The following is a 57671-nucleotide window of genomic DNA, read 5'->3' on the forward strand; positions in this document are numbered from 1 at the left end:
GAATTAACTCACCAGTTAATCCTCGTCGTGGTGGATCAACAAACACAACGTTTGGTTGTAAACCTTCTGATTGCCATTTTGCAAATTGTTTTGGTGCATCGGCAAGGATATAAGCAGCATTGTTAATGTTATTGGCACGCATATTACTTTGAGCATCCGCCACTGCACCAGGAATGACTTCAACGCCAATTACCTGCCGAACGCGATTAGCAATTGTTATGCCAATCGTACCAATACCGGAATAGGCATCAATAACAACATCTGTTGGTTTAAGTTCAGCCTTTTTGGCAGCTAAATCATACAACACTTCCGTTGTTTGTGGGTTAACTTGATAAAACGAGTTTGGTCCAATAATAAAATTGTACCCTAGTAACGTATCGTGAATAGCATCTGCTCCCCAAAGCGTTCTATTATTTGGACTCAATAGAACAAAATCTTTCTTTGGACTAAAATTAAATATTAAACTTTTAATTTCAGGTAACTGCGCCACAATATCCTGAACAATTTCTTTTTCAAAATTAATAACGCTATCATTTGATACGAGCACAACCATTAATTCATGCGAATAATAGCCACGTCGAATCATAATGTACCTGATCGTTCCTTTTTCCAAATCAGGATCAAATGCACTGATTTTATAATTTTCTAGCACCTGCCGTACTTTAATAATGGCTTGATCAATAGCTTGATCGTTAACAAAATAATCTGTCATAGGCACTAGTTCATGGCTACCACGTCGGTAGAACCCACTTGTCAAATGACCTTCCTGCCACTTAACTGGCACAATCGTCTTATTACGATAATAGGTTGGATTTTCCATCCCAATCGTATTTTCAACTGTCACTGCCATGTTTTTTTCTTGGAATAGTCTCTGAATTTGATTTTGTTTTAACTCAAGCTGTGCGTCATATTTAAAATTCACAAGTGGTGCAGTACCAGCAGCAATCAAATATTGGCGATGACTATTTTGACGTTTACTTGATGCCTCAATGATTTCAATAACCTTAGCGTAACCAGAAAATTTGTCTACTTGAATTACTTCTAAAAGTACTTTTTCACCTGGCATCGCATCAGCAATATACAGCGGATATGTCGGTGTCAAATGAACAACTCCCATGCCATCAATCCGTATATCATCAATTGTTACTGTTATTTTTTCATGCAATTTCACAGGGAGAATTGTTCGAGCCATAATATGAATATATCGGAATTAAGCTTTTGCGATAACACGTTGTAATTTTGTCTTGTCGCTCACTTAATTATCTCCAGATATTTTCCCTTCTTAAATTATAATTTAAAAAATAAAAGCGTTCACTAAAGTGAACGCTTTTATTAAGAACAATGACTTACTTATCTTCGTTGTTCTTGAAGCCAAATCCAGCAAATTTCTTGTTGAACTTGTCGACTGCACCATCCGCTTGTGTAAACTTCTGTTTACCTGTATAAAATGGATGTGAATCTGATGTGATATCCATACGGATAACTGGGTATTCTGTACCTTCAAAATCAGTTGTATCATTTGATGTTACAGTAGAAGCTGATAAAAACTTCTTACCTGTTGTTGCATCAAGGAAAACAACTGGTTGGTAGTTGGGATGGATTTCTGCTTGCATGGTAATTTCTCCTTAGCGCCCTGATACTTCTGTACCAGAGTCAGTCTATAACTAGTATATTCTAGCATGTTAATAATTAAATTGCAACAACATACTGCATTGCCTATCATTAAGGCATAAGATTAATTAAATCAATGCCTTCAATAGACACTTCAGCACCTAACTGCGTCAGTTTGTGTTGAATACGATCATAACCACGTAAAATGTGATCTGCGTCATTAATAACCGTTTCACCTTCGGCCATAATAGCTGCAATAATCAAAGCAGCGCCTGCTCGAATCTCAGCTGCTTGAACATCTGTTCCAATAAGACGCGGTGAATAATTAATTCGAATTTTACCTGGTTTTTCAGAGTCAATGTCACCGCCCATACGTCGTAATTCAGCAATATGTTTGACTCGCTTTGGATAAATTGTATCTTGAATAGTACTTTCGCCATCCGCCATCAGTAACAATGGTGTTATTGGTTGTTGTAAGTCTGTTGCAAAACCAGGATAAGGCATCGTTTTAATGGCTACTGGTTTCAAATCATCTGATTTATAAACATGAATCATGTCTTCGCCAATATCAAGGTTAACACCCATTTCTATTAACTTTGAAGTATATGATTCCAAATGTTCTGGAATGACATTTTTAATTGTCACACCATCACCAAAAGCCGCAGCCATACTCATGTATGTCCCAGCTTCAATTCGATCTGGAATAACTGTGTGCGTATTTTTTGCCTTTAAACTAGGTACACCTGCAATACGAATTGTATCAGTTCCAGCACCACGAACATTAGCACCCATATTATTTAAAAATGTTGCAATATCAATAATTTCAGGTTCACGTGCTGCATTTTCAATCACAGTTTGACCTTTAGCACGTACTGCAGCTAAAATAATGTTAATTGTGGCCCCAACTGATACTGTATCTAAAGCAATACGAGCACCAATCAAGCCATGATCAGTCGCATCAATATGAATAATATCATTACTTTCAGTAACGGTTGCTCCGAGTGCCTCAAAGCCCTTGATGTGTTGATCTATTGGCCGTCTACCTAAATTGTCACCACCAGGAAATGTCACTGTCGCCCGATTAAAACGTCCAAGCAATGCACCCATAAAGTAATACGATGCACGAAGCGATTTAATCGCACCACTTGGTAGCTCACTTTCTCGAATTTGCGTTGGATCAATATCCAAATTACCATTCGCAAAAACTGAATGAACATTCATCGCATTCAAAATCAATTGTAAATTTTTAACATCCAAGATTTGCGGTACCGTATCAAATTTGACAGGTGTGTCAGCCAAAATAGCGGCTGGAATGAGTGCAACTGTTGAATTTTTTGCGCCACCGATTGTGACCTCACCATGGAGGCGTTTGCCACCGTGTACAATTATTTTAGCCATGAATTTTCCTTGTAAAAGTTATAGTCCAAATTTAATTATACCGTGAAATTAGACCAAACTCAAATTAAATTAGAAAACAACTCAACGCACTTCCACATTAAGTTGTTTAACTAAGGCATCTGTTACTCGCTCAAAGTCTGCATTAATCTCTGCTTCAACTAATGTCTCATCATTATCTTGATAAGTCAAACTATATGCTAATGACCGTTTACCATTTGGCAAATTTTCGCCTGTATAAACGTCAAATAACGTAACATCGACTAATTTACTGCCCGAAGTACGACGAATAACTTGCTCAATTGTAGCATGTTGAACTGATTTACCCACTAACAGAGCTGCATCACGACTCATTTGCGGAAAGCGTGAAATTTTATTGTATTGCACATCACTTTTAGCCGCAGCCATCACGGCAAACAAATCTAACTCAAAACCAAACACTGCTGCCATTTTTTGTGATTTAGTAAGTAGCGGATGAATTTGACCAACAAATCCAAGATAAACATCTGCTGTGTAAATATCTGCTGTTTGACCTGGATGCATATTGGCATGTCGATCTGTTGCAACATATCGTACATTTTCAACACCAATTTGATCCAAATAAGCTGATACAATGCCTTTAATATCATAAAAATCAACAGTACGTGCCTTTTTTAAATGTTGCCAAGAAGAGGCTTCATTATCACCAGTTAAAATCCCAGCAATATGTTCAATTTCGATTGGTAATTCATCATTATTCGCCTTGGCAATAAATACACGACCTTGTTCATAAAGTGCGATATCATGTACAAAATGATTGACATTATAAGCCACATCTTCTAACAAACCTGCTAGTAAATTTTGGCGTGCAGTCGTTCGATCGGAACTCATAGGATAATCTAAAGTCACAACTTTCGCTGTACGATCTTCAGCAAATTGTTGTGCTTTCATAGGCGTTGTCAACGCATAAGAAATGGCCTGATTTAAACCTAAACTTTCCATAATGCGTCGGCTTGCTCTTATTTTTCGTTGTTGCAGTGTTAGTTTTCCAGGCGTTGTAGGGCCATATGGTAATGTCACCGGTAAATTATCATATCCATACAATCGTGCAATTTCTTCAATTAAATCTGCTTCTATACTCATATCTGCGCGTCGTGCTGGTAGCGTTATATCAAGACTGACACCATTGTTTGTATAGTCAAACGCTAATTGTTTGAAAAATACCGTAATATTATCTAAAGTTAACTGAGTCCCTAATATTTTATTAACACGCTCAGCAGTTAGTGATAGCACAATGTTATCACGTTTAGTATCGGCAGCAGTAACCCGTCCACGAGCCACTTGACCGCCAGCGAGTTCATCCGCTAAACTGGCAGCATGATCTAATGCGGTAAAAGTTGCATCCCAGTTTACGCCACGTTCAAATCGTGCCGATGCTTCAGAGTGTAAATTGTGTCTGCGCGCTGTGGCACGTACCAAACTCGGATTAAAAATAGCACCCTCTAACACAATATTTTTCGTATTTTCGTCAACTTCTGAATCTAATCCGCCCATCACACCAGCCAACATCAAAGCCGCTTTATCAGTTGCAATGACAATGTCCTCGCCAGCACGCAAATCACGTTTTTGCCCATCTAAGGTAACTAGCTCTTCACCATTTTCGGCACGACGTACATATATTTTTTGACCGTTTAGTTTGTCCAAATCAAAAGCGTGTAACGGTTGCCCATACATCAACATCATGTAATTAGTAATATCAACTATATTATTGATTGGACGCATGCCAGCATTCCACAACCTTTTTTGCAACCAGAGTGGCGAATCACCAACCTTAACATGATTAACAACCCGCATGGCATATTTCGGTGCCAAACTATCATCGTGAATGATAACAGATATTTGATCACTTGCGGGCGTTTCATATTCTATCAAATCAAAATCTGGTATTGTCACTGACTGTTTGAGCATAGCTCCAAATTCATAAGCTGTTCCAATCATTGACAACATATCCGCACGGTTTGGTGTTAAATCAGTATCCAAAACAGGTTCTGTCATGCCTAAAATGCTCAGTGCATCATCACCAGGCTTAACCTGATCACGGTCATTAAATACATATATACCCGTGTCAAAATCTTTTGGTGCAATTTTATTGTCAAATCCAATTTCCTGCAACGCCACCAACATACCATTAGAATCTTCACCACGTAATTTAACAGGTTTTAACTCGATTAATGCACCTGTTTCATGATTAATAATGTGCGCGCCAACTTTTGCTAGCACAACTAGTTGTCCTTCAGCCACGTTGGGCGCGCCAGTGACCACTTTAGTTAAGGTCGGTTCGCCAATATCTACTTGAGTTATTACCATATGATCTGAATCTGGATGCGGTATCACAGACATAACTTTTGCAACAACCAGTCCGTCTTGTTGTCTAGCTAACGTCGTTGAGTCAGAAATTTCAACGCTTGTTCGTTCCACGTGTTCTGCTAACTCTGCAACAGCATCTGGATTCAAATCAATGCTGTTATTTAAATATTCATTTAACCATTTCAAACTCGTTTTCATACTTAATTACCCTTTCGATTGAATTGTGACAAAAACCGGACATCATTTAAGTAGAACTGACGAATATCATCAACGCCATATTTTAACATGGCAAAGCGATCTGGTCCTAAACCAAACGCAAACGCTGAGTACTTTTCTGGATCAATGCCGTCCATTCTCAACACGTTTGGATGGGTCATGCCCGCTCCCAATACTTCAATCCACTCAATATCTTCTGGCTTCATATCTGGTGTGACATCATTCCATGACACATCGACTTCAACAGAAGGCTCTGTAAACGGAAAATAAGAAGGTCGCATACGAATTTGATGTTTTTCGCCAAACAATTCCTGCATGATTGACAATAGTGTGCCTTTTAAATCAGCCATCGTAATATTTTCGCCAACAACCATCCCCTCCACCTGGTGAAACTGATGTGAATGTGTTGCATCATCTGTATCTCGACGATAAACTTTTCCTGGTGCAATCATTTTTAAGGGACCTTTTGAAAAGTCATGTTTTTCTAAAGAACGTGACTGTACAGGCGACGTTTGCGTTCGAAGTAATATTTCAGGTGTTACATAAAACGTATCTTGCATATCACGCGCTGGATGATCTTTTGGCAAGTTTTCTCGTTCAAAATTATACTCATCTGTTTCCACTTCAGGTGAATCAACCGTATCGTCAATAATTTCAAAGCCCAGGCCTAAAAAATGTTGCTCAATTTCATCAATAATTTGTTGTAACACATGAGGTTGCCCAACTTTATGGGCACTACCAGGCAAGGTGACATCTATCGTCTCTGAAATTAATTGTGCATTTAATTTAGCAGTGTCTTCGCTGGCTTTTTTTTGAGCCAACATATCCGTAATTGTTTGACGGACATCATTACCAATTTCACCAACTTTTTTACGATCTGCTGGCAAGACATCTTTCATGCCCTTCAATAAAGCAGTTAGTTGACCCTTTTTACCTAACAAGCTCACTCGCAGTGATTCAATGTCTGCCCCTGTGGCATTAATACGTTTCACCGCGTCAGCTTTTAGTGTTGTTAGATCTTCAATTAAACTCATAAACATGTCCTTTCAATTCTGAATATAAATTTAGTGGCTTAAAAATCACTAAATTTATATCCAAATAACAAAAAAATCCCACGCTGTCTAAAAAGACAACATGGGACGTTAACTACCGTGGTACCACCCAAATTTCTGGTTGACACCAGCTTTAATGACTGTAACATGGCCAAACGTTGACGATTAAGTCAAACACTCCTGACTGAAATTCATTATAGTCCCCAACATGATACTTTCACCAAAAATATACCATTCGCTTTTGTTAAAAACATAATTACTAGGTCATTCACCGTGCATTTTAATTTAATAATTAATTATTTTTGCATCATGTTAAGTAACCACACAACACATCTATACAACTAGTATATCACGCAACAGCATCAGTGTCGTTATTTTTTTGTTTGTGCCACATTATTGTATTTATCAGACCATTCGTGGACAGCCGCCATCATTGGTCTCATCGCTTCACCAGCTGGGGTTAACTTGTACTCAATTAAACTAGAATTTTCATAAGTCACCCGATTAATTAAATGTTCCGACTCTAATTCTTTTAACCGCTCCACTAATACACGATCAGAACAAACTGGAATAGCGCGCGAAATCTCTAAAAATCGTTTAGGACCGCTAATCAATAATGTCTCAATAATTAAACCATTCCACTTGCGTCCAAGAATCTGAAAAGTACTAGTAAAATTCTGACAGAGTAAGTCTTCTGTATGTTCTGCTAATTTTGTCATTTTTTATCCTCGAAATTATTATGTGTTAATAATAACATAGAATAGCGCCATTAACAAAAAGTAAGCAAATTAAAGTAATGTTTTAGCCAAATAGAAGCAACCCAAAATACCAGCGTTATCACCATTTGCTACAGGAACAATATAATCCTCTAAATCAGGCACTTCAAGATAATCACTCATCTGCTCGGAAAAGCTTTCACGAATTAACGGGAACAAAATATCTCGATGTGGCACACCGCCACCCAAAATAATTTTCTCAGGACGTAAAATCATTGTATAGTCCAGCGCTGCTTGTGCGATATAATAAGCTTCAATTTTCCAAGCAATGTCATCGTCTGGAATCTCTTTAGCACTCACGCCCCAACGCTCTTCAATTGCTGGTCCAGCAGCCAATCCTTCTAAACAGTTATCACCGTGAAATGGGCAATGTCCTGCATAATTATCTTCTGGATGTTTTTGTAAGAAAATATGCCCAGCTTCTGGATGACCATAACCACTAAGTAGGTGTCCATTTGAAACAATACCAGCACCAATACCTGTTCCAACAGTCAAATAAACCATATTTTGAACATCTTTTGCTGCACCTGTTTCAAATTCAGCCCAACCTGCACCGTTGACATCAGTCGTCCAAAAGAAGGGAATATCACGCCATGCTTTCATACGACCAAGAAAATCATAACCTGACCAGCCACGTTTTGGCGTGTCTAACACGTAACCATATGTCTGCGATCCTTTAACAATGTCAATTGGTCCAAATGCGGCAATTCCAATTGCATCGATATTTTCAAACTTATCAAAAAACGCAATAACTTGATCTAATGTTTTCTCACCATCTAGCGTTGGAAACGCAGCACGTTCAACAACGTTATAGTTCTCATCAGCAACAGCAACAACAAACTTTGTGCCACCTGCTTCAATTGCTCCTAATAATCCCATGATTTTTCCCTTTTCCTGTGCATTTTACCAAATTCACCTATCATTTAACTATCGTCGTTACTTATTCGACTAACGTTAAAACACCGCTAACTAAATGACAACGTGAATTTGTATCACTTTATTTTGAATGAACACATCATATTGACTGTTTAAACAACATATAAAGCGCTTACATATATAGTTTAATCGATTTGATCACTGTATGTCAAGCGCTCAACAGCATTTTTTATAAACTTTATGCAATCATTCAATTGGCAGTTGTTTATTCTTGCTATAAACTGCTAAAACAATCTCACAAAGAAAAAAACCTCTTAAGCTCACACATCATAAAGCAATGCGTGGTCTAAAAGAGGTTCATTTGATAATCTATTACTTAACAATCTCACAAAATTCAACAATAACAGCATCTGGGCCTTCTATATTAAAGAATTTAATACCTTTTTCCCAAAAAGCCAAATGTTGGACTTCACTGTCAATCAACTTAAAGCCTTCGGCTTTTGCTGCAACAAATGCTTTATCAGCATTTGTTGTGTCCATTGAAATATGGTTAATAGCACCCGGCTTGCCAGCAACTTCATCTTGTTGCCATGTTTCAATCACTAGATTGTCACGTTGCATAAAGATGACATTACCAACTGGAAAATCACCAGCCTTTTTAAAGCCTAACTTTGTCCAAAAACTCTCAGCAACTGCCAAGTCTTTGGTTGGGATACCAATATGTTGGACTCCTGAATAATAATCTGAAAATGACATGTGACATTCCTCCTATACTTTACGTTTTTGGCGGTTGACTACTTTGAGCCGCCACTTTCGAATCAAATACCTTGATGCTTTAGACCAGGAAATACAAACTTGTCTCCCCAACCTGTTATACCACCTTGAAATAGAAAGGCAAATACTGTTCCTAACCCATAATTTGAAAAGTCAGGTAGCATAAAGATAGCGATAATACCAATAATTGTGGGTGGAATATAAGACGCCCACATGGCCTTTGCTGCAGAACCCTTAAAGTATTTAAATCGTAGAATCTGCATCAAATCGTCTGCTGGATGCAATATCAAATTAACACGTTGGTAAATTGATATGGCCAGTGCAATCATAATCACACCGATAAAATTCAAAACAGTATAACCTATTGTCATAGCAATACCATGTGCATCTGGTAGTATTTTTGAAAACATATCCGCAAAAAAACTAATTAATAGCGAGAAAGGTACCATGAAAGCAACATTCCCGACAAATTTACGCCAATTAAAGTGGCCTTGCAAAAAAACATTTAAAATAGCTGTCAAAACACCTACAACAAAGAATATCCAACCTAAACTGGCACTATTCCCACCAAAAGCCGCTTTATTGAAGCCTGCTTGTGCAGCAGTCCAATAAGCTGATCCTAAGAAAGTTGGGTGAATCTTTTGACTGGTAACGACTGTCAAGACATTACCAGCTGCGTTGATTATCAAAGAGAAGACAAAATATGATAAGGAAGCGCCAATCGTAAGCGTACGACCTCGACTACTGGTCGCTTTAGTTGTTACGTTTTTAGCGGTCATATCTTTATGCCTCTTCTCCACCAACCTTCACAACGGCCTTTGAGACAACCCCAAGCTTACCGTTTACGAAGTCATCAACAGTTTTGTAATCCAATTCATGAGACATAAGAGATTCGACATCCAATTTTCCAGATGAGAGCAAAGCTAATGAATCTTCAAATGCATTTGGATTGATAAATGAACCTTGAATTGTCAATTGCTTTTGGAAAATTTCATAAGTATTCATTTCAAACTTAGCATCAGGTCCACCAACACCAAACATCAAAACTTGTCCACCACGAGCTGCTGCTTCAATAGCTGCTTCTTGTGTTTGTGGCATACCAACAGCTTCAATGACAACGTCATATTCTGCGTCAGGGATCTTGTCACCCTTCATTGTGTTGTATATGTTTTTAGCACCGAACTTTTCTTTGTTCATTGCAAGCTTTTCATCGACAATACCAGCCAAATCAACTTGGTGGATACCATATGCTTGCAAAAGTTGAACAAACAATTCGCCCATGAAGCCATCACCAATAACTAAAGCCTTTTGGTAAGGTGTCACCTTAAGCAATTGGATACCATGAACAGCACATGAAATAGGTTCAACCACAGCAGCTGACTTCAATGATACGTTGTCAGGAATTGGATAAACAACTGAGGCTGGTGCTGTAAAGTATTCTTCAAAACCACCATCACGTGTGACACCAACAGCTGATAAGTTTTCGCATAGTTCTGGACGTCCTGTACGGCAGAACTTGCATTGTCCACAATAGATGTTAGGATCTACTGTGACACGGTCACCAACTTTAACATTTGTCACTGCCGAACCGATTTCAGCAACAACACCTGAATTTTCGTGTCCCAAAACAATAGGAGGTACAGCAGGTGCTGAACCAGGTAAACCAGCATACAAAGCATGATCTGTTCCACAGATACCTGCAAATGCTGTATGGATTTTAACCTCGTTTGGTTTAACTTCTGGCTGCTTAAGATCTTGCAGCTCTAATGATTTGATGCCTGTTAATACTAATGCTTCCATGATAAATTCTCCTTTTTCTGATTGTGATTACTGTAACTTACATGGACAATATTATACCTTACATTTTTATTTGTCAAGCGTTAACTGCTATAAAAAAATACTAAAAAATGCGTTGGAAAACAGTGTATAATGGATTATATAAACTCAAAAATATAAAGAGTACGTTCTCTTTGCCCTTGGAGGCCTATAATTATGGTTGCAAAATTAAATGACGTCGCTGAACTAGCCGGCGTTTCTGTTACAACAGTATCGCGTGTTATTAACAATTATGGTTCACTTAGTAAAAAAACAATTGATAAAGTTCATGCAGCAATGCGTGAACTGCGTTATCAACCGAATGCGATGGCACGCTCATTGCAAGGTAAATCATCACAATTTATCGGATTGATTTTTCCAAATATTCAAAACCCATTTTTTACAGCCTTAACTAATGAAATAGAGCAAATTTTGTTTGAAAAAGGTTACAAAGTAATTATTGCTACTAGTGCTAACAACGTCGAAAAAGAGCAACAATATCTCCAAATGTTGGCAGCAAACCAAGTTGAAGGCATTATCACATCTTCGCATAATCTTGACATTGAAACTTATAAAGATACTTTCTTACCAATTGTGTCATATGATCGTTATTTGTCAGACAATATTCCAATTGTATCTGAAGACAACTATCGCGGTGGCTATCTACTTGGTGAGTATCTTGTATCAAAAGGTGCTAAAAATTTATTGATGTTGTCTGATGATGATCACTCTAACTCACCAACTACGAAACGTTATCAAGGATTTTCAGATGCTGTGAGTGACCATAGTCATTTAGCAACTCAAAATCGAAGTTCTAATGTTATTTCAACAAAAGATGATATTCAAATGATTGTCAATTATGTCATTTCTGAAAATATTGATGGTATATTTGCCTATAATGATATTATGGCTATTCAATTGCAAAATGCGCTGAGAGATGCCAACGTTCGTGTCCCAGAAGATACGATCGTCGTTGGTTACGATGGCTCACCAATTGTTCAATTACTCCATCCCGACCTACCTACAATTATCCAACCAATCCAACAAGCAGCGCAACGTTTAATCGATACGCTATTTCACGAAATTGATAACCAAGTGTTTACAGAATCTGATATGCTACCTGTTACATTGTATATCCCAAAATAAAAAAATTCCTAATGTAAAGCGGCAGGCTGAGATTAATATGATCTCAGCCTGCCACTTTACATTTTTAATTCACTTTATAACGTGGTTCTTGACCATTTAGTACGCGCACAACTTCTTCTGCAGCGGTTAAGCCAACTGTATCAAAAGCCTCACGTGATTTTGCTGCAACATGTGGTGTAACAAAAACATTAGGCAAAGACAACAACTCATTATCTTCACTAATTGGTTCAACAGCGACGACATCTAAACCAGCACCGGCAATTTCTCCAGACTTCAAAGCATGAATTAACGCTTGTTCATCAATAACTGTTCCTCTACCAATATTAACCAATACTGCATTTGATTTCATTTTCTTGAAAACAACCCTATCAATCATATTGTTGGTTTCAGGTGTTGCGGGTAGCGCCATCACCACAAAATCAGACTGTGTGTAAATCTCTTCAAGTGACGCCATACGACCATTTTCAACTACCTTGTTATGTCTAGCATACGCCAATACCTTAACGTTAAAGCCAGTCAATAATTGATCAATTTTTTGACCTATTGCACCAAAGCCGATTATGCCAACAGTTTTATTTGTAACCTCTTGACCTATCTTTATGTTATTCACATCTTCAGTAATACTTAGACGTTGTTGATAAAATAAACGTCCAGCCATCAGCATGTGCATAACAGCAGTTTCAGCTACTGCCGTTGCATTTGCTCCTGGCGTATTAGTCACAATAATACCATGTGCATCAGCATCATCTAAGTTTACGTTATCGTAGCCAACACCATAGCGCGCAATCACCTTCAGCTTTGGCATTTGAGACAGTACTTGTTCTGACACCGGATGCATCATTAAAATCATGCCATCCACATCTGGGTGTGCAGTGAAGTCGTTATCATCATGTTGTTTATTTGAAATAACGTCAATATCATTTGCTTTCAAATAAGTAATTGCCGTTTCCGCAATTTCATCAAATACTAATACTTTTTTCATGTTGACTCCCTTACTATTCTAAATAAGTTCTCATATGTTTTCTAACTATTTTAAAGCATTAAAAGAACCTGGCATTAACCTTGCAATAGTGGTTTTGATTTCTTTGCCGCTATCATTAATTAACCAAATCGGCATTTCAGGTTCAAAAAATTCTACCATGACTTGTCGACAAGCACCGCAAGGAGCAATCGGTTCATCAGTATGTCCAGCAATAACCAATCCTTTAAATTGCCTATATCCAGAAGCAACGGCACTAAAAATAGCTGTTCTTTCTGCACAGTTTGTTAAGCCAAATGATACATTTTCGATATTCACACCTTTAAATATGGTATCATCGTCCGTTAATAACGCTGCTCCCACCGGAAAATGTGAATAAGGCGTATACGTGTGATTGAGCGCTTCAAGTGCCACATCAACTAATTGTTGTGGCGCCATTGTCATTTTTACTGTCTCCTGCTCATTATTCATGATTATACCATCCTATTCATCGCACTTTTTGAATCAGTAACATATCCTATTTACTAGTTACTTGACTAATAATGATTCCAATTGATTTAATCGTGTTTCAAACACATTAAACGCCTGCTTTAAATAATCTGCTTGACTCATGTCCACGCCAGCTTTTGAAATCACATTCAGAGGATAGTCCGATGAACCGGCCTTTAAATAGGCTTTATAATCTTCTGCACCACCATGTTTAACAATGCGCTCTGCTAATGTCGTCGCTGCTGCTTCACCAGTAGCATATTGATAAACATAGTAATTATAATAAAAATGTGGTATTCTTGTCCATTCATAGGCAATTTCTTCATCTGGAAACAAATCTGGCCCATAATATTTTTGGTTAAGTTCACTATAATATGTGCTCATTTTATCAGCAGTCAACGCGACACCTGCTGCGCTTTGCTCATGAATCCAATTTTCAAATTCCGCAAATTGCGTTTGACGAAAAACAGTTCCTTTAAAGCCATCGAGATATTGATTCAACACATACGCTTGAAATTTAGGATCATTATTTGTTTTTAGCAAATAATCTGTTAGTAAACTTTCATTAGTTGTTGAAGCAATTTCCGCTAAGAAAATCGGATAATCGCCATAATGATAGTCTTGGCTATGTCGTGTTAGATAGGAATGAACTGAATGTCCCATTTCATGAGCCAATGTATACACATTATTTAAATTATTTTGCCAGTTTAACAAAATAAAGGGGTTGGTATCATAAGTACCACTCGAATATGCCCCTGAGCGTTTTCCTTTATTTTCGACAACATCAATCCAACGTTCGGCAAATGCTTTTTTAACAATGTCAAGGTAATCTTGACCTAATGGTGCTAAAGCAGCTAACACGATTTCTTGCGCTTTTGCATATGTGACGTCAAAATCAACTTCATCCACCAATGGTACATACAAATCATAACTATGTACATCTGTCACATTTAAGATTTTTTTACGCAATGACACAAAACGATGCAACAACGGTAAATTAGCCGTTACCGTTTGACTTAACGTATCAAAAACAGTCGTTGGGACGTTGTGTGGTAAAATAGCCGCTTCGCGTGCTGAATTATAATGCCGCACTTTAGCTAAGAAGTTATGTCCTTTAATATGCGATGACAACGTTGAAGCGAATGTGTTTTGCAAACCGATGTAACTGTCATACAGTGTTTCAAATGCTTCACGCCGTAAATCACGTGACTTTGATTCACGTAGCAGGCTATAAAGGCCATTAGTCAATGGCACAATTTCACCATCCTCTGTATGTACATCCCCAAAAGTTATATCTGAATTATCAAGCGCACCAAACGTATTCTCTGACGCGTTAAAGATATCACCCACACCAGCTAATAATTTTTCTTGTTCGGCAGGTAAAGTATGTGGCTTTAAAGCACGTAATGTTTCAAATAAATGTGCGTACGGCTGTAAGCCATCAGTCTTTAAATAAGCTGCCAACTTATCATCAGGTATGTTTAAAACTTCTGGTTGGAAATATGCTGTTGCCTGACTTACTTCAGCCCAAAGTGCCTGTACGCGTGAGTTGAAAGCTGCATATGATTGATTTGTTGTATCTTGATCATAAATTTGATGTGCATATACATACACTTTTTCCAACGCACGTTCTATTTTCAAATCAGCCTCTAACGCTGATTGTAGTAACGCAGCTGAATCGCCAACATGTCCAACAAAACGACTCAACATGTCCGTTTCCTGTTGAACAGCAGCAAAAGCTAATTCCCAGTCATTATCAGAAGCAAAAATTGTAGACAGATCCCAAGTGAGATCTTCAGGTACTTCATTACGTAATAGTTGTGCCATAATATTAACGTACAGCAATCGTTCTTAAAGCCAAATCGACTTTAGAAGGTCAAACTGCCATTTCTCCTCTACATGATATAATATCTTATTTTATCACTATTTTCTCACCTTACCTAGTTTTTCTTGCATAGATTCATACCATAAGGGTAAACGCGCTACTAATAGGTATTGGTTTTTCTGAACAATATATTTTCTTTGTACAAGTTCAGTCAAAAGACTGATAGCTTGTTGCGTTTTAAATTCTTGATTACCTAAAACATAATTTTTTAATTTAGTTAAAAAAATATCTTGATGCACAACGTTTCCCATGCCTATATACTCAATAAGTAGTAACGATATAATGCGCCAATGCCAATTGGGAATAGATAGTCCAAAATGATAACCTTGATGAATCCAAAGTGGTGCATTAAGTAGCAATCGTTGATGTTGATAAAGATACCGTACTATTTTTTCATCTATGCGTTTTTGAATCAATAAATTTTGTAACTTATAAATTTGTTTGTGAATATCAACTCGTGATTTACCATCAATTGTACTTGTTTCAAATAAACGATGACTCTGTTTTTCTGTATAACTGACACGTTCAAAATCGTATTTTTTAAAATTTGTACGATGACTAAATTTTTCAATATTTGGTAAATAAAATGTTAACTGTCCTTGCACTAAGAATTTTAAAATTGTTGTTTGCGTCATATTTTTAACATAGTAGTTATGACCTAAAATCCAAATAACATCAATTTTTTGACTGCTATAACCTGCATTCCGCTGATCAAGCTTTCGCTGTGAAATGGGACTGCATTGATATTCAATCGCTATTTGTCTATGCCCACTTTGCATTAAAAGATCAGGTCGTTGATTAATTTCTGGTATCACTGCTTCAATTTTGATATCCCCGAACTGCTGTAATTGTGCCGCTAGTTGTAACTTTCCAGCTAAGTGCTGTGTCGTTTCATTTTCTGAAAATGTTTCACAGGTAGATTTTGAATAATGGGCGAAATGTTTTTGTTTGATATCACCACTTTTGAGTATAACCTTTTCTTTGCAACCCGGACATATAAATTGTTGATTTTTACTCGCATCGGTTGCTCTGACATATTGTTGATTATCATTAAGTGCTATGATCATAAAAAAGCGCCTCCAATTCATCATACGAATTGGAGGCGCTTTTTTCATAATTATTTCAATTTCTTCTCTACCCAATTACTTAACCAAGTTAATAATGTAATAACGATTAAATAAATCACAGCTATAATTGCCCACACTCTGAATCCTTGGGAATTACGAGCAACAATTAGCGTGCCTGTTTGCGTCAATTCTAGTAAACCAATGGCTGACAAAATTGACGTGTCTTTTAACGTAATAATAAACTGGTTAATAAAACTTGGTATCATGATACGCAACCCTTGTGGTATGATAACACGACGCATAGCGCTACCATATGGCAGTCCCAGTGAACGCGCAGCTTCCATTTGCCCCTGGTGAACTGCTTCAAATCCACCACGCACAAACGCACCAGTATACGCACCCTCGTTTAGAATTAAGGTGATAATTCCTGCTGTAAATGCTGGAATTTTAACGCCTGTCACACCTGGCAAACCAATATAAATAAAGAATGCCAATACCATCAATGGTAGTCCGCGAAAAATATAAACAGTGGTTGTCGAAATGGCACGAATCCACCGGTATTCACTAACGCCCATAACACCCAATAATATACCCCAAACTGAAGCTAAAATGATGGCTATGACTGTGAGTTGAAGCGTTTGCCATAAACCTTTTAATAAGGCAGCTTTATTTGATGCCATAATACCCAAAATAGAGCTATTATCTTTCTTAGTACCTGAGAAAGTTGACTGACTGGCACCAAGATATTTCGCTACAATCTTATCATATGTCCCATCTTTTTTAATAGCAGCAAAGCCACGATTAAATGAAGCTAATAAAATTTTATTTTTATTTTTTTCAACGGCAAATCCATATGAACCAGCATTCCCTGGTTTATTAGCATTCATCACCTTTAAAGCCATACCGTTTTTGATAGCATATTGAATAACCGGCATATCCTCAAATGTTGCCGCTGAATTACCAACAACAACATCATTGTACATCGTATCGGTATCATTAAAGTACTTCACTTTAAAACCATACTTTTCCTGTAATGATTTACCATACTCCGAAGCGGCTGTGCCAGTTTTCAAAGCGACTGTTTGGCCCTTTAAATCATTTAATGACTTAATTTTACTGTTTTTGCCAACAATCCATGCCACACCAGTTTTGTAATAAGGTGTTGAAAAATCATAAACTTCTTTACGTTCAGGTGTGATTGACATACCCGCAATAATGCCATCAGCTTGACCATTAGAGACAAGTTGCGCCGCTGAATTATAACTCATAGGGCGCATAGTATAGGTGAATCCTTCTCGCTTTGCAATAGCTTTCATAGTATCTTGTTCTATACCAACATAGTTACTATCTTTATCTTGAAAAGTAAATGGCGCATAAGTTGCATCCGTCGTAATTGTATAATGTGGTTCAGCTGCCTGAACTGTTGATACAAATGTAAACAATGTAACAAGTGTTGCCAACCCTAGTAAACATTTTTTAAACATTTTTTGATATTCTCCCATATCTCACAAAAAAGTCGACCATGTGGTCGGCTTTTTTATCTATTTTAACACATATCATAATATACACTACTTTGTTTACGCATGCATAACTTTACTTAAAAATTCTTGTAGTCGTTCATTCTTTGGTGCATTAAAGACTTGATCAGGTGTGCCTGATTCTTGAATTTTACCTGATTCGAAGAACACAACGCGATCTGCTACTTGCTTAGCAAAACCCATTTCGTGTGTGACAATAATCATCGTCATACCAGATTCGGCTAAATTCTTCATGACTTCTAACACATCACCCACCATTTCAGGATCCAATGCTGAAGTTGGTTCATCAAAGAGCATCACATCTGGTTCCATTGCTAAAGCACGGGCAATGGCAATACGTTGCTTTTGACCACCAGATAACGAATTCACTGATACATCGGCCTTATCAACCAAATCAACTGTTTCAAGAAGTTCCCGTGCTTTTTTTTCTGCCGCAACTTTATCTAATTTTCCAAGCTCTACAGGTGCTAACATGATGTTTTCTAGTACAGTATAATTATTAAACAAATTAAAATTTTGAAATACCATACCGATATTTTCACGTACTTTATTAATATCAGTGGTTTTTTCAGAAATATCAAAACCATCAACGACAATCGTACCATTATCTGGTGTTTCTAATTGATTTAACATACGAAGAAATGTTGATTTTCCAGATCCTGAAGGACCAATCATAACCACCACTTCATTTTCAGCTATATCTAATGAAATATCACGTAAAACGTGGTTCTCACCATATGATTTATTAACTTTTTCAACATGTACTTTTACTTTATTTTTTGTCTCACTCATGCACGTGTCCTCTTTTCTACCCAGTTACTCAACCATGTCAGCAAAGTAATTACAATTAAGTATATCACAGCCACAATTGCCCATACTCTAAATCCTTGTGAGTTACGAGAAACAATCAAAGATCCCGTTTGTGTTAACTCTAAAATACCAATTGCTGATAAAATAGAAGTGTCTTTTAACGTGATAATAAATTGATTAATAAAGCTTGGTATCATAATTTTCAAACCTTGTGGCACAATCACCTTACGCATAGACTTAGCATAAGACAATCCGAGAGATCTTGATGCCTCCATTTGGCCACTATCCACAGCTGCAAACCCACCGCGAACAAAGGCCGCGGTATAGGCACCTTCATTTAAGACCAACGTTAACAATCCAGCAGTAAACGCTGGAATTTTCATACCAATAACACCAGGTAAGCCAATATAGATAAAGAATGCTAGTACCATTAGTGGTAAGCCACGGAAAATATAAATGATAGTTGTTGATATTCCTCGGAACAACGCGTTTTGGCTGACACCCATGACACCAAGTAAAATACCCCAAATAGATGCCAAGATAATTGCTAAAATAGTCAGCAGCATTGTCTGCCACAAACCCTTTAAGAAAGCGCCATTATTAGCTTTTAATATACCGAGCACTGAACTGTTATCTTGTTTGCTTCCAGTAAATTTAGTCGCGCTGGCGCCTAGATATTTAGCAACAATTTTATCATAAGTACCATCTTTTTTTATCTCTGCAAAACCACGATTAAAAGCAGTTAACAACTTCGTATTTTTACCTTTTTGAACACCAAATCCATACCAGCCTGCTTGAATTGGTGATTTTGAATTCATAACTTTTAATTGCGTGCCATTCTTTACAGCATATTGAATAACAGGTAAATCACCAAAAGTTGCTTGTGAATTACCATTGATTACATCATTGTATAACGTATCAGAATCATTAAAATAGGTCACTTTGAAACCATATTTTTTTTGAACTGACAACGCATAGTCAGCCCCTGACGTACCTGTTTTCAAAGCGACAGTCTGCCCTTTTAAATCATCTAAGGACTTAATATTTGACCCCTTTTTGACCGCCCAGCCAATGCCTGATCGATAATAAGGTGTGCCAAAATCAAATACCGCCTTACGCTCTTCTGTAATTGACATACCAGCAATAACACCATCAGCCTGTCCCGAAGATACTGACTGTGTCGCAGCATTAAAACTCATAGGTTTTAATGTGTACGTAAATCCTTGCCGTTTAGCAATAGTTTTTAAGATTTCTTGATCAATACCTGTGTATTGATTATTCTTGTCTTGAAAATCAAATGGTGGATAGGTTGCATCTGTTGTAATAATGTAATTTGGCGTTGGCGCCGCATCAACATCACTGCTCGTGATAACAAATACTAGCAACGATAGCAGTCCGACAATTAAAAGTTTTACTGTTTTTTTCATAATAACTCCATTTTACCAAAATAGATATGATTACAAGCGTTTCAATGTTAGGTTCTTTGACACACTTATTATTTTACTTATTCAATGATAATAATATTAATGTTTTTTGATGTAAAAACACCTCGCAAATTAACCGTTAGTACTGGTTAATATTCTACGAAGTGTGCCATTATCACATTATCTTTTATTAAAAACTGACTTTAATGATTATTTATGGATGTACTGGTACTTTAATGTCACCAGCAATAATTTTCTTTTGTGCCAACTGTACTGCTGACCACACGTTGTCGGAAGCCGAATCCTTAGCTAGAGCAACACCCTTCTCTTTTAAGCCATATGTAATTGTTTTTCCGCCTGGGAAATTACCCTTACGACCATCATTTGAAAGCGACTCAACTGCATGATCGACACGTTTAACTGCCGAAACAAGTGTAAAGTTTGACTTTTCATTATTTTTAGCTGTGTAAGCTCCGTCTTGTTTTTGATCCATATCAACACCAATCACCCAGACTTTATCGTTGGCATCAGCTGTCAATTTTTGATTATTAGCTTTTGCCTCAGAGAAAACACCTGACCCTGAACCACCAGCTGCTTGGAAAATAACATCCGCACCACCAGCTACCATTGATGCAGCGATAGTTTTGCCTTTGGCAGCATCAGTAAACGAATCAGCATACTGTGTTACAATTTTAATATTTGGGTCTGTTGCTGCAACGCCCGCCTTGAATCCTGCTTCAAATGTATCGATAATATCACCATGAATACCACCAATAAAGCCAACTGTTTTTGACTTTGTTTGTTTAGCTGCTGCAACACCAGCTAAATATGATGACTGTTCTGATTTGAACATCAACGATGCCACATTTTTATCAGGAATTACTGAGTCAATAATCGCAAATTGTGTCTTTGGATTAGCTTTAGCAACTGTATTCATTGCTGGCGCTGCAGCAAATCCAACACCGTAGACTAATTTATAACCACCTTTGACTGCAGTTTGCAAATTTGTTTTGATATCCGATGTATCAGCACTTTGAAAATAATTAAAACCCTGTGTGCCTTGTTTAAGTTTATTATCTTTACCATAGGCCTTTAAACCAGACCATGCCGATTGGTTAAAAGAGCGATCATCTACACCACCACCATCAGTCACTAATGCAACTGTGTAGTTGTTTTTACCCGTTGACTGCGAGCTACCACCTCGTGTAGCAGCATAGATACCACCACCAATGACTGCGACTGCAATAACACCAATACCAATTTGTGCTGAACGTTGCATAATTAAAAATGTGTGTAAGTACCCAGAAAATTGACTTACACTCTCCTCTCAAAAAGTTATATATTCATTATGCGTCATTTTCTCTTTGAAACCATGATAAAATGATTAAAATTCAGCAAAAAAAGCGAATATTATATTTTTATTTAATTTTTCGTTCGGATTTTGAAAGTTTTTATTAAATATGGTTCGGATTTTGGTAAAATATTCATATGACATACTACATCACACATACAATTGAACCTTGGATGCCCGCAGGTGCCCTAAAAGCAAAATCGGATTATGCTACTATCGCGGTTGCTTTAGGCTGGCAGGAATTACCTTTAATGCGCTACAATGATACCAGATTCTCCAATGAGACGCGCTTACAAAACATCACCAAATGGTTAACAACTGTTAGTCCTGAAGACCTTGTTCTTCATCAGTTTCCAACCTATATGAGCGCTGATTTTGAACAACAATTTGTTCAAAAGTTAAAACAGCTCAATGTTCATCGAGCTATTGTCATTCACGACATTGAACCGTTGAGATTGATTAAGCAAGATGCTTGGGAATTTCAAGTACTAAGTCAATACGATGTTATTATTGTCCATTCTAAAGCCATGCAAAACCAATTACAAGCACATGGTATAAAAGCCGCCTTTATTGTGCAACCTTTATTTGACTATCTCAGTCAACCACGTCCTGCTGCTTTATTTAGCCGCAACATTAATTTTGCTGGCACATTTCAAAAATCGCCTTGGTTACAAAATTACACTGGCCCAAATTTAACGCTTTTTGGTTCAAAACCCAAAAAATGGCAAACTATTAGTTTCTCAACACATATCAATTATCAAGGTAATTTTGATCCCGAAGAAATTGTTAATCGCCTGAATGACGGTTTTGGTCTCATTTGGGATAGCAATTTCGATGATAAAACTTATCAAACCTACACGCGTTATAATACACCACACAAAGCAAGTTTATATATACGTGCCGGCTTACCATTAATTGCATGGTCTCAAAGTGCTATTGGCCAATTTATTGTCAATCATAAACTAGGATTTGTCATTAATAATTTAACTGATCTCAATCTCAAATTACCTGATATTACTAAAGAACACTACCACTTATGGCAAATTAATAACCAAAAAATTGCTGAGCGTTTGAATCGTGGCGCATACACGACAGATACATTACATCAACTCATGTCATATCAAAAGGATCATTACTTATTCTAAGTAATGATCCTTTTATTTAAAGGTAATAACCGGAGTCGAACCGGCGATGACGGTTTTGCAGACCGTTGCCTTACCACTTGGCTATATTACCACCATTAAAAATGTTGTAACAACAATAAACACTTAATAAATCATCTGTTATTTTTTTCATTACAACAACATTTATAATTATATGTGAAAATCATTCAAATTACAAACACTTTGTTAATTTTAATCATTTTCGATTACTTCGCCATCGACAACTTCAACATGTGGCGTTGCTGTACCATCTGATAACCAAACAGGTGCATGTGTTTTTGGGTCCCACCATCCTTTAACATTCACTCTGTTATCAAGCATCAAGTCAGTACCATATGGTAAATCTAACACATAGGTTAGACTAGGTTCAATAACTAGTGCCGTTTCAATTACAAGTGGCATAAAATTTTCAGAATTTTCGTTCCACTGAGCTGTGTCATTATCAGCAAATAACAACCATCCTGAGTCTTGTGATGTTGTAGGTGCTAATTCTCGATATATCCAACGTAAATTACCAGTACCATCTGTTAAGTGCTTGGAAGCTAACACCACAGCTTCAGGTTGGTTAAATACTGAGCGCATAAGTCATTCTCCTAGTCTGTTCATAAGCAGGTTTTCTTTCAACCAAAACTACCTTAATTATACCTGATAGTCTATTGATTACAAATTGTCAGACGATTAACCTAATTTATTTTCCAATAAAATTTGTGTCATATTCGTATCCATCTCCGGCGTACGACACCATTCTTCCCAGCCATCATACTCTAATGGTAATAATTGATAATGTTCATTAATATAGTTTTCCAACTTTTCAACATAGGATGACCGTGCAATATTCATTTTTAAAATACGGACACTTTTTATGTAACCATGTTCAGCAGCATACTCTGAACGACCATTGTGTGTAATATTTCCGAGCTCAAAATAAATTGAATTATCATTACGTGTGATTTCTTCTATGAGATTAAACGTCTCTTCCATGCTTTATTCTCACTTTCTGCTGCTTAACATTAGTACGTACAATAAACCAACTGGCAAGCCAAATACTCAATAAAATTCCCAGCATACCGAGTAACATCGTCACAATTTCTGTCATAAGTAATTTCGCATTCACAAACATTGCAATTGGATAGCGTAACCGAACAAACCAAATAAGTAACGGTATATTAGCTCCCAAAACACCGAAAAACAAAGTATTAATTGCAGTTCCTAATATTTGACCACCAATAATACGTGAATGCGCATATAAACTTGTGCCGGTCATATTTGGCGATCGTTGCATCACTTCATTTAAATCTGCAGAAATTGCCATGGCGGCTTCTGCAACTGCACCTAAAACTGAAATAACCATAACAACCATGGCAATATTTCTAAATGATAGCCCGACCGTCAAAGATAATCCTTCTAATTCCTCTGAGTTTTCCGTGGTAAACCCTTGAAATTGACCAAAATATTGCAAGATAACAGCTACCAGCATTAAAACAGCCACAACAATGATACTCGTCTTAAAAGCGACATTGGTTACTTCAGTATTATCTGAACCTAAGTAGATGGCTACTGCCAAAATAATAACACTAATAATGGCTGTTACAATATAAGCATTAAATTGCCAATTAATCAAGATAATTAAAATAAAAATGGCAAAAAAATTACATACCAGTCCCAAAAAAGCCTTGACACCTTGACTTCGGCCAACAACAATCATTAATACAAATAAAATAATGACAAGAATTCCGATTGCATTCATGATTTGGTCACCTTTCTTGCCATAATCCAACCAACTAACGCACTCGTGACTGGCACGGCCAAAACAATGCCAATACCAGAAATAACTGTTTGTAATATACCTAAATTCATAGTTTGGTCCAAAATGTAAGTCCAGTTATTCCCGTTACGCAACATTAAGAATACCATCGGCATGGTTTCAGCAATAAATATCATAAATAACACATTAATCAGTGTCCCCATAATTTCACGTCCTACCGACATCCCCGCATGCCAATAGTCGCTGAAATGGCGTGTTATGCCTTCACGACGCATGCCAAATTGCATCGCGACAATATCTGCCGCTTCATCCATCACAGCTCCCAGCACACCAATAATCGTTTGTGCCATAAACAGTGTCTCTGGCACTTGGGTGACATAAGCCATTGTTTCAAAATGGACACCGCCGTTATTAGCTAAGCGTAAAACAAGCAGCAGTAACCCAATGGTTAACGTTGTTGTCACTAATGTTGTCAGCAATGTAATACCCATTTGCAAAGTTTTACCTAATACCAAAACCAAACTAGCCGTTGCAAATAGTATAGCGAGTACGCTAAATAGCAACAACACATTTGCATTTTTACTGTGCACATTAATGAAAAGTGTTAATCCAAATAGTATGATATTTATCACCAAGCTGGCCATTAACCAACTGGTTGCCCGCCATTTACTATAAATCAGCAATAAACCAACTAATAAGGTGGCTAACGCACCCATCACTGCATCACGTTTTAATGATAAAATATGTTTATTAGAACCAATATTTTCTAATAATAATTGGTCACCAACACGATACCTACTAGAAATCACCTGTGACTGTGCATAACTATTACTCACGTGAATTATTTTTTTATCATGATTTAACAGTTTAACTGTTAGTTTTTGTGTCATAATAAAGTCTGAGTTTTGATGTTCATCTGTTATTTTTTGCGTTCTTTTTTCGCTAACTCGCGTGACTTGACCGACCGGATTAGTATACAAAAACGCATCATTTCTCAGAAATAGCCACGCCATGGCAACTACCATGAGTACCAACCAATATTTTTTTGTTTGCTTAATAACCGTCAATTTTCCAACCGTCGGTTTTTACCACTAACTTCTGCTAGACGCGTCAAAAATTTAATACGCTGCATCAAACGTGCAGCCTTACCTGTATCACGATCGTCTCGTGTCTCAGATAAATAGGTTGTCATTTCATTCATATCAAAATTAGAGGTAATAAATGTCGTTAGTTCATTTTGCATACGATATTCTAAAATGACTCCTAGAATATCATCGCGAATCCACATACTTAAATTTTCAGCACCTAAGTCATCCAAAATTAGTACAGTCGTTGTTTTAGTTTGCATGATGAGTTTTTCTCTCACATCACTATTTTTGCCAATTGTATTTTTTAAATCAACCGCAAAAGAAGGAAAGTGAACAAGCATAACATCAATATTATTAGCTGCTAACGCATTAGCTAAGGCGCCCATTAAATAAGTTTTCCCTACACCGAATTCACCATATAAGTATAATCCCTGTACATAGGCATCATCCTTTTTTAATAATTGCGTCAAAATATCCACAATTGACGTGACCACATTTGCGCGGCCAGAATCAACGACAATTGTTTGCAAGTCAGCATCACGAATAGCTTTTGGCATCTTGTAAGATGTCAATTTTTCAGCCTGCATTAACTGCTTTTGTGTCCCTTCATCTGCAACGTAGCGTACATGCGGGTATCCTTTTTCAATCGCTAATTGTGGATAATACCCAGGATATAGCGACTTTTCCCCATGTGCAATACGCTCTTTTTGCTGCACAAATTCATGTAGATCCATCATTTTTAATTGAAAAGCGTCTTGGCGTAGTTTTGTTTGATTTTCTGCCCAAAAATTGCGAACATCTTCATCGTTCGCAATTTGCTTCACGATTTCAGCCAATGGTGTTTCTTCAATTTTGGGATATTTTTGTTGAAATTGTTTTAGTACATCTGATAAATTTTGCATATTAGTTTTTCGTCTTTATATTTTTCAACTTTGCCAAAGCAGCGGCAGTTTCATCATTGTTAGCACTTGTCTCTACTTTGGTTTTTGTTTGCGGTGGGTTAGCATTTGCTTTAACAAACTTTGGTGTCGTTTTTTCTGACTTTTGACTACGACTAAATCGTTTCTCTTGTCTCGCTTGATTAGCTTTTTGCCGTTGTTGAATTTGTATTAACGCTTTTTCTGGTGAGTCGACACGATTTTGTGTCCATGAGTCAGCAATCGTTGTGACTAATGCGGCTTTTAAGCTATCATTTTGTAGACCAATCAAAACGTAATGTACCAAAATATTAACAACTGGCATAGATAGAGCACTTTGTGCAATGAGATAGTCAACTAAATCACGTTCATTTTTCAAAACGAGACCATTTTTCAGCGTTACCTTGACATAACCCAAAAAATCTTGCGCATTCGTTGTGCTTGCAATTTCAATTAACGCCCGTGCTTCAGTGTTTTTTATTTCTGGTATATTGTCTTGCGGTTTGATTGGTTCAGATTGCTGTTTAGCCGTTTCCATGGCTACTGTTCGTGTTACTTGTTTCCGCAAGAGGCGTTGAATTTCTTGCTCGTTAATCTCATGTGTATCTAGTGTAACACTTTGATTCACAAAACCTGCCAATGTTACTTCATCAACACCATATGTCATGTGCATCGCTACCAAAAAATTGCGATGTTTTTTTATTTCTGTTAAATTAGCCCCACGAATCATAGCTGCAAAATCATCAAACTTAAAATCATTTTCGTCAATTTGTAACGTCGCTTCTTGATAAACTAATGGTGTAGTTGGTATGCTCAAATCGTTTTGATGTTGAAAAACTTGTAAGAATCGTGCCGAAATATCAGTCCCTATTAATTTCTCTTGCCCTTGTACATCATAACGATTTTCAAGTGTTAGATATCGTTCTTCACCAACAAATTTATATAGTAAACCAGATAACAGTTGTTCTTTAAAAAATTTATCTGCTGACAAAGGTGTTAAAATACGATATCCATACACTTCACCCCTAGCATCCTGTTCATAAACCGTTCGAATTAAGCCTGCTGCCTCTAAACGTCGACGACATTTAACAAAGTTTGGCAAACTGATATTTAAACTATCTATTATAAAATTATGGTCTTGTCGCTTGAGGCTATCTTTCGTAAAGGGTAATTCATTGACCAACAAATGATATAATGCGTAACTTGTTGCACCAATAAAAGGTAAATACAAATTAAATACCCTGTCTAAATCATCAACAGTGATTAAATGATCGCTTCTAAAAAAAGCACCGGCTGTCGCATGAAATTCAATTGTTGTATTATTTTGTACCATATTTGGGGGCAATTTCCTTGAGTTCAATCATCAAATTTTTGATTTGTATTTCTAAAAATGCACGATCACCATTATTATCTAATACGTAATCTGCACGTGCTACTTTATCTGAAAGTGGCATTTGTGAATTAATACGATTACTAGCTTTGACATCATCTAAATCATCTCTTGCCTTTAAGCGATCTATTTGAGTTTGAAGATTGGTAGTAACAACAATCACTTTGTCGATATAATCATTATTTTCATAACCACGCTCAAATAGAAGGGGAACATCAATTATTAATACAGGTACTTTTTGTGAACGCCAAAAGGCAATTTTATCTGTCATTGCTGAATTAATTACCGGCTGCATGATGGCATTCAATCGCGTTAATTCGGCTTGATTACTAAACACAATATCACCTAGTTTATGCCGGTCTAACGTACCATTTTTAATAATATCAGGTCCAAAAGTTAATTTTATATTTTCTAATGTGTGCGTTCCTGGTTCGACAACTTCTCTAGCTACCACATCAGCATCTACGACTGGAAATCCTGCATCACGCAATACTTTACTAACAGTAGATTTGCCAGTTCCAATACCACCTGTTAACCCCACTATTAACATTATGCTGCCACACTTTCAGACATAGCTAACGTGAATAAGTGACGGGAATAGGCGACACGGGTTGCATTAAGATAAGGAACAACGTATATATAAGCTATTCCGCCAGTCAAAATGCCTAGTAAATGCCAACCTATAAAACTTAATTCCAATAAAAATAACTCCCATTTTCGACCAGCCATTACTCGCCGACTAACCTTAATATAGTCCGTTAATTGCCCTTGTCGTGTCCCATTTTCAATATCAACTTTATAAGCAAAATAAGTTTGTGAATACGAAAATAATTTAACAATGCCCGGAACCACAAATAACAGGGTCCATAAAAATATCAACATACTCTGAACTATTGTTAACAATAATGTATGTAAAAAATTACCACGATTAAAAATTTGAAAAGCGTCTTTAAACGTTGGTAGTTCTTTTGGATTTTCATACCATTCAATTAGAGCCCAACTAACGGTCCAAATAAATATTAGTTGAATTGCATCGCTTAAAACACTTTCGACAATGTTAAGAATTTGTTGGAAAGCACTATCGTTATCACTGGTCACAGAGGCATTACTTGCCATTTGTGATAAATCTCTAAAGCCCATGATCATGGCATACATCATCATGAGTGTTGTAATGACATTTAAAATAGTAAAAATAATTGGCACAATATTAATCTTAATTGCAGTTTTAAAGTGACCATGATATAAACTACGTGCCTCACGTTTCACTGCACGGATACTAATTGGTTTTGTTGATTTCATCGGTTCTCCTATCATGATTCATTTGACAAACAGGGCAAAAAGTCGTCCCACGTTGGCCAACTTTTATTTTTATCATCGTCGTACCACAACGTAAACACGGCTGCCCAACACGACCATATGCTTGTAATTCATTTTGAAATTGGCCAACTTCACCAAATACATTACTAAAACTATGTACCGTTGTGCCATGATGGGCAATAGCGCGTTTCATTTCGGCAATAATATTTTTTCGCAGTAAGGACAGTTCAAGCACTGTTAACGTTTTTGTCGATTTTTCTGGATGAATTTTACTTTGCCAAAGTACTTCGTCAGCATAAATATTACCAATCCCTGCAATCTGATTTTGATCTAACAAAAAACTCTTAACCGGTTTTTTAGAACGCGAAAAGATAGCCACCATATAATCTAAATCCAAGTCTTTCTCTGTTGGTTCTGGTCCAAGTTTTCCAAGAGATGGCACATCGTTGACCTCATAATGCGTGTTTGTGAGCGTCATGCGACCAAAACGACGCGTGTCATTATAAAATACCTGACGCTGATCTAATAGCTCAAAGATAATTTCTGTATGTTTATAAGGTTTTATTTCCATTGGTTCAACAGAATATTGTCCTTCCATGCGTAAATGTGACACAATTGTATGACCATTGGACAAGCGTAACAACAAATATTTACCACGACGATCAATTGCTGTAAACGAAGCATTGGTTACACCTGTTATAAAGGCTTGTGAATCACCATTAATCAATTTTGGATATGGTAAATTAACCTGTATAATTTTGCCACCAACAATTAGTTTTTCTAAACCACGGCGAACCGTTTCAACCTCAGGTAATTCTGGCATAATACCCCCTAAATGCTCTTAAATAAGTGTTTTTACTTAGCAAGGCTAACGTTTTTTGTTTATTTTACTTCATGAAAATGTATAGTATTAATTCTACCACACTACCGCTGTACCATTTTCTATAACCGTATAAAAAAAGCATATATTGCTCACACAATAGATGCTTCTGATTGGATATAACCAAATATTATGATAGTTCAGCGATAGTGGCACCATCACCACCAGCATTAGCACTAGCAAAACGAAATGATTTCACACGACGATCTGAGCGAAGAAATTCACTGACACCTTTGCGAAGTGCACCCGTTCCTTTGCCATGAATAATCTCAACCGTACCAAGATTAGCTAAAACAGCTGTATCTAAATAACGATCAAGTTCTGCTAATGCTGCTTCATAGCGTACACCGCGCAAATCTAAACTGGCACTAGCGTTGCCACGTGAAGTACTAGCGATCGTAGTTTTTTTAACAACTTTTTTTCTCTTTTGCTTAGATTTAACTTGCTGTGCCTTAGCTGTCGCCTCAGTTTTAATAATGTCATCTTCATCGACAAGCATTTTTAAAATACCCATTTCGACTTCCCATTGCCCATTACTGTGCTGTTTGACTAATATGCCCTGTTGATTATATGATTTGACAACAATTTCATCACCGGATGTCAATGCCTTGGCGCGCTTAGCTTTTTGTAAGATTTTATTTTTTTCTAAACTATCATTTTGACGCAATTTATCAAATTGACCTTTTTTAACCTGCAAATCTTGTTCACTTAAGCCGCCAGTATGCTGGCCAGCATTCAAACGTTCCTTACGAATTTCAGATATGAGTTGTTCAGCCTGCTTTTTAGTTGATGCAACAATATGATTTGCTTCGTTTTTAGCCTCTAATACAATTTGAGCACGTTCTTTATCCAATTTACGTTGTTGTTCTATCAATGATTCTGACTGCTCCGCAGTTGATTTTAAACGTAATTCTAATGCAGTATTGTTCTTTTTAATCGCATCGCGTTGTGTCACTAAATCAACAATCATATCATTTAAATCTTGATCAGATTCATCAGTTAGTGCAGTAGCTGCACCAATAACATCTTCACCAAGGCCTAGACGCTTAGCAATGGCCAGCGCATTTGATTGGCCTGGTACCCCCATCAAAAATTGATAAGTTGGCTTTAATGTTTCGACATCAAAAACCATAGAGGCATTCAATGTTTCAGGCCTATTATAGCCGTACAATTTCAATTCAGGATAGTGCGTTGTTGCAATAACGTAACCACCCAAACTAGCCACTTTATCTAAAATAGCAATGGCTAATGCTGCCCCTTCTGCTGGATCTGTGCCGGCACCCAACTCATCAAAAATAACTAAACTATTACCATCAATATTGTCAATCATTGATATAATATTAGCCATGTGTGAGCTAAATGTGGACAAGCTTTGTTCGATGGATTGTTCATCCCCAATATCAGCAAAAATCTCATGAAAAACACCTACTGTTGAGGGTCGTTTTGTTGTGATAAACAAACCTGACTGGGCCATGAGTTGTAATAAACCAAGTGTTTTAATTGTAATTGTTTTACCACCCGTATTAGGACCGGTAATAATAATTGACTTGTACTTATCGCCTAAGGCGATATCATTAGCCACAGCTATTTTTTTATCCAGTAGCGGATGCCAAGCTTGTTGTAAATCAACATGATTCTCTGTATTAACAACCGGCTGCATCGCATCTAATCGTGCTGCCAAACGCGCCTTGGCATTGACAAAATCAAAATGGCCTAAAATATTAACATTTTGTGCGATTTCATTGGTGTATGGTTCAAGTGCTGATGACAGTGCCTGAAGGACGCGCTGCTCCTCCGCTTGTTCCTTAACACGTAGCTCACTTAACTTATTATTGAGTTCAACGACTGCTTGCGGTTCGATATATAATGTCTGACCCGTTTGACTTTGATCGTGGACCACACCACCAAATTGATTACGATATTCAGCTTTGACCGGTAACACATACCGATCTGCACGAATAGTTATAATTGGATCACTTAAATATTGAGCAGATTTTCCACGTGTATAGCTTTGCATTTTATTTTTAACGGCATGCTCGTTACCAGTAATTTTGCCACGAATTGCTTTTAAATCAAAAGACGCTTCATCATTGATGCGACCTGTCATATCAATAGCAATTTCTATTTGGCGTGTGACATCTGAAAGAACCGCCAATTTTTCCGCTTGTTCTGGCAATACTTTAAGTGATTCACCAATAATTTCATCAGCCATCTGTCCAAAAAAATTAGCAATGGCAGTCGTATTACGTAACACTGTACCAATTTCTGATAATTCTGTGGCACTCAAACTTGCACTAATATTGAGTCGCTTTAAATGCGGTGTGATATCAGCCAATTTGACCAAGGGTATACCACCTTTTAAACGATCAATTAAAACACCATCAGCAGTTTCAAGCAACCAATAGTTGATAATAGTCACATCAGTTTCTGGATGTAAATTATCGGCTTCTAATTTACCGACCGGCGTAGACAAAAAACCACTCAATTGTGACTTGATTTTGTCATATTCTAACGTTTGTAATACTTTTTTGTTCATACTATTTTATTTTATGCGCACCCGCGCTATTTCTTTCATATTTTAAAATTATCAAGACAGCAATAACATGTTACAGCCACCAATTATAAATTTGTTCCGCAAAAAACGGTACATGATCTAATAATTCATTCAACTGTGGCGTATTTAAAAATTGGTCTTGGATCCAAACATTGGGTATAACTGATAATAATTGTAACCCAAAAAATGCAACAACTATGCCAATAATACCATATAGCAATGCACCAAGGACACCATCAAGCCAGCCTAATAACGGTATGTGTCGAATAACCTTTAAAGACTTAAGTACATAGTGACTAATGGCACCACCCAGTATCAATAAAATACTGAAACTAATGCCTGAAGCTAAAAATTGTGACCCATGACTAACGAGATCTTGTGGTACACTCGTTCGAATAAATTGACCATCCACAAAATTTGATATGAGCGTGCCGAATGGTTTAGAGAACTTAATCGCAATATACCAAACGACAAGCCATAATGCTAGTCGTAATAAACCATTTACCAACCCGTGACGATAGCCAGACAACAACCATGCCGCCACAAATAGTATCGCAATTCCTAATAATATCATAAGTTTGTTGTTCCTTGTTTAAATAGCTTATCTGTTGTACGTGCTTGACTATCATGCTTGGCATCATCAATAATTGACCCAATGGCATTTTTAGGTTCACGTTTTGCAACTGCCTTTTTAGGCTTCTGCGTATTTTGTAATTCGGCCTCTAATGTTGCAATTTTTGCTTGCAATTCATCAATTTCAGCTTGTTTGTAAAGCTGATCAGAAAGTGCATTGAATGTTAATAATACTGTTTGGTCAGCTTGCGATAAATTCGGGGCAACTGTTTTTATTTGAACTAATTGTTTATTGAATAAAGTTTCAGTGGCTTTAAAATGTGGCAAACTAGCATTGCCTGAAATTGTATACTTTTTGCCAGCCAAATTAGCCTTGTAATGCTTTTTTTCGTTTTGAATAGCCATTGTTTTTTCCCTTATTGTATCTAATCAATTATACACTATATTTCCTTTAACCAAAACTGATATACTTAATAGTATGCAAAAAGTCATACAAGTTACACCTTCACAATTACAAAAAATGGTCGCATTTTACACATCAGCTAGTACACCTCACTTACCTAATGGCGCTGTTTTTGCAGCAAAAAACAGTCGTGCATCAATCATTGGCTATAAATCAGGCAAAGTATTGTTTCAAGGATTAGGTTTTGCTCAAGAAGCAGCAATTTGGCAAAATGGCACTGTTTCGACTGCAGCCAAAGTGCTTGGAAAAAAATCAACCACGCCTGGTGTTAATATACCAAACAATTTCTCAAATTGGTCTGTTCTGGGTTCCGACGAGGTTGGCGCAGGTGCCTATTTTGGGCCATTAACAACTGCTGCAGTCTTTGTTGCCAAAGAAAATATCAGTTGGGTACGTCAACTCGGAATTGCGGATTCAAAAACGCTAACTGATGCTAAAATGCGACAAATCGCACCTGACATCATTGCAAAATTACCGCACCACGTTGTTAATTTAATGCCTGAAAAATACAATATTTTGCAGCAAAAAAACAATGTGAATCAAATGAAAGCCATTTCTCATAATTTCGTTTTAGGCAAAGTATTGGACAAAATTTCCCCCACTATGCCTGATGGCATATTAATTGATCAGTTTGCACAAGAAAGCACTTATTTCAAATATTTGCACAATGCTAAACAATCAAAAATTGTACAACAAAATGTCTATTTCACAACTAAAGGTGAACAATATCATCTTAGTGTTGCTGCAGCTTCAATTTTAGCGCGCGTTGTTGAATTAGATGCAATTGACAGCTTAAGCCATGAAGCAGGCATACGTTTGCCTATCGGCGCAGGTAAAGAGGTGGACATTGTGGCTTCTAAATTACTAAAACAAGGCGCTGATTTAAATCATTTTGCTAAATTACATTTTGCTAATACATTAAAAGCAGAAAAATTAAAGCGCTAGCAACTATAATTAAAATTTTTCAACCCAGCTTAACGCAATCATAATAACGGAGGTTTATCATATGTCAATCCTATTTTTAATACCAGTACTGATTTTATTTTTGATTATTTATTTCTTTGCTTTATTATTCACGAATACATTTGGCATCATACCCAGGTTGGTTCTGGCAATTGTTTTAGTTCTTTTAGTATCTTTCATTATTAAAAATTTTTTCGCAGTTATCGGCGTGATTGTTTTAATTTCACTCGCTTTCTGGATTCGAATGAAATTTATCAAAAAACCTACCACTAAACGTCCCCAAGACAAAAATACTTTTGATGGTCAATTTGAAGAAATCAATAAAGATAAATAGTACATCATTGCGGTACACTATTAACTGAATAATCTTTCTGTTTTCATATCAGTAACACCATTTAATCAAAAAATACTAAAGGAGATTAAATTGAAAACTATTAACAAGCAAAAATTAGTTATTGTTGGCGGCACAGGGTTTGTTGGTCAGGGTTTCATCAAGAATTTTTCACCCGACTTATTTGAAATCCATAGTTTATCTCGGCATGCATTTATGCCTAGTAAAAATGACGCAACAATTTACCATGCAGTTGATCTCGAAAAATCTGAACAGTGGCAGGCGATTGTAGCTGATGCTGACTGGGTTATTGATGCCGTGGGTATCTTATTTCCAAATCCTTTAAAACACCAAACGTATCAAAAAAATAGTGTCAACCCTGCTAAATTAGTAATCGATGTCTTGAAAGAAGAAACAAAACCAAACTTTCTTTTTGTCTCAGCAAATACTGGCCCTTTTTTCATGAAACCTTATCTAAGAGCAAAATTAGAAGTCGAATCATTAGCCAAAAAACAATTAAAGAATCGTGCTTTTATGGTATATCCAGGTATTGTTTTTGATAAGGACAGACAATCATCTTATTTACCAGGTATTCTCATTAATAAATTTAAGCGTTTATCATATTTTGATCATCTACGCGCCATTAGTAGAACTGAATTTTCATCAGAGGTTGAACAAATTTTACTTGATAATTCCAGTCCCCTACTAAAGCGAACTGTTACTATTAAATAACCAACTATTATGCCATCATTAGTAACAACCGAAAAAATGACATATTCTTTGTTAAATAAAACAGCATTAACTTCATGCAGGAGTTAATGCTGTTTTAATTTTTTAATTGCTAAAGAACTAGTTCTGGTTTTCGAATTTCGATACGCATTCTTTTATTTTCTGACACTTGATTTCTTAGTAACCTATCGATTAATGATAAATGACTTGACTAGCATATTAAACAGGTATTTCAATTAATGGTATAATATACTAGCATATTACTTGCTAGTATTATGTCACACATGCAATTGGAGGTCGCACATGTTCATGCTTATTATCGATTTTTTTCAATCAATTTTAGGTGCATTTGCTAGTGGAAAAACTTTCCAAGACTACGAAGAGCATAAAAATGATAAAAAAAAGTAGACCGATTATGACACAAAAAATTAAATTATGGCTTATTTTCTCCTCTCTCATACTACTGTTTCTGCTCACAATTTTGCGTTTGATCAGTGGCATCAGTTTACTCACTCAAATTGGATTAACCATTATTTCTATAATATCCCTATTTTTTTCAGTTGATGATATTAAAAATAAAAAATGGTTTGATGCAACAAATATTGGTGGTTTGATTGCCAGTTTAATCATATTATCAACAACTTGGTTTGGAATATAACATACTCATATCATAGTATTCAAAGCATCGAGAATAACCATTAGAAATAACAATAATTAGGCCGTGAGATTATAGCGCAACAACTTTTTGAATTACTAAAGCGCAATATTGATCTTATACGAGTTACGATGTTTTTAGTATCAAAATTTCACCCTGACTAAAAAATCAATTCAGATATTGTTTTTGCAACAATCGTTTTCCTATCAACTTGATTCATATTTTTTGTTAGTTAAGCACACAATAAACGTGTATTGATCCACGTTAAAAGCATTCAGGAGAATGATTATGGACGAAAATAGCACAACTGTACCGACAGAAGTTAAAGGTTGGAACTGGGGCGCCTTTATCTTTAACATTTTTTGGGGCATCGGTAACAAAACTTATTTACCTTTATTATGCCTTATACCTGGTTTTAACTTAATTTGGATGTTTGTATGTGGCTTTAAAGGTAATGAATGGGCATGGAAAGATGGCGACCATAATGACATCGAAACTTTTAAAGCCGTTCAAGCAACATGAAACCGAGCTGGATTAGTATACTTTATCATAACTATAACTTTTATAGTTTTGTATGTCTTAGTTATTGGTGCCATTATTATGTCGATGCCTAATAGCAACAGTTACTAATCATCAAGCACTCACAGAGTGCCTAATTAATTTTTGATTAACAAAAATTACTGTGGACAATTCATGAAAAAAATCAATATGCGACATAAAGGATGGCTAACTTTCAACATTACTAGCATCGTTCTATTTTTAATTAGCAGTATTTTCCTATGGATGCGCGACACCGACGGTGCTGGTGCTGGTGCCATCATGAATAACGAACTACGTTTATTAAACTTGGGTGTTTTGTTCATATTTTTCGTTATAATTTGGCTTATTGAATTTGTTGTGTTCTTAATTGTTAAAAATTTTAAGAAACAATAATAAAATACTTACAGAGTAACGCTCAAAACCAAAAATAAAAAATCCTCCGGCAATTAGCCCGTGGCGTTAAGGTAAAATCATGAAAATAAACAAAACATTATTTAAAACAAGAACGGTAATATTATTAATTATACTCGCAGTGTGGCTTGGTAATGCCCTGCATCTCATTAATAATCAATACTTTGGTTATTTTGTAAGTGTTATGCCCTTTTTTATTTTTGGTCCTATGGTATATGATTCCTATATCAACAAACAAAAAATTTATTTCTGGATTTCTCTTACTGCAATAATTTTAATGACCTTGATTTTTATACAAAACATTTACCGCTTTTATATATTATCACACTGAAAATTTCCCGAAAATTACGTCGGAGGCTTTTATTAGTGCTTGAAATATAATACTGACAAAACGACAACAAAAAAAGTTAACCCACGTGGGTTAACCGACTTAAGTAGATATCTCCGTCGTATACCATGCCCTCATTGACTGCTGATACTTTAGATATACCATAGTGAATTTTAGACTAAAAACAGACAACAAGCTTAAAACGGCTCACAATATGTCTGACAGCGGGGATGAAAGAAAATAAACGTATGAATACCTCAACTATACCTCCCCACTAGATTATTTTGATGATATGATAGCACACTATAACGCTGATAAAGTAAACCTTGAAAAAATTATAGTTGCTGAAATGGCTGGCTCAATATATGATCCTGATGTTGCCTTACCGTCTGACAATACAATCATCAACCCTAACTGTAAAACAAAGTTCTCGCTACCATTTAGAAAGTTTCATGAGCTACAACACTGTCTTAAATGGCGAACAACACAAAACATACGCGTTTAAAATGCTAGCAGATTTTTACTTTGACTAGATCACAGACAGATACAGCAAACTCTATGACTTCATGGCGTACTTTGGTATACCTATGTCGCTTGAGAGTTCTGTTTTGAAGAATATATAACTTTTGGGGGATTTTATGGATTTATTAATAGCTTTTTCAATGGCAGTAAGTGGATTAACATTTTTAATGTCAAGTAAAGACGAAAAAAATAAAAATTACCAGTGGGCAGGAATACTGATGTTAGTGGCAAGTTTCATTAGCTTTCTTACTTACTTTGTTTATAAATAAAAAGCCACCTACTATCAGTAAGCGACTTAAAACGAAAAAATAACTGTTTATCTTAACGAGAACGCCGACTCTGTGTGTCGCTTCCCTATTCAAACAACGGGCGGGGATGTCATTGGTTAATTCATACAAAGGAGAACACATGCTACAAACTGCAGACGTTGTATTAGTTATCGACTTTCAAAATGGTGTATGCAAAGAGCCGAAAAATATTTTTAATCTTCAAGAATGCATAACTGGAATCAATAATCGTATTTCGGCATACCGTGAAACAAACAAGTTCATCATTTTCATTCAACACAATGATGAAGAGTTAATATATGGTCATTCCCTTTGGAAAATTATTCCTGAAATTAATACCCAATCCAATGATTGTTTCGTACAAAAGACACATGCTAATTCTTTTTATCATACTGAATTACGTAAAATTCTTAATGAAAATAATGTTAAAAGCCTCGAAATATGTGGCGCCCAAACAGAGTTTTGTGTCGATACAACAATTAAGATAGCACATGGTTTAGGTTATGACTTACAAATGAAAAAAGGGCTTAGTACGACATTTGACAATGCTTATATGACTGCTCAGAATACCGTAAAGTTTTATGAACATATTTGGAATAATAGGTTTTTAAAACTATTTTGAGGCTGTTGCAACACCCAAAATGTATACACAAGATACCGCTAAACAATGGAGTTTTACTGCTAATGAGAGAAGACATTGTTTCAAACTACTTTAAAATGTGGGTGGATAGAGACTTCACAAACCTAGATAATATATTTTGTGATCGTATCTACTATCGAGAATGTTATGGTGCCACTTATGTTGGTTTGGATGAAATTCATATGTGGATTAACGACATGTTACTTAAGCAAACTGTTCTGAAATGGGAAATAAAAAATTGCTACAATCTTGATAATTCAACTATTTTTGTAGAATGGATTTTTCAAGCAAAAGAAGCAAACACATATGTATTTGATGGTATATCAACAATTAAATTTCACAATAATAAAATTATATCCATTGAAGAGTATGAGACAAAGCACAACACATTTAGACCATACAAGATTCAAAACCGCTAAATCATCAATTATAAGCACTCACAGAGTGCGTACATACGTGCCAAGCGTTCACGTTAAAAAGCTCAATTCTAACGCGAAATACTACTTCACATATGTAAAACAGGTCGAAATCGACCTGTTTATAAGGTTGTTGATAAACATGTGTATAACTAACAATGAGGTTTCTATGGTTAACAAAGAAGAAATACACCCAAACGGTATGCCAATAAGCATTATAAATAATGGTCAAGATGGTACTAATGATTTTATGAGTTTGACCGACATTGCCAAGACGAAAAATCCAGACGCCCCTACCGATATAATAAAAAATTGGTTACGTGCTAAATCTACCATTGAATTTTTGGGTCTCTGGGAACAAATGAATAACAATGATTTCAATATAGAAAAATTTTCTCAATTTAAAAATGATGCAGGATCAAATGCTTTTGTCATGTCTTCCTCAAAATGGATAAAAGATACTAACGCAAGGGGTATTATTGCTCGATCAGGGATAGGAGGTGGAACATTTGCTCATACCGATATAGCATTTGAGTTTGCTTCTTGGATTTCACCAGAGTTTCGTCTATACCTAATAAAAGATTATCAACAATTAAAGCTTAGTGACGCTAACAGACTAAGTGTAGAATGGAACTTAAATCGTGAGCTAAGTAGACTTAATTATCAACTCCATACAGAGGCAATAAAAGAAAATTTATTACCCGATACAAATACACAAAAACAAAATGGGTGGCGCTTTGCCAGTGAAGCAGATCGTTTAAATGTTGCAATATTTGGATTAACAGCAAAGCAATGGAAACAAAAAAATCCTACTAAAAAAGGCAACATGCGTGATAATGCAACCAAAACACAACTATTGGTCTTGGTTAACATTGAAAGTATGAATGCTGAATTAATAAAATCAGGTGTTTCACAACAACAAAGGACTCAGCTGTTAAATACTATGGCCACACAACAGTTAGCTACATTTGCTAAAAATCAAAAAAGATTGCAAAAGTTTGAAAATGATAGCAATTTGTTAGAATAATTTATACATTTAGGTATGTTTCTAGTAGTAAGTTCCCATAAGTTAATAAAATAAAACGTTTGCTGAACTGAACCCCCCCTGAGTTTAATTTGCTCCAACTCAGGGGGTTCAGTTCAGCTATAGCATTTATTGTGACTATTTTAGTTCTCGGCACATTATCATCATTTAGTGTGGAATGGATACGTGGTGTGTCGATAGGCGACATATATGGCACGTTTAATTTACCACCACTAGTACCACCGAAATGGCTTTTTGGTCCAGCATGGGGCTTACTCTATATTTTACTTGGCATTTATTGTGCTAACCTGAGTTTTGTGAAAAATAATCGACGTGCACTCTATACCTATATGTACGTGCTAGCATTAAATATATTTTGGACCGTCGTATTCTTCTCGTTTTCAAATTTTCTGTTAGCTACACTAATGATCGTGGCAATGGATATTTTAGTTATTGCCATTATCTGGATAGATAAGCGACCCATTAAACTACTATTAGTCCCTTACTTGTTATGGTTGTTATTCGCTACATATCTATCAGTTTCTGTACTTATTTTAAACTAATTTTGCTAACTTAACTTGTAACACAATAAAACCACGATCCAGTTTAATCTAGGTCGTGGCTTTTATTGTGTCTGTTTTAAAGTCATGGAAGGCGTTTTAAGCTTTGTTAGTTATTCATGGTAAAATACACTATTTTGTATTTAACGTTCAAATTTAGCCTGTTATTTCTTTGCTGTGAGCCTATCAATTCATATGCAGGGATGAAACTACCAAAAGTAATTTTTCATATTAGTTTTACTTAAAAATGTAGCTCTTACTTTAATTAACGTTTTAAACGAACTTAAATCAATTACACTAAGATAAGCCAATTACCCTCAACTTTATACATTAACTTCTAATCCAACGCCAACTTCTTCAACAGCAATAAATTGATTTATATATGCCTTTGCTTTAAAAGAGACACAGTGGCTAGGATATAAGTGGGTAATATTGTTATTTTGGAAATATTCAACAGTTTTTTCTAATCGCTCATCTAAGTCAAATAAATGAAAGCCACCAATAATACCCAGTATTTTATTGTTCCCTGTAACTTTTTTTGCATGCTCACAAATATTGGAAATACCACTATGGGAACATCCTGTGATAATAAATAAGCCTTCTTTAGTTTCATAAGCCATTGCTGTATCATCCATTACATAGTCATCTTGCCATTGGTTATTTACAAAATTTTCTCCTATCGCTTCACGTTTTTCAAAGTCAGTATACTGGCCAATTTCTCCTAAATACCATAATTTATTTGTTAGTTTAACAGGTTCTTTTTGTAAATTTAAATCAAATTTGTTCTCTACCCAATCTATATTTTTTGGTGCGCCAATATCCAATTCTTCAAAACGTTTTGAGTTCAAAAAAAGTGGATGTGCATAAACTAGCTTACCAAAAAGTCCTGATAACTCTGGTAGAAAACTCATACCACGTGTATGGTCGTTATGACCGTGTGAAAACACAATTTTAGTGACGTCATCTAAATTAATACCTTTAGTTTGTGAATTCTTCAAAAATATGTCACTATATCCCATATCAAAAAGTATTTTTTCATCTTCATTTTCAATCATCATAGATAAAGCAGGTTCACCAAAATAATATTCATCAATGAATGTGTTATTATCTACTAAAATAGTTATCTTCATTACTTTTTTCCAATCTTTTATCTTTGATACCTTACTATACAGATTAAAAAAAGCTTTTAAAGTGTAAACCAGTAAACTTAATATATTCTAAAAATTAGCAGGTATGACTTTACCACATGTAACATCAAAATCGACAAGCCTATTTGAATGTTTGTGGTACCCCTAAACAGCTATTTTTGGTTAGCAATGCTTTTATATCAACGTTTAATGTTTAAAATAGCCCATGTAAAAAGTTTTGATTTCGACATTTGCAGAAAACGAGGACGCCACTTAGTGACGCTCTCTCCAAACAACATAGGGTGGGGGTATTTTTATAGTTGATCACTATAATTGTGACGACTAAGCATACAACCGCTCCTGTGGTCGTTCTAAACGGCTCACTAATACATTCAATTCTTTATTTAACGCCATAATTTGGCTTGTTGGCGCTACGACATTATAAAACTCTATAAATGGCTTGTTCTCTTTGTACTTGCTGACGTACATATCTTTAAGCTCTGGTGTTAACTGTTCGCAGAATTTATCTAGCACTCTCTTAATCTCTTGAATAAAATTTGCATTCTCACGTCTATATTGGTTAATGATTTCTGGTTGTTGTTCAATCAGCTCACACTCTAAGTCTACCGATCCTCTAAAATAACGTTGTAATATTGCTCGATTAGTCCATGTACTTGTCATAGTTTGCTCTCCAATTTAGTGTGATATCAATATTATACTATTTATGTACCACATTTTTATTAATGTGTTATTTTGTACCTTTTATGCAAATAAAAAACGGCTTAAACGCCGTTACACTGCTTACTTGCTTATTTAAAATGTTTCCCAAAAAGTTTCCCATTTTGTGTGAAATGCTATGAAATACAGTGCAACGTTTTTCATAAGAAAAGGCGCTACATCAAGTTTTTTGAAACCTGATGCAACGCCATGAAATGCTTAGTGGAGCCGAGGGGAGTCGAACCCCTGTCCAAACCACCCGGTACATAAACTTCTACGCTTATAGTGTTGTCATTTAAATTTCATGATATGTTACGCCACAACACAAGGCTGCTACACATCACTAACCTGATTATTTTGACAAATATGTTCCAGATGTAAGCACATTTGCGATCTGACCTTTTATGACCTAATCCCAGATGTCAGCAACCAAGATTAAGTTACGCTTCACTGGTTTTTAGGCAGCGATTGCGAAAGAGTTTTCGTTTTTTGCAGTTAAAATGTCTGCCCGTTTTAACGCCCGGATGGCGAAACGCAGTCCATGCCCTAAGCAACCTGTCGAATTCCAAAAAACGACCCCAAAATATGATACTGCCATATAACAATTTTTTTATTAACTCATAAATAAAAAAGTTATCGACAACTGTCAATAACTAATTATACCATATTAAAACGCTCTAAAACGTGCACGTCTTTTTTTGATCAAATCTTGAGGTGATAAAGTATTTAACTGCTTAAATTCATCATCCAAACGTTTACGCATTAAGTTAAACACGCGTGCATGGCTACGTGATTCTGGAATGATATATTCAATGACTTGTTTAGCTAACAAATCCTTTGGCGTTAACCCCATAACCGCTGCTGCTTCATCAGAGCGTTTACTATCTTTCCATAAAATGGAAGCAAACCCTTCTGGAGACAAAATTGAATACGTTGCATTTTGAAACATCCATACTTGGTCACTTGTTGCTAGGGCTAATGCCCCTCCTGAACCACCTTCACCATATATAATCGCAATCATTGGTACAGTGAGCTTCATAGACTCCAAAATAGATTTTGCAATGGCCTCACCTTGCCCTTGTGCCTCTGCTGTCTTTCCAGGAAAAGCACCGGGTGTGTTGATAAACGTGATAATTGGCCGATGGAATTTGTTAGCCTGTTGCATTAAACGTTGTGCTTTTCGATAACCCCATGGTTCTGGTGAACCATTACGTTTACTTAATTTATCATGAATATCAATACCCTTATCAATTGCAATTACCGTGACGGGTGTACCATTTAGTGCAGCAATTCCACCTATTACGGACATATCATCGCCACTTAAACGATCACCATGTAATTCCACAAAATCTGTAAAAATCCCGTCAATTATTTCACGTGCTAAAAAGCGATCTTCTCGAGATCTTTTAACAACTTCTGCAGGCGTTAATTCATGTTTAAAGAGATTCAATCCAATATTTACCATGTTAAACCTCCGTCACATGATGCAGTTTCACTATTTTTGCAATTGTTTGGCTCAGTTCTGGACGTGGTACAATTTGATCCACAAAACCATTTGCCATCAATGTCTCTACGCGTTGAAAATCTTTCGGTAATTTTTCATGAATAGTTGATTCAATCACACGAGCACCAGCAAACCCAACTAATGCGTGTGGCTCAGCTAAAGTAATATCGCCTTGCATAGCAAAACTGGCTGTGACACCGCCTGTTGTAGGATCAGTTAAGACAACAAGGTATAATAACCCAGCCTCTTGATGTGCTGCAACAGCTGCGGAAACTTTTGCCATTTGCATAAGCGAGTTAATACCCTCTTGCATTCGTGCACCACCAGATGCGGTAAATAACACCACAGGCAAGAAATTTTCAGTAGCATATTCAAAGAGACGTGTGATCTTTTCACCTGTCATTGAACCAAGAGATCCCATCATGAAGTATGAATCCATAACACCTAGTGCTACTTTTTCATCTTTAATTTTTGCGACCCCTGTTAAGACTGATTCCCCCAATCCTGTTTGAGATTTAGCTCGTGCAAGTTTGTCGGCATACCCAGGAAAATCCGGATTCATCATTTCAATTTCTGAATCCATTTCTTCAAATGATTCTGTCAAAAGTTCAACACGTTCTCGCGCCTGAAGACGAAATCCATAACCACAGTGGTCACACACACGAAAAGCCCCAAGTTGTTTATTATACATTTGCACACCACAATACGGGCAAGCTAGAAATAAACCATCCGGTATGCGATCATTGACTGACGCATCTCGCTTAATTTTTGAGGTTGATTTTTGATTATTATATAAATCCATATTGTAAAGTGCGCTCACTCATTGAAACACCGATTATTCATATCTCATGCCATTTATAACTTTAAAAATGACAATATACTCAATCAGTAGTAAGCACAAGCCTCCTCTTCATTTTCATAAAATATTTTCTGCGCTGAATATAACAATACCGCATATGTTTGCCATACGCGGTATTGTGCTTCACTCACTTTTGGGTAAACTTTCTATCCATCGTGGTAAAAATTCACTTTCTAGATAACGCGTATCAAATTCCCCACGTTGTACTTGGGGGTCATCTAACAATGCTTTTTGAAAATTACGACTGGTATCCACACCACGTATAACTGTTTCATCTATAATACGTTTTATTTTAGCCATAGCTTGCGAACGATCAGCAGCATGTACAATTAATTTTCCAATCATTGAATCATAAAACGGTTGAATTTTATCGCCTGTAAATAACGCTGAGTCAATTCTAATACCAGGACCACCTGTAGGAAGAAAAGCAAAGTCAACCGTTCCAGCACTAGGTGCAAAGTGTCTTTCCGGCTGTTCTGCAGTCAAACGAACTTCGATAGAATGGCCATTCACTTTTACATCGTCTTGTGAAACAGGTAGATCTTCGCCAGCAGCAACTGAAACTTGTAACTTAATCAAATCCAATCCTGTTACCATCTCGGATACTGGATGTTCCACTTGAATACGCGTATTCATTTCCATGAAGTAAAATGAACCATCACGATCCTGTAAAAATTCAATTGTCCCAGTATTAACATAACGTAATGCTTTAGCAGCGCGCGTCACAATATCACCTAAATGTGCACGCATTTCTGGCGTTACACCAGTTGCTGGTGATTCTTCCAAAACTTTTTGGTTATTTCGTTGCAAAGAACAGTTTCGTTCTGGCAAATAGATGACATGCCCATTTTCATCACGAAAGACCTGCATTTCAATATGTCGCACACGTTCCATGACTTTTTCGATATACATATGATCGTCGCCAAAAGATGACCGTGCTTCATTCTGCGCGTCGTCAAATTTGTCAGACAATTCATCTTCACCATACACAAATCGCATACCCTTACCACCACCACCAGCTGCTGCTTTAAGCAGTAATGGGTAACCAATACGGTTAGCAACTTCTTTTGCTTCAGTAAAATTACGGATAAAACCCTCTGATCCAGGAATTACTGGAACATTGGCACGACGCATCTCTTCACGAGCATTAGCTTTGTTTCCCATTAATTCGATTGTTTCTGGTCGTGGGCCAATCCATTTTATGCCAACTTCACCAACCATTTCAGCAAACAATGAGTTTTCTGCAAGGAAACCATAGCCTGGATGAATCGCTTCTGCACCTGAAAGTAATGCTGCACTTAAGATGTTTTTCATATTAAGATATGAATCTTTTGGTCTAGGGCCGCCTACCGAAATTGCCTCATCAGCAATTTGAACATGTAAACTATCTTTATCAGCTGTTGAATAAATAGCAACCGATGCGATACCCATTTCTTTTAATGTGCGGATAATGCGAACGGCTATTTCGCCACGATTCGCAACCAATACTTTTTTAAACACTACTAATCTCCAATAATAAATGTCAGTTCAGCTGTGGTAGCTTTTTTATCACCAATCCATACGATACCTTTACCGGTACCAATTGGGCCACGTAAACGTTCAATAGTTACTTCCAATCGTAATCGGTCGCCAGGGCGTACCATTTGACGATAGCGCGCTTTTTTAATACCGCCAAAATAAGCTGTCTTTCCTTTGTACTCCGGTAATGATAATAAGGCTACAGCACCTGTTTGTGCTAATGCTTCAACAGTTAATGCACCTGGAAAAGTTGGATTTCCTGGGAAATGGCCTTGAAAAATCTCTTCATTGATTGTGACATTTTTATAAGCAACTGCTCTTTGACCAGGTACTAATTCTTCAACGGTATCCAGCATTAACATTGGATAGCGGTGCGGAATAATTTCCATAATTTGTTGGGTATTTAAAATGCTCATTAGTTTTGCTAGAGCATACAATTATATAATATTGTATGCTTTTCCTCCTATTCAGGTATGTACGCGGAAAATCCGCATGTATTAATCAGGTACGATAATATATAATGGCTTATTGTAGTCTACCACTTCTTCATTTTCAACCAAAATTTCAGACACAGTACCTGCAACATCACTATGAATTTCAGTCATTAGTTTCATTGCTTCAATAACCGCAACTGTCTCACCAACAGATACTTTATCTCCAACTGCTTTAAACATCGGTGCATCTGGTTTAGGTTGTAAATATACCGTGCCAACCATTGGCGCAACAATTTCTGTGCCAACCTTAGCTGGTTTAGCTAAGGGATGTTCTGCTATTTCTGATGTAGCCGTTTGTTCTTGCACTTGTGTTTGTGCAGGGGCTGCCGGTGTATTAACAACTGTTGTATGATCATTTTTTGATAGCAGCAAACTAAAATCGCCATCATCAATTTTAAATTCACGCAATGAACTATTTTCTAAATCCGACATTAAACTACGGATTTCATCGATATTTAAACTCATGATTTAAGCCTCTTCATGCCATTTCTTGAAAATAACAGCCGCGTTATGACCACCAAAGCCATAATTTGCACTCAACACATATTCGGGTGCTTGCTTCTGTGTGGCCTTAGTTACCAAATTAATGACTTTAGTGTCTTCATCTTGCTCGTCATTACCAACGTTAACTGGTAATTCGCCACGAACAAGTGAACCAACTGATATTAAGGCTTCAATTGCGCCAGCTGCACCCAATAGATGACCGGTCATACCCTTTGTTGATGATACTGGTAGTGTATTTTCACCAAAGACAGTTGCTATGGCATGTGCTTCTCCAGAATCATTAGCGCCAGTTGCTGTACCATGTGCGTTAATATATGAAATTTTTTCTGCTGGTAAGTTTGCATCTTGTAGCGCATCAACCATTGCTCGTGCAGCACCTTCGCCATCAGGTGAAGGCGAAGTCATATGATAAGCATCAGATGATGAGCCATAACCTACTAATTCAGCTAATATGTTAGCACCGCGTGCTTGTGCATGTTCCAAACTTTCAATAACCAAAATACCAGAACCTTCACCAAGAACAAATCCATGACGATTTTTATCAAATGGCTTTGAAGCTTGTGCTGGATCTTCCTCTTTTGACAAAGCAGTTAATGCCGCAAAACCAGCAATACCAATCTCGTTAACTGTTGCCTCTGCACCACCGGTTAGCATAACGTCTGCTTTACCAGATTGAATACGCCAGAATGCCTCACCGATAGCATTAGTTGCTGAAGCACAGGCTGTAACAATGGTATAATTAACCCCTTTTGCACCAAAGCGTAATGACACATTACCAGAGACCATATTCGGAATTGATTCTGGTACAAACAATGGGCTAACACGTTGTGGTCCCTTATCATGCATCTTAATTACTTGCTCTTGAATCGTTGTTAAACCACCAATACCATTACCCAAGATAACACCAAAACGATTTGGGTCTGCAACAGTTGTTGGATTTTCTGAACCTGCTGCCGACTTTAAACCAGCATTTTCTAAAGCTTGATCAGCTGCATCAACAGCATATTGGGAAAATAAATCCATTTTACGTGCATCGCGTTTACCAACACGTTGTGCTGGATCAAATCCATCAACTTGCCCAGCTACTGTAATGCCAGTTTCTGACGCATCAAACTTAGTGATGGGTTTGATACCAATTTTTTCATTAAAAATACCATTCAAAAATGTTTCTGTATCATTACCAAGCGGTGTAACTGCACCAAGACCTGTAATTACTACTCGTGACATGTGATTCTCCTTTAATTAAATATATAGCCCGCCATCAATACTGAGGGTTTGTCCTGTGATATAGGCACTTCCAGCCAAGAATAATGCAGCTTCGGCAATTTCATTAGCTTCACCAAATCGAGATAATGGGATATTTTCTAAAATTTTAGCCTGTGTCTCTTCTGATAATACATTGGTCATGTCAGACACAATCATACCAGGAGCAATAGCATTAACACGAATACCCCGACGAGCGCCTTCTTTAGCCAAGCTCTTAGTCAAACCAATAATGCCAGCTTTTGAAGCTGCATAATTAATCTGTCCCATATTACCCATTAACCCAACAACTGAACTCAAATTAATAATTGCCCCATGTTTTTGGCGAATCATTTTTTTGAACACAGGTTGTGTCACATTAAACGTACCATTCAAATTAACATTAACAACTTCTGCAAAATCATTTGGCGCCATAGCCATGGCCAATTGATCCTTCGTAATGCCAGCATTGTTAATTAACACATCAACACCAGCAAAATTTTCTTGCTTATAAAGTGCTTTCAAACTTGCTTCTGCTGCTTCTGCATCTGCAATATCAAATTGTAGAATTTGAGGTTTTTGTTTGAAATCTGCGTAAATAGCTGGTTTTATTTCTGAACGTGCATGTAAAATGACATGCGCACCGGCTGCATCAAACGCTTTAGCAATTGCTAAGCCAATGCCACGTGAAGAACCAGTTACCAATACAGTTTGGTTTGTAAAATCCATCATCATTAAATGCTTTCTCCTTCTGCTAACAACATCTCTTTGACCATGTTAAAGCTTTCTAAATCACTAATCGCATATCGCTTCACATCTTTTGGTGCGATTTTCTTAGCGAATTTGATCAAGGTATCAGCTGGACCCACTTCTAAGAATGTATCAACACCTAGATCTAACATATTTTGCATGGCTTGCGCAAAATATGTTGGTGAAATAATTTGTTTAGTTAATGTGTCAAACAACGTTTCTTTTGTAAATTGCTTCCCTGTTGTATTTGAATACACAGGATATTGCATATCGTTAAATGTTTCGTCTGACAAGCGTTCTGTCAACTGTGTTGCGGCATCAGTCAGTAGTGGCGTATGAAATGCGCCAGATACAGGTAACTCTACCATTCGTTGTATACCTGCTTCAGATAACGCAGTCATCGCAATATCAACATCCTCTGATACGCCGCCAATAACCAGCTGAGCAAAGGTATTGTAATTAGCTGGATAGACATGCTTACCTTCTGCTTGTAATGTTGATAAAACATCTGTAACAAGCTGCTGCTTATCTCCCATTACGGCAACCATTTTACCGGGATTTGCATCGCCAACAGTTTGCATGTATTGACCACGATCTTTAATAATAGCAACCGCTTGATCAAAGTTTAATGCGCCACTAGCTGATAATGCAGAATACTCACCCAAACTTAATCCAAGTCCCGCTACTGGTGTTGGTAATGCGTCACCTAATGCCTTAATTATCGCATAACTCATTGTTAAAATAGCAGGTTGTGCATATGATGTTTGTTTAATTTTCACGTCATCATTTGCTACTTCTTGTAAATCATAACCTAAGATCTTAGACGCTTGATCAACTGTCGCTTTATATTCTGGTATGTTTTGATATAAATCAAGTCCCATACCAGCTTTTTGTGCCCCTTGGCCACTAAATAAAATTCCCAGTTTCATATTGCTAAACCCCACCTATTATCTCACTATAGTCACACCAACAACAATTGGTTGACATTACAAAGTTGTATTATCAATACCCATCACATCGGTTGCTTGTTTCCAAATATCTGACAAAATATCTGCTGCTGGCTTTTCGTCTTGAATCAATCCTGATATTTGACCAGCCATAAACGCACCACCATTTTTGTCACCCTCTTGAACTGCACGACGCAATGTGCCTGATTCAAGCTTTTCCATTGCGGCTGCATCTGGCTTTTCTTTTTGTAATTCGTCCACTTCATTTCGAACGAAACTTTTTGCCATTTTATTTTTCAAAACACGTGCACGATTACCCAATATATTACCAGTAACAATCGTATCAATATCTTTGGCCTTAATAATTTTAGCCTTGTAATTTGGATGAACTTCAGATTCAGTTGCTGTTAAGAATCGTGTTCCCATCTGCGCACCGGCCGCACCTAACATGAATGCTGCAGCAACGCCACGGCCATCACCAATACCACCAGCCGCAATCACTGGAATATTCACAGCATCGACAACTTGTGGTACAAGTGTCATTGTCGTTAGCATGCCAATGTGTCCACCAGACTCCATACCCTCAGCAATAACAGCATCAACGCCTTTTTTCTCCATCATTTGTGCTAATGAAACCGAAGGTACAACTGGCATAACAATGATTCCAGCTGCGTGTAATTCTGCCAAAAATGGTGAAGGATCTCCAGCACCAGTTGCTACAACAGCGACGCCTTCTTCAATGATAACGTCAAAAACTTCGCGAATATGGCGACTCAACAACATCACATTAACACCAAAAGGCTTGTCAGTTAATGATTTGACACGTTTGATTTCCCGACGAACATCTTCACCATGCCAGTAACCTGTACCGATGAATCCTAAGCCACCAGCTTCGGAAACTGCTGCTGCTAAAACGCCAGTTCCTGCCCATGTCATACCGCCTTCAACGATTGGATATTTCATTCCCAATTTTTTAAAAAGCGGGTTATTTACAATTACTGCCATTATATTTTCCTTTAAATTAACTATGTACGTGACCATAAACTGATCACTTGTAACATTTATGCTGCTAATTGTTCCTTAACCTTGTCAACCAAGTCTTGTGTTGTCTTGATATCTTCGGCAACAGCCAACTTAATGTCAAAATCGTCTTCAACGCGGTTCAAAACTTCAAATAAGTCCAATGAATCAGCATCAATATCGTTTGTTAAGTCTGTTGTCAAACTCACTTCATTTTCTTCTAAATCAAACTGATCTACTAATATTTCCTTAACTTTGTCAAAAATTTCTGTGTCTGTCATGATTCTATTCTCCTGATATCTGTTTTATGTATTTTCGTTAGATTTTTACGGTGCAGCCGTCTACACCGGTTTTTAAATTTTCCAAATTTGAGCGCCGACAGTTAGACCGCCGCCAAAGCCAACAAAAGCAATTGTTTGACCAGCATGAACCTTGCCAGATACAACTAATTCATCAAATAATAAGCCGATACTTGCTGCACTCGTATTACCATTTTCGACCATATTAGTCGGGAACTTATCCGCAGGTTGTCCAAAGCGTTTAGCAATTGATGTCACAATTCTAGCATTAGCTTGATGCAGTAAATAATAATCCACATCATCAGCTGCAACGTCTGCTTTTTCTAAAGCATCTTGTAACACATCGGGCACTTCACGAGTAGCAAAGTTATAAACTTCACGGCCGTTTTGATGGAAATATGGGTCAACTGGACTAATTTCTCCAGCAAAAGGATTTTTATTAGCAAATTGACCTGCTACTAAATTATCCCCCTTATTACCATACGTACGCATTTGTTCGCCAAGTAGCCCAATATTTTCTGTTGTTGTCTCAACAAGCACACCGGCTGCGCCATCGCCAAACAGTACTGCTGTTGTACGATCTTGCCAGTCTACTAATTTTGATAACACTTCTGACCCAATAACAAGCCCACGTCGATATCGTGTTGATATGAGACTGGTAGCGACACTCAAACCATAGACAAACCCTGAGCATGCAGCACTTAGGTCAAAAGCAAAAGCATTATTGGCCCCAATTGCCCCCTGAACTATTGCTGCGGTGCTTGGTGACAAACTGTCAGGCGACATCGTACTAACAATAATAAAATCTAAACTATCTGCTGCAATACCTGACTTGTCTAATAATTGTTTAGCTACTGAGGTAGCTAAATCGCTTGTATTTTCAGTTGTCACAATATGGCGTTTATGGATACCCGTTCTACTAAATATCCAATCATCATTCGTATCCATAATGTGACTTAATTCTTGATTGGTTACTTGGTGTTCTGGTAATTGCCGTGCTGAGGCTACAATCTTTAAATGTTCCATGGCTCCCCCTTAATGTTTCGTACGTTCCTAAGATAACTCACCAAATTATGAATGGCACGTCTCACCGTTTGGATTTCACTTTCTTGCATATCTTTTAACAAATTATGCGTCAAATCTCGATGAAACTCTTGATGGGCACGATAAACAACACGGCCCTTATGTGTCAAACCTAAACGCACAACACGTCGATCTTTGTCTGAGCGTCTTCGCTCAATATATCCCTTATCAACAAGCCTATCAATAGCTGTTGTCATTGCGCTAGGGGTTAAATGAATCATCTTAGCAACTTGTGATGCACTTTTTTCAGAATACATCGAGATGGCGTCAATTGTATGCATATCTTTTAATGTAATATCAGAAAAATAACTTTGCTTTAAAGCGGCTTCTTCAATCCACATCACATTATTAAACACGACAACAAGCTCATCATTTAATTCTTCGAAATACGGTGTTGATGTGTCATTCATCTGTTTTATCTGGAGAAACGACAAACATCAGTTCTGCGGATGTCGCTGTCTTCCCATCAACTTTAGCTTCAACAATCACGCTCCCCATATTCGCACGTAATTTACCAAAAGTGACATGTAACTTCAATACATCACCAGGTACAACCATTTTTTTAAATTTGGCATTATCAATGCCTGTCATATAAGCTGTTTTACCTTTAAATTGTGGTGATGATAAAATTAATATTGACGCTGCTTGTGCCAATGATTCAATAATTAATACACCAGGCATCACAGGATTTCCTGGGAAATGCCCTTGGAAAAATTGCTCGTTGATTGTCACGTTTTTAACCGCAACTATTGATTCGTCTGGTACCATTTCTTCAACATAATCCATGTAAAGAATGGGATAACGATTTGGGATAAGATCCATAATTTCTGTTGTTGTTAGAACTGGCATAATTTGTAAGCGTGATTAGTGACCTTATAAATAGGATAATTATAAATCACAACACACATTTCCTTTCGTCTAATACTTCGACTATCGAAATATATAATAACAAAATTATCTCATGATTTATTTCGATAGTCAAACTAAATTGTCGTAAAATAAAAAAATACTGTCGCCAGTATCTTAAAAGTCTAATATAATAAGATGATTTTGCCACTCTGTTATAAAATCATCACTCACCCACTCATGCACACGTGTTGTGTTGTACCCTACTGCAGCATTGTAGTATATGTTATTGCCGACTTTTAATGGCGCGGGATGTAAGTGTAAATGTCCCGTAACTGTCGCAATAGTATAAGAATTATCTAAAATTTCGCCGATTCTATGACTGCCTAAAAGTGCATTGGCCATGTCCAAGCGTGATGCGCCATTTGGAAAGCGTTTAATGTAATCACTACGTGGCACAAAGTGTGACACAACAACGGTTTGTTTATGGTCAGCTGCATCTAATTGTTTTTGTAACTGTCCCATATTACGATTAAAACGTTCTTTATCTGAAACAGGTTGCTTAATCCGTCGATCATACCAAAATGCATTTTTAAATTGCTGAATTTGTTGTTCAGTATAGTCGTCACCAACAAAATCATAGTTATACCAACCATTGTTAGCAATCAATCGCACTGTAGGTGTCAAATCAATAAACTTATTATGAAAATAAAGTGGATCAATATCACTTTCTAATTCATCATAGGTGACGCCATTTCCCATATCATGATTACCGGCAATGAATCGAATGATCATTTTATCGCCCAATGCATCTTGCATATCACGTGCAAATGATAATGATTTTTGAAAATCATTAAACAAATCGCCGGCAATAACATAAATATCAACAGATTGGTTCAATAAATAAAGTGCCTGTACATGCATAGCACGTTTGACATCAATCTTATTTAAGTCAAAATGATTGTCTGATGAAAATGCAACTTTCACTGTTGGAACCTCTTTCCACATAGATAAATAAAGTATAGCATATTTTATTAAAAAAAGATTGCCACTAAAAAAGCCTGCCGAAGCAGGTTTTTATTTTAGTATAGCTTTATATTTTTTACAATGTCGCGAAGTGCAACAATGTACGGATCATGTTTGAAGTGAAACCATATTCATTGTCATACCAAGCAGAGATTTTAACCAATTGTGAACCGTTACCAGTAGTGATTTCAGTTTGTGTTGGGTCAAATACTGTACCATGTGTGTCGCCAATGATATCTGTTGATACCAAACCATCACCATTATATCCAAATGATTCTGATTCGTACTTCTTCATTGCTGCGTTCACTTCATCAACAGTTACTTCTTTGTCCAAAGTTGCTGTCAATTCAGTTACTGAACCATCGATAACAGGTACACGGAATGCGTGTCCTTGCAAACGACCATCCAATTCAGGGATAACCAAGCCGATAGCCTTGGCAGCACCTGATGAATGTGGCAAAGTTGTGTTTGCAGCAGCGCGGTTTTGTTGGCGCTTAGCAAATCCTGACTTAGGTGCATCTTGCAAAGCTTGAGAAGCTGTGTACGCATGCACTGTTGTCATTGTTCCAGCTTTAACACCGAATTCCTTGTTCAATGCATTAGCCATTGGTGCTAATGATTGCGTTGTGCATGAACCAGCGGAAACAATTGTGTCATCTGCAGTCAAGATGTCTTGGTTAACACCATAGACAACTGTAGGAACAGCACCGGCTGGTGCTGAAACCAATACCTTCTTAGCACCAGCATCCAAATGAGCTTGTGACTTTTCGGCTGACGTATAGAAACCTGTTGCTTCTAATACATAGTCAACACCATCGTTAGCAACCCACTTCAAGTCTGCAGCATTACGTTCTGCATAAACTGAGTAGTGCTTACCATTAACGATGATACCAGTATCATCTGATGAAACTTCAGCGTTCAAAGTACCGTGAATTGAGTCATACTTCAACAGGTATGCCAACATATCAGGGCTAGTCAAATCGTTGATTGCAACAACTTCAATATCTGAAGCCTTGTCTGATAATTCAAGAATACGACGGAAGGCCAAACGGCCAATACGTCCAAATCCGTTAATACCAATCTTAACAGTCATGTGTATAGATCCTCCAAAGATTTTGTTTTTGACTTTTGTCAACAACCATATTATAGCACAAAGTTAATGCTTGAGCGAACGCACGTGATTGCTTTTTTTTAAAATCACACTTGCAAAATTACAACGGATATGCCTAATCAATCAACGTTTTTGTTACACATCAATTGTTTAAAAGCCGCTATTAAGCGACGAAATAACATTCATCTTTGTGATTGATCTAACATTATTTTATAACAACTTTATTCAATACCCGAACCAGGTTCGATTGAATCCGGCAAAATAGTCACCGTCACAATATCATTTTTTTCAGCTGATAAAATCATGCCTTCTGATAATTCACCAGCCATTTTACGTGGCTTCATATTAGCCACAATAGCAACCGTCTTACCAACTAACGTGGCAGGATCAGCGTACCATTTACGAATACCTGATAGAATTTGTCGTGGTTTACCTGAACCATCATCAAGTGTGAATTTAAGTAACTTTTCTGATTTTTCAACAATTTCACCAGCGACAATTTTAGCAGCCAAAATTTCAACTTTAGCAAAATCGTCATAGACAATGAGTTCACGCGCAGGTTCGTCTGTTACAGCAGTTTTCTTAGCCTCTTCTTTAACAGCGCGGCCCTTACCCTTTGTATCTTTTGACACCAAACTCGAAATAAAGCTCACCTCTTCTGCAACATCTTGACGTGGGAAAATAGGTTCGCCTTTTTTAGCGACTGTCCCACCAGTTGGTAACTTGCCGAACGTTAATCCAGCAATGCGCACACCATTTTCTGGATACTCAAAGCCAAGTTGTTCGTAAATTTTCTTAGGTGCTTTGGTCAAAACAGGTTGCAATAAGACAGCGACAACACGTAATGCTCCTGCTAAATGTGCCATGACATTTGATAAGACAACTTTTTGCGTGTCATCTTTGGCCAAAACCCATGGTTGGGTTTCATCGATATATTTATTAGCGCGTCGAATAATTGTCCATATATTTTCTAATGCATCGGCAGTTCGCATATCTTGGAAATTTTTATGATAATCGGTAATGGCGTCCTCTACTGTACGCACCAAATCTTCATCAAAGTCAGTCTTACCAGTTCGCAATTCTGGAATAACACCGTTTTCATACTTATTAATCATCGCCACTGTACGGTTGAGTAAGTTACCTAAATCGTTAGCTAAATCAAAGTTAACACGTGCAACAAAGTCTTCGGGTGTAAATACCCCGTCGTTACCAAACGGCATGGCACGTAGCAAGTAGTATCTCACAGCATCTAAACCATAGCGTTCCTCTAAAACCTCAGGATAAATGACATTGCCCTTAGACTTTGACATTTTACCATCTTTCATCACTAGCCAACCGTGACCAATAACTGCTTTTGGTAAGTCAATGCCCAATGCATGTAGCATGATAGGCCAATAAATTGTATGAAAACGTACAATTTCTTTACCAACTAATTGGACATTAGCTGGCCAAAACTTTTTAAACAAATCTGTATTATCTGAATCGTAACCTAATGCAGTAATATAATTAGATAACGCATCAATCCAAACATAGATAACATGTTTTTCATCGCCAGGAA

General features: G+C 36.9%; 60 protein-coding genes, 1 tRNA gene, 1 other RNA gene and 2 pseudogenes (2 of these 64 cut by a window edge). 14 read left to right on the forward strand and 50 right to left on the reverse strand.

The window, feature by feature from the left end; all coding sequences use genetic code 11:
- The 5 genes from rlmD to pheS form a co-directional block, all read right to left on the reverse strand.
- On the reverse strand, positions 1-1192 hold the 5' portion of the coding sequence (rlmD, locus tag K5Q14_RS05155; RefSeq protein WP_220734764.1) for a 23S rRNA (uracil(1939)-C(5))-methyltransferase RlmD. Its footprint begins 185 nt before the window's first position; only the first 1192 of its 1377 coding nucleotides appear in the window; it begins with the start codon at positions 1190-1192; its stop codon lies beyond the left edge, outside the window.
- A gap of 154 nt (positions 1193-1346) precedes the next feature.
- Positions 1347-1613 carry a type B 50S ribosomal protein L31 gene (locus tag K5Q14_RS05160; RefSeq protein WP_220734765.1) on the reverse strand — a complete coding sequence of 89 codons (267 nt, stop codon included), beginning with the start codon at positions 1611-1613 and terminating at the stop codon, positions 1347-1349.
- A 109-nt stretch (positions 1614-1722) separates the two neighbouring features.
- Complete coding sequence (gene murA / locus K5Q14_RS05165) at positions 1723-3009, reverse strand: UDP-N-acetylglucosamine 1-carboxyvinyltransferase (protein ID WP_220734766.1); 1287 nt, start codon at positions 3007-3009, stop codon at positions 1723-1725.
- An 81-nt stretch (positions 3010-3090) separates the two neighbouring features.
- On the reverse strand, positions 3091-5550 hold the full coding sequence (pheT, locus tag K5Q14_RS05170) for a phenylalanine--tRNA ligase subunit beta (protein WP_220734767.1): 2460 nt from the start codon (positions 5548-5550) through the stop codon (positions 3091-3093).
- 2 nt (positions 5551-5552) lie between these two features.
- Entirely contained in the window at positions 5553-6602 is a 1050-nt protein-coding gene (gene pheS / locus K5Q14_RS05175) for a phenylalanine--tRNA ligase subunit alpha (protein WP_220734768.1), read from the reverse strand.
- Positions 6603-7016: 414 nt separating this feature from the next.
- On the opposite strand from pheS, the gene K5Q14_RS09940 reads away from it, so the two are divergent.
- A complete protein-coding gene (locus tag K5Q14_RS09940) occupies positions 7017-7115 on the forward strand; it encodes a hypothetical protein (protein WP_505744178.1) in 99 nt (32 codons plus the stop codon).
- Here the strand turns inward: K5Q14_RS09940 and K5Q14_RS05180 are convergent.
- The 5 genes and pseudogenes from K5Q14_RS05180 to K5Q14_RS05200 all read right to left on the reverse strand — a co-directional run.
- Positions 7073-7339, reverse strand: a pseudogene (locus tag K5Q14_RS05180) (winged helix-turn-helix transcriptional regulator); the annotation flags it as partial. The gene K5Q14_RS09940 and the pseudogene K5Q14_RS05180 overlap by 43 nt on opposite strands.
- A gap of 69 nt (positions 7340-7408) precedes the next feature.
- The gene (locus K5Q14_RS05185) at positions 7409-8275 is read right to left on the reverse strand and encodes an ROK family protein (protein WP_220734770.1); all 867 of its coding nucleotides are present in this window, start codon (positions 8273-8275) and stop codon (positions 7409-7411) included.
- Between the two features lie 369 nt (positions 8276-8644).
- The gene (locus K5Q14_RS05190) at positions 8645-9028 is read right to left on the reverse strand and encodes a VOC family protein (protein ID WP_220734771.1); all 384 of its coding nucleotides are present in this window, start codon (positions 9026-9028) and stop codon (positions 8645-8647) included.
- Between the two features lie 62 nt (positions 9029-9090).
- Positions 9091-9825 (reverse strand): DUF6198 family protein, encoded by a 735-nt coding sequence (locus K5Q14_RS05195; protein WP_220734772.1) that lies wholly within the window; start codon positions 9823-9825, stop codon positions 9091-9093.
- Between the two features lie 4 nt (positions 9826-9829).
- Positions 9830-10846, reverse strand: a complete 1017-nt coding sequence (locus K5Q14_RS05200) for a zinc-dependent alcohol dehydrogenase family protein (RefSeq protein WP_220734773.1) — start codon at positions 10844-10846, stop codon at positions 9830-9832.
- Between the two features lie 192 nt (positions 10847-11038).
- Here K5Q14_RS05200 and K5Q14_RS05205 point away from each other — a divergent pair, with 192 nt between their 5' ends.
- Positions 11039-12007: a LacI family DNA-binding transcriptional regulator gene (locus K5Q14_RS05205; protein WP_220734774.1), complete on the forward strand. Its 969-nt coding sequence runs from the start codon at positions 11039-11041 to the stop codon at positions 12005-12007.
- 64 nt (positions 12008-12071) lie between these two features.
- Here K5Q14_RS05205 and K5Q14_RS05210 read toward each other — a convergent pair whose 3' ends face one another.
- The 8 genes from K5Q14_RS05210 to K5Q14_RS05245 all read right to left on the reverse strand — a co-directional run bounded on the left by K5Q14_RS05210 (position 12072) and on the right by K5Q14_RS05245 (position 21478).
- A complete protein-coding gene (locus K5Q14_RS05210) occupies positions 12072-12989 on the reverse strand; it encodes a phosphoglycerate dehydrogenase (RefSeq protein WP_220734775.1) in 918 nt (305 codons plus the stop codon).
- A 45-nt stretch (positions 12990-13034) separates the two neighbouring features.
- Complete coding sequence (locus K5Q14_RS05215; RefSeq protein ID WP_281419679.1) at positions 13035-13430, reverse strand: cytidine deaminase; 396 nt, start codon at positions 13428-13430, stop codon at positions 13035-13037.
- 84 nt (positions 13431-13514) lie between these two features.
- The gene (gene pepF / locus K5Q14_RS05220; protein WP_220734777.1) at positions 13515-15302 is read right to left on the reverse strand and encodes an oligoendopeptidase F; all 1788 of its coding nucleotides are present in this window, start codon (positions 15300-15302) and stop codon (positions 13515-13517) included.
- Between the two features lie 96 nt (positions 15303-15398).
- Positions 15399-16427 (reverse strand): competence protein CoiA, encoded by a 1029-nt coding sequence (locus tag K5Q14_RS05225; protein WP_220734778.1) that lies wholly within the window; start codon positions 16425-16427, stop codon positions 15399-15401.
- A gap of 50 nt (positions 16428-16477) precedes the next feature.
- Positions 16478-17911, reverse strand: coding sequence for an ABC transporter substrate-binding protein/permease (locus tag K5Q14_RS05230; protein WP_220734779.1), 1434 nt, complete (start codon positions 17909-17911; stop codon positions 16478-16480).
- A 93-nt stretch (positions 17912-18004) separates the two neighbouring features.
- On the reverse strand, positions 18005-18757 hold the full coding sequence (locus K5Q14_RS05235) for an amino acid ABC transporter ATP-binding protein (RefSeq protein ID WP_220734780.1): 753 nt from the start codon (positions 18755-18757) through the stop codon (positions 18005-18007).
- Entirely contained in the window at positions 18754-20202 is a 1449-nt protein-coding gene (locus tag K5Q14_RS05240; RefSeq protein ID WP_220734781.1) for an ABC transporter substrate-binding protein/permease, read from the reverse strand. Before K5Q14_RS05240 ends, K5Q14_RS05235 begins: the two co-directional genes overlap by 4 nt.
- Positions 20203-20413: 211 nt before the next feature.
- Positions 20414-21478, reverse strand: a complete 1065-nt coding sequence (locus K5Q14_RS05245) for a BMP family lipoprotein (protein WP_220734782.1) — start codon at positions 21476-21478, stop codon at positions 20414-20416.
- A 209-nt stretch (positions 21479-21687) separates the two neighbouring features.
- On the opposite strand from K5Q14_RS05245, the gene K5Q14_RS05250 reads away from it, so the two are divergent.
- The gene (locus K5Q14_RS05250) at positions 21688-22695 is read left to right on the forward strand and encodes a sugar transferase (protein ID WP_220734783.1); all 1008 of its coding nucleotides are present in this window, start codon (positions 21688-21690) and stop codon (positions 22693-22695) included.
- A 20-nt stretch (positions 22696-22715) separates the two neighbouring features.
- On the opposite strand, the gene K5Q14_RS05255 is transcribed toward K5Q14_RS05250, so the two are convergent.
- The 13 genes from K5Q14_RS05255 to zapA all read right to left on the reverse strand — a co-directional run bounded on the left by K5Q14_RS05255 (position 22716) and on the right by zapA (position 33602).
- Positions 22716-22786, reverse strand: a tRNA-Cys gene (locus K5Q14_RS05255).
- A 119-nt stretch (positions 22787-22905) separates the two neighbouring features.
- Positions 22906-23295, reverse strand: coding sequence for an immunity protein Imm33 domain-containing protein (locus K5Q14_RS05260; protein WP_220734784.1), 390 nt, complete (start codon positions 23293-23295; stop codon positions 22906-22908).
- Positions 23296-23391: 96 nt separating this feature from the next.
- The gene (locus tag K5Q14_RS05265) at positions 23392-23694 is read right to left on the reverse strand and encodes a hypothetical protein (protein WP_220734785.1); all 303 of its coding nucleotides are present in this window, start codon (positions 23692-23694) and stop codon (positions 23392-23394) included.
- Positions 23678-24460: a YibE/F family protein gene (locus K5Q14_RS05270; RefSeq protein ID WP_220734786.1), complete on the reverse strand. Its 783-nt coding sequence runs from the start codon at positions 24458-24460 to the stop codon at positions 23678-23680. Before K5Q14_RS05270 ends, K5Q14_RS05265 begins: the two co-directional genes overlap by 17 nt.
- A complete protein-coding gene (locus tag K5Q14_RS05275; protein WP_220734787.1) occupies positions 24457-25545 on the reverse strand; it encodes a YibE/F family protein in 1089 nt (362 codons plus the stop codon). Before K5Q14_RS05275 ends, K5Q14_RS05270 begins: the two co-directional genes overlap by 4 nt.
- Positions 25542-26468, reverse strand: coding sequence for a primosomal protein DnaI (gene dnaI, locus K5Q14_RS05280; RefSeq protein WP_220734788.1), 927 nt, complete (start codon positions 26466-26468; stop codon positions 25542-25544). The genes K5Q14_RS05275 and dnaI overlap by 4 nt, the downstream gene beginning before the upstream one ends.
- Before the next feature lies 1 nt (position 26469).
- A complete protein-coding gene (locus K5Q14_RS05285; RefSeq protein ID WP_220734789.1) occupies positions 26470-27816 on the reverse strand; it encodes a replication initiation and membrane attachment family protein in 1347 nt (448 codons plus the stop codon).
- A complete protein-coding gene (gene coaE / locus K5Q14_RS05290) occupies positions 27803-28423 on the reverse strand; it encodes a dephospho-CoA kinase (RefSeq protein ID WP_220734790.1) in 621 nt (206 codons plus the stop codon). Before coaE ends, K5Q14_RS05285 begins: the two co-directional genes overlap by 14 nt.
- Positions 28423-29172 (reverse strand): DUF975 family protein, encoded by a 750-nt coding sequence (locus K5Q14_RS05295; RefSeq protein WP_220734791.1) that lies wholly within the window; start codon positions 29170-29172, stop codon positions 28423-28425. Before K5Q14_RS05295 ends, coaE begins: the two co-directional genes overlap by 1 nt.
- A complete protein-coding gene (gene mutM, locus K5Q14_RS05300) occupies positions 29150-30013 on the reverse strand; it encodes a bifunctional DNA-formamidopyrimidine glycosylase/DNA-(apurinic or apyrimidinic site) lyase (RefSeq protein ID WP_220734792.1) in 864 nt (287 codons plus the stop codon). Before mutM ends, K5Q14_RS05295 begins: the two co-directional genes overlap by 23 nt.
- Before the next feature lie 187 nt (positions 30014-30200).
- Positions 30201-32606 carry an endonuclease MutS2 gene (locus K5Q14_RS05305; protein ID WP_220734793.1) on the reverse strand — a complete coding sequence of 802 codons (2406 nt, stop codon included), beginning with the start codon at positions 32604-32606 and terminating at the stop codon, positions 30201-30203.
- A gap of 70 nt (positions 32607-32676) precedes the next feature.
- Entirely contained in the window at positions 32677-33198 is a 522-nt protein-coding gene (locus K5Q14_RS05310; protein WP_220734794.1) for a CvpA family protein, read from the reverse strand.
- Positions 33195-33602, reverse strand: coding sequence for a cell division protein ZapA (gene zapA / locus K5Q14_RS05315; RefSeq protein ID WP_220734795.1), 408 nt, complete (start codon positions 33600-33602; stop codon positions 33195-33197). Before zapA ends, K5Q14_RS05310 begins: the two co-directional genes overlap by 4 nt.
- A 73-nt stretch (positions 33603-33675) precedes the next feature.
- Here zapA and rnhC point away from each other — a divergent pair, with 73 nt between their 5' ends.
- The 11 genes and pseudogenes from rnhC to K5Q14_RS05370 all read left to right on the forward strand — a co-directional run bounded on the left by rnhC (position 33676) and on the right by K5Q14_RS05370 (position 41069).
- The gene (gene rnhC, locus K5Q14_RS05320; protein WP_220734796.1) at positions 33676-34605 is read left to right on the forward strand and encodes a ribonuclease HIII; all 930 of its coding nucleotides are present in this window, start codon (positions 33676-33678) and stop codon (positions 34603-34605) included.
- Between the two features lie 61 nt (positions 34606-34666).
- A complete protein-coding gene (locus K5Q14_RS05325; RefSeq protein WP_220734797.1) occupies positions 34667-34957 on the forward strand; it encodes an AFWIR motif membrane protein in 291 nt (96 codons plus the stop codon).
- Between the two features lie 90 nt (positions 34958-35047).
- A complete protein-coding gene (locus tag K5Q14_RS05330) occupies positions 35048-35686 on the forward strand; it encodes an NAD-dependent epimerase/dehydratase family protein (RefSeq protein WP_220734798.1) in 639 nt (212 codons plus the stop codon).
- Between the two features lie 412 nt (positions 35687-36098).
- Positions 36099-36341 (forward strand): hypothetical protein, encoded by a 243-nt coding sequence (locus K5Q14_RS05335; RefSeq protein WP_220734799.1) that lies wholly within the window; start codon positions 36099-36101, stop codon positions 36339-36341.
- A gap of 285 nt (positions 36342-36626) precedes the next feature.
- Positions 36627-36968: pseudogene (locus K5Q14_RS05340) on the forward strand (ribonuclease G).
- Between the two features lie 63 nt (positions 36969-37031).
- The gene (locus K5Q14_RS05345) at positions 37032-37271 is read left to right on the forward strand and encodes a DUF3923 family protein (RefSeq protein ID WP_246587566.1); all 240 of its coding nucleotides are present in this window, start codon (positions 37032-37034) and stop codon (positions 37269-37271) included.
- Positions 37272-38255: 984 nt separating this feature from the next.
- Positions 38256-38408 carry a hypothetical protein gene (locus tag K5Q14_RS05350; RefSeq protein ID WP_220734800.1) on the forward strand — a complete coding sequence of 51 codons (153 nt, stop codon included), beginning with the start codon at positions 38256-38258 and terminating at the stop codon, positions 38406-38408.
- Positions 38409-38547: 139 nt separating this feature from the next.
- Positions 38548-39048, forward strand: a complete 501-nt coding sequence (locus K5Q14_RS05355; protein WP_220734801.1) for a cysteine hydrolase family protein — start codon at positions 38548-38550, stop codon at positions 39046-39048.
- 62 nt (positions 39049-39110) lie between these two features.
- Entirely contained in the window at positions 39111-39485 is a 375-nt protein-coding gene (locus K5Q14_RS05360) for a nuclear transport factor 2 family protein (protein WP_220734802.1), read from the forward strand.
- A 166-nt stretch (positions 39486-39651) separates the two neighbouring features.
- On the forward strand, positions 39652-40509 hold the full coding sequence (locus K5Q14_RS05365; RefSeq protein WP_220734803.1) for a KilA-N domain-containing protein: 858 nt from the start codon (positions 39652-39654) through the stop codon (positions 40507-40509).
- Positions 40510-40640: 131 nt separating this feature from the next.
- Positions 40641-41069, forward strand: a complete 429-nt coding sequence (locus K5Q14_RS05370) for a TspO/MBR family protein (protein ID WP_246587568.1) — start codon at positions 40641-40643, stop codon at positions 41067-41069.
- A 320-nt stretch (positions 41070-41389) separates the two neighbouring features.
- On the opposite strand, the gene K5Q14_RS05375 is transcribed toward K5Q14_RS05370, so the two are convergent.
- The 19 genes from K5Q14_RS05375 to metG all read right to left on the reverse strand — a co-directional run.
- Entirely contained in the window at positions 41390-42196 is an 807-nt protein-coding gene (locus tag K5Q14_RS05375) for an MBL fold metallo-hydrolase (RefSeq protein WP_220734805.1), read from the reverse strand.
- A gap of 339 nt (positions 42197-42535) precedes the next feature.
- Entirely contained in the window at positions 42536-42874 is a 339-nt protein-coding gene (locus K5Q14_RS05380) for a hypothetical protein (protein WP_220734806.1), read from the reverse strand.
- A gap of 256 nt (positions 42875-43130) precedes the next feature.
- Positions 43131-43490, reverse strand: a transfer-messenger RNA (tmRNA) gene (gene ssrA, locus K5Q14_RS05385).
- Between the two features lie 87 nt (positions 43491-43577).
- On the reverse strand, positions 43578-44375 hold the full coding sequence (accA, locus tag K5Q14_RS05390; RefSeq protein ID WP_220734807.1) for a carboxyltransferase subunit alpha: 798 nt from the start codon (positions 44373-44375) through the stop codon (positions 43578-43580).
- 1 nt (position 44376) lies between these two features.
- Positions 44377-45216 carry an acetyl-CoA carboxylase carboxyltransferase subunit beta gene (locus tag K5Q14_RS05395; protein ID WP_220734808.1) on the reverse strand — a complete coding sequence of 280 codons (840 nt, stop codon included), beginning with the start codon at positions 45214-45216 and terminating at the stop codon, positions 44377-44379.
- Between the two features lie 180 nt (positions 45217-45396).
- Positions 45397-46773, reverse strand: coding sequence for an acetyl-CoA carboxylase biotin carboxylase subunit (locus K5Q14_RS05400; protein WP_220734809.1), 1377 nt, complete (start codon positions 46771-46773; stop codon positions 45397-45399).
- Positions 46774-46775: 2 nt separating this feature from the next.
- Positions 46776-47207 carry a 3-hydroxyacyl-ACP dehydratase FabZ gene (fabZ, locus tag K5Q14_RS05405; protein ID WP_220734810.1) on the reverse strand — a complete coding sequence of 144 codons (432 nt, stop codon included), beginning with the start codon at positions 47205-47207 and terminating at the stop codon, positions 46776-46778.
- A gap of 81 nt (positions 47208-47288) precedes the next feature.
- Positions 47289-47750, reverse strand: a complete 462-nt coding sequence (accB, locus tag K5Q14_RS05410) for an acetyl-CoA carboxylase biotin carboxyl carrier protein (RefSeq protein ID WP_220734811.1) — start codon at positions 47748-47750, stop codon at positions 47289-47291.
- Positions 47751-47753: 3 nt separating this feature from the next.
- The gene (gene fabF / locus K5Q14_RS05415) at positions 47754-49016 is read right to left on the reverse strand and encodes a beta-ketoacyl-ACP synthase II (protein ID WP_220734812.1); all 1263 of its coding nucleotides are present in this window, start codon (positions 49014-49016) and stop codon (positions 47754-47756) included.
- Positions 49017-49031: 15 nt separating this feature from the next.
- Entirely contained in the window at positions 49032-49763 is a 732-nt protein-coding gene (gene fabG / locus K5Q14_RS05420) for a 3-oxoacyl-ACP reductase FabG (protein ID WP_220734834.1), read from the reverse strand.
- Positions 49764-49765: 2 nt separating this feature from the next.
- Positions 49766-50710, reverse strand: coding sequence for an ACP S-malonyltransferase (locus K5Q14_RS05425; RefSeq protein ID WP_220734813.1), 945 nt, complete (start codon positions 50708-50710; stop codon positions 49766-49768).
- Between the two features lie 57 nt (positions 50711-50767).
- A complete protein-coding gene (locus K5Q14_RS05430) occupies positions 50768-51733 on the reverse strand; it encodes a nitronate monooxygenase (RefSeq protein WP_220734814.1) in 966 nt (321 codons plus the stop codon).
- A 56-nt stretch (positions 51734-51789) separates the two neighbouring features.
- The gene (locus K5Q14_RS05435) at positions 51790-52029 is read right to left on the reverse strand and encodes an acyl carrier protein (RefSeq protein WP_220734815.1); all 240 of its coding nucleotides are present in this window, start codon (positions 52027-52029) and stop codon (positions 51790-51792) included.
- Between the two features lie 72 nt (positions 52030-52101).
- Positions 52102-53073 carry a beta-ketoacyl-ACP synthase III gene (locus tag K5Q14_RS05440; RefSeq protein WP_220734816.1) on the reverse strand — a complete coding sequence of 324 codons (972 nt, stop codon included), beginning with the start codon at positions 53071-53073 and terminating at the stop codon, positions 52102-52104.
- Entirely contained in the window at positions 53061-53540 is a 480-nt protein-coding gene (locus K5Q14_RS05445) for a MarR family winged helix-turn-helix transcriptional regulator (RefSeq protein ID WP_220734817.1), read from the reverse strand. Before K5Q14_RS05445 ends, K5Q14_RS05440 begins: the two co-directional genes overlap by 13 nt.
- Entirely contained in the window at positions 53533-53979 is a 447-nt protein-coding gene (gene fabZ, locus K5Q14_RS05450; protein WP_220734818.1) for a 3-hydroxyacyl-ACP dehydratase FabZ, read from the reverse strand. The genes K5Q14_RS05445 and fabZ (K5Q14_RS05450) overlap by 8 nt, the downstream gene beginning before the upstream one ends.
- A gap of 174 nt (positions 53980-54153) precedes the next feature.
- Complete coding sequence (locus K5Q14_RS05455; RefSeq protein WP_220734819.1) at positions 54154-54963, reverse strand: metallophosphoesterase; 810 nt, start codon at positions 54961-54963, stop codon at positions 54154-54156.
- A gap of 115 nt (positions 54964-55078) precedes the next feature.
- A complete protein-coding gene (gap, locus tag K5Q14_RS05460) occupies positions 55079-56095 on the reverse strand; it encodes a type I glyceraldehyde-3-phosphate dehydrogenase (protein ID WP_220734820.1) in 1017 nt (338 codons plus the stop codon).
- Between the two features lie 239 nt (positions 56096-56334).
- Positions 56335-57671 carry the 3' portion of a methionine--tRNA ligase gene (gene metG / locus K5Q14_RS05465; RefSeq protein ID WP_220734821.1) on the reverse strand. Its footprint extends 775 nt past the window's final position, so 1337 of the gene's 2112 nt are visible here — the last part of the coding sequence; the start codon falls outside the window, past its right edge; it ends in the stop codon at positions 56335-56337.

The sequence above is a fragment of the Leuconostoc inhae genome, from assembly GCF_019656015.1.
GTDB lineage: Bacteria > Bacillota > Bacilli > Lactobacillales > Lactobacillaceae > Leuconostoc > Leuconostoc inhae_A.

Coding starts and splice junctions, on each gene's coding strand:
- K5Q14_RS05160 (WP_220734765.1), bottom strand. CDS start 1,613: ATGCAAGCAGAAATCCATCCCAACTACCAACCAGTTGTTTTCCTTGAT.
- murA (WP_220734766.1), bottom strand. CDS start 3,009: ATGGCTAAAATAATTGTACACGGTGGCAAACGCCTCCATGGTGAGGTC.
- pheT (WP_220734767.1), bottom strand. CDS start 5,550: ATGAAAACGAGTTTGAAATGGTTAAATGAATATTTAAATAACAGCATT.
- pheS (WP_220734768.1), bottom strand. CDS start 6,602: ATGAGTTTAATTGAAGATCTAACAACACTAAAAGCTGACGCGGTGAAA.
- K5Q14_RS05185 (WP_220734770.1), bottom strand. CDS start 8,275: ATGGGATTATTAGGAGCAATTGAAGCAGGTGGCACAAAGTTTGTTGTT.
- K5Q14_RS05190 (WP_220734771.1), bottom strand. CDS start 9,028: ATGTCATTTTCAGATTATTATTCAGGAGTCCAACATATTGGTATCCCA.
- K5Q14_RS05195 (WP_220734772.1), bottom strand. CDS start 9,825: ATGACCGCTAAAAACGTAACAACTAAAGCGACCAGTAGTCGAGGTCGT.
- K5Q14_RS05200 (WP_220734773.1), bottom strand. CDS start 10,846: ATGGAAGCATTAGTATTAACAGGCATCAAATCATTAGAGCTGCAAGAT.
- K5Q14_RS05205 (WP_220734774.1), top strand. CDS start 11,039: ATGGTTGCAAAATTAAATGACGTCGCTGAACTAGCCGGCGTTTCTGTT.
- K5Q14_RS05210 (WP_220734775.1), bottom strand. CDS start 12,989: ATGAAAAAAGTATTAGTATTTGATGAAATTGCGGAAACGGCAATTACT.
- K5Q14_RS05215 (WP_281419679.1), bottom strand. CDS start 13,430: ATGACAATGGCGCCACAACAATTAGTTGATGTGGCACTTGAAGCGCTC.
- pepF (WP_220734777.1), bottom strand. CDS start 15,302: ATGGCACAACTATTACGTAATGAAGTACCTGAAGATCTCACTTGGGAT.
- K5Q14_RS05225 (WP_220734778.1), bottom strand. CDS start 16,427: ATGATCATAGCACTTAATGATAATCAACAATATGTCAGAGCAACCGAT.
- K5Q14_RS05230 (WP_220734779.1), bottom strand. CDS start 17,911: ATGTTTAAAAAATGTTTACTAGGGTTGGCAACACTTGTTACATTGTTT.
- K5Q14_RS05235 (WP_220734780.1), bottom strand. CDS start 18,757: ATGAGTGAGACAAAAAATAAAGTAAAAGTACATGTTGAAAAAGTTAAT.
- K5Q14_RS05240 (WP_220734781.1), bottom strand. CDS start 20,202: ATGAAAAAAACAGTAAAACTTTTAATTGTCGGACTGCTATCGTTGCTA.
- K5Q14_RS05245 (WP_220734782.1), bottom strand. CDS start 21,478: ATGCAACGTTCAGCACAAATTGGTATTGGTGTTATTGCAGTCGCAGTC.
- K5Q14_RS05250 (WP_220734783.1), top strand. CDS start 21,688: ATGACATACTACATCACACATACAATTGAACCTTGGATGCCCGCAGGT.
- K5Q14_RS05260 (WP_220734784.1), bottom strand. CDS start 23,295: ATGCGCTCAGTATTTAACCAACCTGAAGCTGTGGTGTTAGCTTCCAAG.
- K5Q14_RS05265 (WP_220734785.1), bottom strand. CDS start 23,694: ATGGAAGAGACGTTTAATCTCATAGAAGAAATCACACGTAATGATAAT.
- K5Q14_RS05270 (WP_220734786.1), bottom strand. CDS start 24,460: ATGAATGCAATCGGAATTCTTGTCATTATTTTATTTGTATTAATGATT.
- dnaI (WP_220734788.1), bottom strand. CDS start 26,468: ATGCAAAATTTATCAGATGTACTAAAACAATTTCAACAAAAATATCCC.
- K5Q14_RS05285 (WP_220734789.1), bottom strand. CDS start 27,816: ATGGTACAAAATAATACAACAATTGAATTTCATGCGACAGCCGGTGCT.
- coaE (WP_220734790.1), bottom strand. CDS start 28,423: ATGTTAATAGTGGGGTTAACAGGTGGTATTGGAACTGGCAAATCTACT.
- K5Q14_RS05295 (WP_220734791.1), bottom strand. CDS start 29,172: ATGAAATCAACAAAACCAATTAGTATCCGTGCAGTGAAACGTGAGGCA.
- mutM (WP_220734792.1), bottom strand. CDS start 30,013: ATGCCAGAATTACCTGAGGTTGAAACGGTTCGCCGTGGTTTAGAAAAA.
- K5Q14_RS05305 (WP_220734793.1), bottom strand. CDS start 32,606: ATGAACAAAAAAGTATTACAAACGTTAGAATATGACAAAATCAAGTCA.
- K5Q14_RS05310 (WP_220734794.1), bottom strand. CDS start 33,198: ATGATATTATTAGGAATTGCGATACTATTTGTGGCGGCATGGTTGTTG.
- zapA (WP_220734795.1), bottom strand. CDS start 33,602: ATGGCTATTCAAAACGAAAAAAAGCATTACAAGGCTAATTTGGCTGGC.
- rnhC (WP_220734796.1), top strand. CDS start 33,676: ATGCAAAAAGTCATACAAGTTACACCTTCACAATTACAAAAAATGGTC.
- K5Q14_RS05325 (WP_220734797.1), top strand. CDS start 34,667: ATGTCAATCCTATTTTTAATACCAGTACTGATTTTATTTTTGATTATT.
- K5Q14_RS05335 (WP_220734799.1), top strand. CDS start 36,099: ATGACACAAAAAATTAAATTATGGCTTATTTTCTCCTCTCTCATACTA.
- K5Q14_RS05345 (WP_246587566.1), top strand. CDS start 37,032: ATGAAAAAAATCAATATGCGACATAAAGGATGGCTAACTTTCAACATT.
- K5Q14_RS05350 (WP_220734800.1), top strand. CDS start 38,256: ATGGATTTATTAATAGCTTTTTCAATGGCAGTAAGTGGATTAACATTT.
- K5Q14_RS05355 (WP_220734801.1), top strand. CDS start 38,548: ATGCTACAAACTGCAGACGTTGTATTAGTTATCGACTTTCAAAATGGT.
- K5Q14_RS05360 (WP_220734802.1), top strand. CDS start 39,111: ATGAGAGAAGACATTGTTTCAAACTACTTTAAAATGTGGGTGGATAGA.
- K5Q14_RS05365 (WP_220734803.1), top strand. CDS start 39,652: ATGGTTAACAAAGAAGAAATACACCCAAACGGTATGCCAATAAGCATT.
- K5Q14_RS05375 (WP_220734805.1), bottom strand. CDS start 42,196: ATGAAGATAACTATTTTAGTAGATAATAACACATTCATTGATGAATAT.
- K5Q14_RS05380 (WP_220734806.1), bottom strand. CDS start 42,874: ATGACAAGTACATGGACTAATCGAGCAATATTACAACGTTATTTTAGA.
- accA (WP_220734807.1), bottom strand. CDS start 44,375: ATGGTAAATATTGGATTGAATCTCTTTAAACATGAATTAACGCCTGCA.
- K5Q14_RS05395 (WP_220734808.1), bottom strand. CDS start 45,216: ATGGATTTATATAATAATCAAAAATCAACCTCAAAAATTAAGCGAGAT.
- fabZ (WP_220734810.1), bottom strand. CDS start 47,207: ATGAGCATTTTAAATACCCAACAAATTATGGAAATTATTCCGCACCGC.
- accB (WP_220734811.1), bottom strand. CDS start 47,750: ATGAGTTTAAATATCGATGAAATCCGTAGTTTAATGTCGGATTTAGAA.
- fabF (WP_220734812.1), bottom strand. CDS start 49,016: ATGTCACGAGTAGTAATTACAGGTCTTGGTGCAGTTACACCGCTTGGT.
- fabG (WP_220734834.1), bottom strand. CDS start 49,763: ATGATGGATTTTACAAACCAAACTGTATTGGTAACTGGTTCTTCACGT.
- K5Q14_RS05425 (WP_220734813.1), bottom strand. CDS start 50,710: ATGAAACTGGGAATTTTATTTAGTGGCCAAGGGGCACAAAAAGCTGGT.
- K5Q14_RS05430 (WP_220734814.1), bottom strand. CDS start 51,733: ATGGCAGTAATTGTAAATAACCCGCTTTTTAAAAAATTGGGAATGAAA.
- K5Q14_RS05435 (WP_220734815.1), bottom strand. CDS start 52,029: ATGACAGACACAGAAATTTTTGACAAAGTTAAGGAAATATTAGTAGAT.
- K5Q14_RS05440 (WP_220734816.1), bottom strand. CDS start 53,073: ATGGAACATTTAAAGATTGTAGCCTCAGCACGGCAATTACCAGAACAC.
- K5Q14_RS05445 (WP_220734817.1), bottom strand. CDS start 53,540: ATGAATGACACATCAACACCGTATTTCGAAGAATTAAATGATGAGCTT.
- fabZ (WP_220734818.1), bottom strand. CDS start 53,979: ATGCCAGTTCTAACAACAACAGAAATTATGGATCTTATCCCAAATCGT.
- gap (WP_220734820.1), bottom strand. CDS start 56,095: ATGACTGTTAAGATTGGTATTAACGGATTTGGACGTATTGGCCGTTTG.